The sequence below is a fragment of the Sphingomonas sp. genome (assembly GCF_039595165.1).
Classification (GTDB): Bacteria; Pseudomonadota; Alphaproteobacteria; order Sphingomonadales; family Sphingomonadaceae; genus Sphingomonas.
Genome location: NZ_JBCNMA010000014.1, coordinates 1 through 50,742, shown reverse-complemented (window position 1 = coordinate 50,742; position 50,742 = coordinate 1). Strand labels below are relative to the sequence as shown.

Sequence of the window (50,742 nt, the reverse complement as noted above, 5' to 3'; positions counted from 1 at the left end):
CGTCGGGGCGTTCATGCTCGCGGCGGGGGTGCTGGTGTTCCTGGTCGATCTCGCGCGCAACTTCCGCTTCACCGTCGATGACGATGCCGGCAACGTCTATGGCGGCGGCACGCTCGAATGGCTGCCCACGGGGCTCTATTCGGCGCGCAGCATCCCGGTGGTGAAGAGCCGCGAGCCACTATGGGACGATCCGAAGCTCGGCGAGGATGTCGACGCCGGCCGCTATTTCCTGCCCGGCTCGGCGACCGGCCTGCGCGAGACGATCGTCACCAGCCCGCTGCGTGCCGAGCCGCAATATCTCCAGATCATGCCGGGGCCGTCGGTATGGCCGTTCCTTGCCGCCATCTTCACCGCGGGCTTTTTCCTGCTGCTGACGGTGCAGGCCTATCTGCCGTCCATCGTGTGCGGTGTGCTTGCGACCCTGTGCGTGCTGCGCTGGCTGTGGGAGACCGACCGGCTGGTCAAGGAGGAACGCGTCGATGTGGGCGCGGGGATCGTGCTGCCGACCTATGTCACCGGGCCGTCGAGCCATGGCTGGTGGGCGATGGTGATCCTGCTCGTCGTCGTCGGCATGATCTTCGTGATGGCGGTATTCAGCTTCCTCTATCTCTACGGAGTGCATCCCGGCTTCTGGGTCGCGCCGGCCGGATGGGAATGGCTCGCGGCGATATTGCCGGCCTATGCGCTCGCTGCGGGACTGGCGCTGCTCGCGCGGCATATGCTGGCGCGCGAGCGGACTGAGCTCTGGACGCCGGGAGTGCTGTTCCTCTGCGCGGCGCTCGCGCTGGCGGCGGGGATCGGCGCCGATCTGTGGAGCTGGATCGGGAGCGGCCTCAGGCCCGATGCGAGCGGGCAGGGCGCGACCGTCTATGCGCTGCTGAGCCTCGAAGCGATTCTCGCAGCGGTTGGGTTGCTGATGGCGGCCTATCTCTCGGCGCGCAACAGCCGGGGGATGATCGTGCGCCCGCGCAACACCAGTCTTGACCTTTGCGTGCTGTGGGTTGTCTACGCCGCTGGGCAGGGGACAGTGACCGCGCTGCTCACCCGCGGCTTTGGCGGAGCGTGAGATGCGGCGCGGCTGGGCCTTTCTCCTCGGCGGGCTGATCGTCTGGGCGGTTCATTTCTTCGTGCTCTATGCCATCGCCAGCATATATCTGACGACGGCGACAGCGCGGCTCCTGACGCTAGGCATAACCGTGCTGTGCCTTGGTGCCGTCGCCCTTCTGGCCGGCGACGTGCTGCGCTTCCGGTCCACCGATCGCGTCGATGCCTGGATGCGTAACGTAGCGCTGTGTGGGCTTGTCATCGCCGCCGTCGCGACCCTGTGGCAGGCATTGCCCGCCTTGCTCATTTGACGATTGCAGGCATCGCGCAATCAATCGCTCCCTGTTCGTGCGGGGGAGTCTCGTCCCCGGGCGCAATGGTCGATGACGGCGTCCTCGCTTTTTTCGGGGCGCAGGTAGATCGAGGAGATTTCGGCAAACTCGGTACGCAACCGGGCCTCGATTTCTTCGATCAGCGCTTCGCCTTCTCCCATATTGAGCCCGTCGTCGAAGTCGGCGCTGATCGCGACGAATATGGCGTCGGGAGCGGTGTGGATCGTGCGGACGTGATTGACGGCGGTGATACCCCGGCTTGTCGCCACCAGCGAACGCACGCGCTCGATGAGCTGGGGGTTGGCTCTTTCTCCGATCAGCAGCCCTTTTGCCTCGCGGGCCAGCAAGGCGGCGACCGTGGCGAGAATCGCGCCGATCGCGATCGAGGCGGCGCCGTCGATACGCGCATCCTGCCAGTGATGACTCGCCCAGATGCCGGCGCCGGCGACGACAAGTCCGGCGAGCGCCGCCGAATCCTCGAACAGCACGATGAACCCTGCGGGGTCCTTTGACTCCTTCACGGCTTCCCACCAGCCGCAGTCGCCCTTTGCGCGCGAGAACGCGCGGACCGCGATCGCCCAGGAACTGCCCTCCATCATCACGGCGATCGTGAGCACGACATAGTTGATCGTCGGATCGCTCAGCGGCTCGGGCTCTCGAATGTGCCGCCAGCCCTCATAGATGGAGATGCCCGAACCCAGCGCGAAGATCAGGATCGCGACGACGAACGCCCAGAAATAGAGCTCGCGCCCGTAGCCGAATGGGTGTCGCGCGTCAGGCGGCCGTTTGGCGCGGTGTTGGCCATAGAGCAGCAGCAGCTGGTTGCCGCTGTCGACCAGCGAATGAAAGCCTTCCGACAGCATCGAAGAGGAGCCGGTGATCCCCGCGGCCACGAACTTGGCGATGGCGATACCGATATTGGCGAATAGCGCCCCGAACAGCACGATGTTGGCTCGAACGATGCTGCCGATACTGGGGGTGGTCATCGGATGCCTCTCCTGACCGACACTAATCGACCCGAAGGCGGTTCCGTTCCCCGCGCGCGTGGACGAACCGCCGCCTGCATGTTCAGAAGGTTGCGCGGACGCGGAGGAGGCCGCGCGCCAGGCGAGGGTCGAGCGCCGAGGGATATCAAGGGGCGTGTGGCTAGGGCCTGACGGCTTCCCTCGGTCGCGAAGTGCAATCTAAACCGAATGCCCGGGCGCGCGCGATAGCGCAACGACTGATCTGCTCCATATGCCACTACGAGCAACGATAGCTCGTAATGGCAACGCCCCTTAACCGGCCACAAGATCGAGTTGCACAGGACGGCTCTTCTCCGGACTCGCCTCAGAGCGGTTCGGGATTCAGATAAAGATAGCGGTCATCGAACCCGGCCAGCGCCTGGAGCGCCACAATATCGTGGATTTCCACTCGACCGTTGCGGAACGTGACCAGTTTCTGGTCGCGCAGTTGCCGCAGCACGCGATTGATGTGCACCGGGGTCAGGCCGAGATGGTCGCCGAGATCGGTCTGGGTGAGCGCGAGCGCATAGCTGTCGTCGTGAACCAGACCCACGAGGTCCAGCCGCACGCGCAGCTCGCAGAACATCGCCCCGACACGCTCGACCGCCGAGCGCTGGCCGAGCGAGAGCACGGTCTCGCGATGATTCGCCGCGTCGAGATTGTTGTGAAACCAATAGATGCGCGCGAGCCGTGGCAGCGCCGCGAACGCCGCCTCGAGCGCGGCGTGCGGCACCAGGGCGATCGTGCACGGCGCCAGCGTCTCGATGTCATGATCGAGGCGCTTCAAGGTGAAGCTGTGCAGATCGACGAAGTCACCCGCGACGTGAAGCTCGGCGACATTGCGCTTGCCGTTGCGCAGCGTCTTGGATCGACACATCAGCCCGTCGAGCAGAAGCGTGCTCTGATTGAGCTTGACGCCTTCGCGGATGACCGTGGTCCGGGCGGGCATGGTCCGGATCTCTCCCGGCAGACTGCGGATCGCCGCAATCTCCTCGGGGGAGAGCGGATGGCGCCCGGCGACGCGGGCGATGTGCCGCTCGATCCAGTTCATCGGCTCAGCCCGATTGTTTCGTTGAATACCATATGCATCGGTAACTCCCGGTGGTTGGTTCCCGGTGCGCGCAGAACGTGCCAAGGCCGGCATATGTTGCGCCGTGCAGCTGCTCGATATGGCGCTGGATGATCGGCAGGGCCTTCGCCGCCGTATCGCGCAGCGCTCCTCTCCAGATATCCGGGTCAGGCGGGTGGAGCTCCGCAATGCCCAGCCAACGCGTCGCGGGCTTCAGCCACGATCGTGACGAGAGCCCGGAGCAGCACCGGGTCGGCGGGATGAGAATGGCGCCCGGGATCGGTGGCGACGGCCGCAGAGAAACGGGCGAAGGGGGCCTCGATCGCCGCGACAAGCATGGCGGGCTCCGTCGCGCCTTCTGCGAACGGCAGCAGCGCTTCGGCTAGCTCCGTACGTGCCGGCACGCCTCCGGCCGCACCCGCACGGCGTTCCGATCGCATGAACTCCGCAACGACGTCCGCGAAGTCCGGGTTGTCCACTTCGACCAGCGGGTCTTCCTCGCCCGTCATCGGGATCGACTCAGGGATCGGCGCCGCGAAGGGGGCTGCCGTGCCCTCGCGGGGCGCAACCGCCTGGGCGTCCATCACCAGTCGCAGCTCCTCTGGAAGGAAGCGCGCGGTCGGTGCGAGGGCGGCCGGGGCAGGGAATCCGCGCTGCAGTTCCTTCGCATCGTGGAGGATCGAGTCGAGCTTCGACGCGATCTGCATCCGATCCTTGAAGGGCAGTTGCACGGTCATGTTGATCGGCACCTCGGATCATCATTGCGGACCGGCGCCTCGGCCCAAGCCGGCGCCGGAACCTGATATCGGGCCAACGCGGAAGTCCCCCTCAAGGTCCTCCGGTAATGGGAGAATTGCACGTCGAGAGGCAGAATATGGGCGGGTCTTCCGCGTAGCTCTGAAAAAATGGCGGCCGCCGGCAAGCGCTTGCTACCCGGTGGAACCGGTCAACGTTTCCGTATACAAGTTGATCGCGAGCGGCGAACTCGGGATCGAAAGACCGTAGAGGCACACTCATTCTGGTCGACAGTCTTCGCGATGTCGCGATGCGTCGGGCGATTCGAGACGCAACGACGTAGGCTCCTGAGCGCTTCGGCGTTCAGAAAAATCCCGCGAAATCCGAGAATGTGTTCCGGCCGGATTTCGGTCAAATCGGACCCGAATCCTCCGCTAAGTGACTGAAGTCGCTGGTGACCCTTACGGGACTCGAACCCGTGTTTTCGCCGTGAGAGCACGGCCCCCTAGGGGTTTTGGGGTCCAAATGGACGGCTATGTATCCGTGCAAAATCAGCTACTTATCGTAAAGTAGTCCTTCCGCGTCCACCGGCTTTCTGCTACGCTTTTGCAGTAATTTTGCAGTAAGTTCGCGAGGTCCGCCATGGCGCGTATCGTTCGCAACCAACGGCTCGACAGCAGGAGCGCGCGAGCGCTGCTCCCGATGCGCCACGCGCCCTATTGGCACGCGCTGACGCGCGGCAGGGCGCTCGGCTATCGCAAGGGATCCAAGGGCGGGACCTGGATTGCCAAGTACCGGACAGCCGACGGCAAGCGCGAGCAGCTCCTTCTCGGCGCCGCGGACGATGCGTTCAACGGCGAGACATCAGACGTGCTGCGCTTTGATATCGAGCGAGATGATATCAAGGCTGACCCGCCAACATCAGCCATGAGATCCCCGAGCGGCATGCAGAAGACTTGAGGCTTCGGACTTAGCCGTTGAGTTGTAACGGGCATGCCTTATTCATTCAGGCGATTCTTGTGTTGGGGGGCATATGCGAGAACGTCGAAGCTTATTGCTGCAGAGTTGCGCGCTTGCCGGTTTGTTCGCCGTTGCCGCGAACGCCGAGACAGTGTCCTACACCTACGATGCGCTGGGACGGCTCACCGCTAGCTCCATTTCTGGTGGATTAAATAACGGTCGCCAGACGGGCACCTGCTTCGATCGTGCCGGTAACAGGGTGCGGTACGACGTGGCCACGTCCGCTCCGGCGCCCTGTCCGACACCCACGCCGACTCCCGCACCCTAGCGGCTTCGGAGCTTCGCGCGCGTGAGCGCTGTAGCTCGATTGCCTACCTCAAACCAACGGGCCGATGAATGCCGTCCTCCAGGTACGACCGCTGCCGGATGGCTGTTTAGGAGAGAGCTTCAAATGACCGATTGCCGCAGAGGACGCACGCTTTCGCTCTGGCTGGCGGCCGGCACGTTTATCTGGAGTCATGGGCTGGCCTATGCTCAAACGACCGGTGCCTCAGTGCTGCCACCGCTCCCGCCTCCGTTGCCTACAGTCGATCGTTCCGGCATCGATCGAACGAGCGGAACAGTGGCGAGTCCTCCATATCAGTCGATTCACATCGGCAACGACGTAAGCGGCTTAAAAGCTGGGCATCTCTCTGGGGGGACGTTCAATCATATCTCGTATCTCGTGGTAGAGCGCACGCCCATCTACAATGGCGGGTTCATGACCATCCGAACGGCTACGCCGGCAGGCGTTCATGTATTCGCGATGGGCACGATAACGCGGAGGGATTATAGCCCGCCGATTATTATGAATACTTACTATGATTTTCACCCTTTGGGGACAAGTACAAGTATTTTTCAATCTGACACGTACAATGACTATCACGCAAGTGGAGCAATGCTGGTTTGTGCAGGAATTGCGGTTAACCTGTATGAGAATGGAACCTGCAAAGTTTACAATGCAAATGACGGAAGTATGACAGAGTTCCGAATGCCAAACGTTCCTTATAATCGCAATTTGAAGAATAATTGGGGATACAACACACTGGATGATGTTGTGTACGCTTGGCCAACGAAAACTGTTTTAGCGAATGGCGAAACGATAACTCATCATTACGTCGACTACGGAGATTTTAATTCGGCGAGTGGCAATGTTCCTGCGCCGACGAAATGGAATTCTATAGAAAGCTCCTTGGGGTTCCGAGTATACATGTCAGGTGGAACGCCGACGAGTAAATCAAATCCAGGAGCTATGAACAGTACTGGCATACAAAGCGGTCGTGTAGGAAACTTGTACGCGATTAATACGAGTGATGAATATGCCGATCCTCAGGCATCAGGTAGGTCATTTATAAATCCGATGTCATCTATATTGGTTAGTAATGCTACTAACGTAAATTTGATAAATAACGGAACTGCGGTAGTTACAGTTGCTCATGCGCCTAATTTGGTTTCTGTAATTAAACCTAGCGGGGCCACCACATCCTATACATTTTCACATCTTGGACCATATCAAACTTGGCATGGAGTCTCGGGTTCAAGTACGGGTACTGCTTCGACCCCTTCTGGCGCGTTTCCATATTTATCGTTCAGCGCGACTCGTGGTCACACCACATCCTATTCCGTGACCGTCGATAAGTTCCAATTGCCCGAAAAATATAGCGGGACCGTTTCGAATCCGGATGGTTCGACAGAGAGTTTTGTAATGCAGGCCGGCTACCTCTTGTCGACCACCGATGGTCTGGGAAGAGTGACGACCTACACTTACGCTGATCTTGAGGGCTTCTATTATGGCGTCCACAATTATGCGCGCTCAGCCAGGTTGGTGGAGATCGCCAATCCGGATGGCAGCAAGCGCACATATACCTATACGCGGGGTGCGATATCATCGATGTCTGAGATACCGGCGGGAGGCGGTACGCCGCTCGTTACGCTAGTGGGTCTGCCAAGTAGCTGTACGGTAACCACCTACCGTGTCTGCAACAAGCCGACCTATATTCGGGATCCGAAGGGCAACCAGACGGATTTCACCTACGATCCGGCGCACGGGGGTGTGCTGACGGAGACGTTACCGGCTGATGCGAGCGGGGTGCGGCCGCAGAAGCGGTTCAGCTACACGCAGCTTTATCCCAAGGTGCTGAACGCGGTGGGGCAGCTGGTCAACTCGACGCCGGTGTGGCGATTGACGCGAGTGTCTGAGTGCCTGAGCGCGACGGCGGCCAACCCCGCATCTTGCGTTGGCACCGCCCAGGAGCGGGTGACCACCTACGCCTATAATCACAACAACCTGTTCCTGACGTCGCAGACCGTGGCGGCGGGTGATGGCTCGATCTCGGCAACGACCGCGTACACCTATGATTATCGCGGCGATGTGACCTCGGTCGACGGGCCACGGACCGATGTCGATGACCGGTCGTACACGACCTACGACGCGCTGCGGCGCAAGGTGTTCGAGATCGGCGCCGACCCCGACGGCGCGGGCGCGCTGCCCCGACCGATCGTGCGCCATATCTACGATGCCGACGGGCGCGAGGAGCGCACCGAGTTCGGCCGCGGCACCGCGACCGATGGGTCGGATTTCGTCGTCCAGCGCTTCGAGCGGATGAAGTTCGATCCGGTCACCGGCGATCTCGTCAAGAAGGAGGTCGGGCACCCATGAACGGCAATCGCATTAGACCGATCGTTGCGCTTGGATGCGCATTAGCGACCCTGGCTGCCACCGGCGCTCGTGCCGAGACGATCGTCTCCGAGACCGAGACCAGCTATGATGAGATGGGCCGGGTCAAATGCACCGCGGTGCGTATGAACCCCACGCTCTTTGGGGGTGCGCCCACTGACGCCTGCGTCCACAAGCCGCAAGGCACCCAGGGGCCGGATCGCATCACGAAGAACGTGTATGATGCTGCGGGGCAGTTGCTGCAGGAATGGCGGGCGGTGGGCACGTCGCTTGAGCAGGCCTATGTCACGAACACCTACACGACCAGCGGCAAACGCGAGTTCGTGATCGACGCCAACGGTCAGCGGGCCAAGCTCGAATATGACGGGTTCGGGCGGCAGACCTATTGGCGCTTTCCCTCGACCGCTCAACCGAGCGGCTACAATCCCTCCACCCCCGCGACCGCCTTGGCAACCGCCGGCGCGGTGAATGCGTCGGACAATGAGCAATATGGCTATGACGAGAATGGCAATCGCACGAGTCTCAAGAAGCGCGACAATCGAACCATCGCCTACGCTTATGACGCGCTGAACCGCGTCACCAGCAAGACCTACCCCGGCGGTGGCGCAAGGGCAGTCTATTATGCCTACGACTTGCGCGGATCGCAGACGATGGCCCGCTTCGATTCGCTGTTAGGTCAGGGCATCACCAATGCATATGATGCGCTTGGCCGCCTGACCGCAACGACCGCGGTGATGCCGCTCGGCAGCGGTGAGGTAATCCGCAATCTCAACTTCACCTATGACGCCAATGGCAATCGCACCCGGATCACTTGGCCCGATAACCAATATGTCCGTGCCAGCTGGGACGGGCTCGACCGCTTTTACTTCAGCGACGGCCCGGCAGGCTCCAATCTCAACTTTGTGAGCTACGACACGGCCGGCCGGGTTGGCATCTTCTATCGGTGGGGTGGTACGACGTGGGAGTCCTCGACCACCTACGGTTATGACGGGATCGCGCGGCTCGCGTCCGCCTACGATACATTCAACAACAGCGTGGCCGACGTCACCACTTCCTTCACCTACAATCCAGCGAGCCAGATCGTCTCGCGCACGCGCAACAACGACGATTATCGCTACACCAACTATGCGAACGCCAGCCGCAGCTACGTGGCGAATGGCCTCAACCAGTATGCAAGCGTCAATAGCAATACCTATGTCTACGACGCCAACGGCAACCTGACCTCCGATGGCGGGATAACCTATAGCTACGACATCGAGAACCGGCTGGTGGGCGCTAGCACCGGGGTCACGCTGGCCTACGACCCGCTGGGTCGGTTGGCGCAGGTGACGCAGGGGCCGAGCACAACGCAGTTCCTGTATGACGGGGACGCGCTCGTCGCGGAGTATGACGGAGCTGGGGCGATGCTCAAACGCTATGTCCATGGACCGTTGGCGGGCGCAGATGACCCGTTGGTCGAATATGCCGGCTCGAGCATGGCCTCGCCGCGTCACCTGATCGCCGATCATCAGGGCTCGATCATCGCGATCACCGATAGCGGCGGCAACCGCGTCCAGGTCAACAGCTACGACGAATATGGCGTGCCCGGTACAAACGCCGGGCGCTTCCAGTATACTGGCCAGGCGTGGATCCCCGAGCTTGGCATGTACCACTACAAGGCCCGTATCTACTCGCCGATGCTCGGCCGGTTCCTGCAGACCGACCCCATCGGATATGAGGACCAAATCAACCTTTACGCTTACGTAGGCAATGATCCAGTCAATGGAGCAGATCCGAGTGGACAAGAAACTTACCGCAAGAAATGGCACGACCCCAAGACTTTGGCGGCGCAGGCCAAGAGGGACGCGGAAGGGTTAAGGTCAACCGTGATGAAATTCGGCGAGGCTGTTCGCGGGGAAAGCGTGCGAGAAACCATTAGCAATCATGGAACGGCAATCGCAGCCAGCGCTAAGGAATTCAAAGTCGACGCAAATATCGTTAGATCGATTATCTACGAAGAGCAGACGCACCAGACGCCTTTCGAGTCAAACATGGAGGCGGCGGGATATGGAAGTACGGTTGGACTGGGTCAGATAACCGTCGGTACCAATGGATATACACGGGATCAGCTCCTCGATCCGAATACCAATATTGAAGCTATAGCTAGGCACATATCTGGGATTTCGAAAGAGGGGCTTATCGATCCTAGCCGCCCTGTTGCGTCAATAGCAACAAAGTATAATTGCGGAAGTTGCTCAAAGATTTCAGAGTACGGTAAGCGTGTAGAACAGTTTTATAGGCATAGGGAATTCGAAAGATGAGGATGCTATCTATAGTTACCAACTCATTTTTCTCCTTAATTTCTTTAATGGCATTGGCTATTTCTGTTTTTGGCGTTGTAAGATATATTAATGAGTATGACAAATTATTGGGGATTATTTTATTTTCTTTAATATGCCTTTTAGTTTTTCTGACCTGCTTGGCATCGCTAGTAATTGGCATTAATCGCCTTCTGACTCCAAAAAAAGTCGTTTTGGGTCATTTTCTTATAGTTATACTGGTATTGTTGGCCGCTACATTAGAAATTAGGAACAATTCTCCTGATGGACGGGCGTGGCTTGTCGCTTGGTTGCTATTATTATTAAATCTGGTTCTCGTACTTTGGAATCAAAAGCGGAGCGGGAAGCGCGAAAGTGAACTTCCCGAAATTCAATAATGTTATGAAACAGCAACCTACCCTCAATGAATCATAAATTAAATGCGCCTTTGTTGATGCCTCTCTTTTAAAGATTGGGGGACGCTTGTCGGTTATGGAATTGACATCATACACGGAGGCACACGAGCGGCGACCTGTCACCCATCACCTTGAGGATTGCGGATGCGTGCCGCATCACCGGCATCGGCCGGTCGAAGTTCTACGAGCTGATCAAGGCTGGCGAGATCGAGGTGATCAAGGTCGGCGCGATCACGCTCGTGCCGATGTCCGGCATTCAGGTGCTGCTTGAGCGTGGCCGCGCAGGATCAACTGAGCGTGCGCAATACAATTTGGCTGAAGTGATGCATCCGTTTCTGGCGAACGCTATACTGACCGCTAGCATTGGGGGAACGTCGGACTCAGTTCGCCGTGATCTGTTGTCGAAGGAAGAGGAAACGCGGTCGAAAGCCGAGGATGGTATCGTGGAGCGAATGATCGCGGCGCTTTATGAGCCGCATGGCGATACATTTTGAGGCGGCTTTGCGCCCACTGCCGGTCGTGGCATTCCACTCAGGTGATTTCGGAAAGCGGAGGGTTCTTCAGGCAAGCCGCCAACCCATTACACGGCCGGCGCCTGCAAACCTTTTGAGGATAACGGCGCGGTTAGAACGAGCACCGAGACGATTTTCTCGAGCATCGCGAGTGAGATGGTCGGGTGGGCGTCTAGATTCCGTTCGAATCATCCGGGATCATTTGATCACGCGGATTCCAATTACATTCGGAATGTGCGTGACACGATGGTGTATTTGTCGTGTCGATATTTTCGTTGGGCGACCCGAATGCGGGCAAGCCGTGGCATGTGCACCTTGCAATCTCGTGCGAATTTCCGAAGCGCCGTCGAGCGGCAGGATGTTAGGGAGCCATTTAAGCCGAACTCTTCCACATGGGTTGGAGACCAGTCGGCGTACCAGAGCTGAAGTGTAGACAGGAGGCCGGCGTGGTCGTTCACGACAACCCTGTCCTTTTCACAGGTCAGTGAAGCGACCCCGGTTGCCAGCATAGGATCGGCTACCAGCATTCGGCTGAGGACAAGATCTATATGCGACCGGCCCAAGGTGCGGGGTTGCGCGGCGACGCAAAACGGCCGCAGACCGGTCTCCTGATCCCATTGCTCTGAGTTCGATAAGGGGCCCTCTAGAGTCCAATCGTCGCCTTGGGGGTGCACCCAACCGGGGGACGATAGTTCGGTGGTTCGGGGCGCATCTCTGTCTTCAAATGTTCGATGAATTTCCACGCGGAGCGCGGTAAGCTCGTCGGTATCGACTATGTCCAAGCCAAGTGGCTCGAAACCCTTGTCGAGCGACTCGGCAGCGTCTCGCCAGAGGGCCTGGGCGAGTTTACGCGGCCCAAGCTCCTCATAACGGCCGAGCAAATTCTTGCTCCAATCAGGCCGGGGACTGGCTTCGAAATCCGAAAGGCCGCGGTTGAAGGGCAGAGCTATTTCGGCAGAATCCAGCGCCACCGGCTGCGGCAAGCCCACTTCCAACAGAGCCCAAGACAGAGTCCGTAGATATGCGCTGACATAGACCGCACGTTGGCGAACATCGAGCGATCCAGTTTGCCCCCGATCACCGCGGAAGAAGTAATCTGGATAGCTAGAATAGGCTTCGGAGTAAGCATCCTGGAGCGCGTTCCATTCTCCCCGCCATTGGCTCAAGAAGGGGACCTGCGATGCTCGCTGTAGCCTCGCTAGTAGCGACCGGAATATGGGAGGCACCAATTTCCCAAGGCCGTCGTCGAACAGCTCGTTCTCCGGTGGGTCTGCCCACGCCCCTTTGCTGTAGGCCAGTCGGAATGAGAAGAGGCGGCAAGCTTCACCTGGATAGATGCTGTCGAGGAGCGCATCCGAAAGGACCGATGGGGCTACGATCGCAGCATGAACTTCCCCGAAGGTGAAATGCCCTTGAAGGGCAAAGGCATGAATGATCGATGGCAACATCAGCGCGTCGGATTCGAGCTTTTGCAGCTTGCTCCAGGCGAGCAAGTGCTCACGCGCGAGTTGGTCGCCGTTGCGGATCAACTGCGCAAATTGGCGGGCAGCTTCCCATCGTACCCGTGGTATGGGCCAATGGAGGCGCTCGGCTAATAGCGCGAGACTGGCAACGCCGTTCACTGGGCCCACTCCGGCGTGCGTAGCGGTTGCCCGTCAAGTTCGGCGCGCATCGTGGCCACGATGGCCTCGGCGAGCTCCCGCGCCTTGCCGGTTTCACCGACCCTGAGAAGAAAGTCGACCAGCCGGCTTTGCCCGAACACAAGGGTAGTTCGCTCACCCGGCCGATCAAACACCGGCGCCGAGGATTGGCGCAAAAATTCTGCCCATTGATCAGGATAGTGGCGCGCGGCACGCGAAATCCTGCGCTTGGCTTCCTTCTCACTCGCGTACCAACGGTTCCAGCCACGCCGAAATCGTTGGGCAGCTACGAGCCAGAAGAACGCCGCTTCCCGCCCTTCAACTTCCAAACTCATCTCAAACGCCAGGTCATAGGCCTTGTCGATCTCATAGGTGAAGTGTTCGCCAGTGACGACCGCGCGTAACGCGCTCAATGCCTCTTTGCTTTTGCCCTGTCGGCGCCAATGAGCGAGCCAGCGATTTATCGCGCCGTCCTGCCAGCCATAGCCAGGCGCGCCAGCTACGGCCTTGCGATATTCGCCGAAGCGAGCTGGGGAATAATCTGCTGGTCTCGGCGCAGATCTTGGCGGAGTGCGCGATACGGTGGTGCTCGAGCTGCGGTCCTCCGGTGTTGGTGGCTTCGAATACCCCGTAATGCGATCGATATATTCGATTAGCGATGCTGTGGCCTGGCCCGGATATTTGGATCGAAGGTTATCCTTGTCCAACTGCCCTGATTCCACGAGCGTCGATAGCAGTGCGAGATCGTGCGGCTGCGCAGGGTCGAGCGATTTGACTACATGGGAAAGGAGGCTATCTGCATAATACCATTCATCGCGACGCACGAGCCACCCATAGAGTGGGCCAACCCGGTCCGGCAGGAGGTCGGCGACACTGTCGAAATAACTTGATCTCGCATGATTGGTCTCGTCCCCGTCAGTATATTCTGTAATGGCGTCGAATGCCGGGGCCAGCTCCAATGTCGTCCGTGCGGTCCAGGACGGATCTATTGGAGCCATCAGCTCCATAACCTCTAGCAATTCAAAGGCATAAGGGTCTTTTCGCCAGCCATAGCCGAGGAGGCAACGAGCGGTGCGATCGAGGAAGGCCTTTCCTTGATCTAAAAGATCATGGTCTAGGGCAAAAAGTGTGGCGTCGATGCAAGTATCGCTGCGCTCCATGTACTCAGTGACGGTCGTATCCAGATATTTCGCGATACGATCGAGCAGGGCTGCGGCCCCGCCTGGGCTGTGCAAGGGAAGGCGCCGGCTCCCGATGCGGTCTAGCCACTGCATGTCATACCAAAGGCGACTATCGCTTTCCGGGAGATCTGCAGCCTCGATCCGAGCAGTTGGATCGCTCACCTGGCGCAATAGCTGCAGATCGATCGAGATATCCCGCAGAGCGAGCCCCACGCTTCGAACCAGGACGGTTGCGTCGTAGCCTCGGCTAGGGTGGCGCGGGATATCGAAAGCCTCGAAGAACTCTCGAAGCGTAGGAATCGGATCGCCGTCGTCAATGCGCCCGGCGATTGCGCAGGCGACATCCGTGAACTCCTGGAGCACGGTGCGTGCCCAATCGTCTTCGAGCTCCTCAAGGCCGGCAAGTTTGAGACGATCTGCCCGGCCGCCCAGCGCGGCAGAAAGCACGGTGAAGAAGAATTTTTGGAGACGGGGCGGGACGGCAGCGCTCGCTTCAATGCCATTCGTGGATGGAATGATCTGCTTGACATTGATGGCAAGTGGCCGTGACCGTGGCAGTGGCCATTTTCGCACTGCATAGAGGGCGTGGAATAGGGGTTTTGAAGCGTGCCCCCGCAGGGCGCGATTTTGCCGAATGTCAGCCCCGTCCAAACATGCCAGGGCAAAGAGAGATGCGTCGCATCTCTCACCCCGATGAAGGCCGGCTATCGACCACGCCATTGCGTAGCGCCCAGAGAAGATCGCTTCTTCCATCGTCTCTCCGATAAGGCTGTCGCTACGCCCTAGGCGGCGGCCATAATTTTTGAGACGCCTTGGTTCGAACTGATCGAGATAGGGGAGGATTCGGACTAGGATGGCCGGCCAATCCTCACGCGCATTGTCGTCATGGCGCGATTCTATCGCCCGACGGTTGATTTCCGCGAGAGCCGATTCCGCTGCGACGCTGGCGGCCTCGGGTGCGAGCGCCCGCAGAAGGGGTAGCATCACTGCGGGTTGTTGGCGTGCAAGTGTGCTGCGCAGTTGGATCAGCCGATAATTGTCTTCGGCAAGCCGCAAGGTGGCCTCGATGAAACCGGCGAATTTTGTGGTCTGGAATTCTGGGGCATTAGAGACGCGGACCCACAAGGATCGCAACTCAGTTACCCGAGCAAAGTCCAACGTGTCGAATGCGAGGATTTCTGCTTGCTGCATGATGAACTGGATCTGCTCGAGCGGGCGGCCTGCGCTCAGAGCCGCCAAAGCCCATGGTCGATCGGGGCCGTTCAAGAGTGGTGTCACGTCACCGAACCTCGCTCGGGTCACCCAGGACCAAGCCCATTTCCAATATTGAGGTGCCGGACCATCGAGCCATGCAAGGATCGTCGGCCGCTGGCTCAGAGCGACGGCTTCATGCTCCTTCTGGTCACGGACGAACACAAAGATGGAACCATGAAAGGGATATGTTCCGATCTCCCGATGATCGAGAAGATGATCAATTTCTTCGATCGCCTCGGGAGCACCCGGCATTCCTTGGAAGCATCGATGAATGCCTCCTGGCGCCACCGCGAAATCGATGCTGGCGAGCGCGTGTAATATGGTTCGGGCACCGGCGGATACCTTCTTCCAGAGCGATCGATAATAATCGCGGATGTCTCCGGTCGGATTGGGCGGGAGCGCGAGGATCGCCGCTTCGGTCAAGGCGCCGCCAGGACGCGCCAGCATTTCGAAAGCATAGATCAGGTGAAGCGGGAGGCCTTCGGTAATGGTGTGGAAGGCGCCGGCAAGCGCTTGGATCGTAGTTTCTAGCTTCCTCCCATTGTCAAGAAGTAGGCGGCCAGCATCGTATTGGACGCCAAGCCAATGTGCGACTGCACTCTTCGACATAAGAGGTAGCGCCCGCCACGCTTCCTCGGGGCAATATTGTAGGAGCCTTTGCGGGAGATGCTTCGGCGCAATCTTCTGCGTCCCCACCACGACATGCATATTGGGCCGCGCGGGAAGCAAATGCGCGAAGACCTGCTGCATCTGGTCCAACGAACGCCCTTCGCGCCAAACATGATCCAGTCCATCAATCACTACGATGAGGCGCTTGCCATTGTCGCCTGCCGCCTGCGCTGCGGCATCGAGCCATACGCCCAAGTTGTCGCCTTTGGCCTGGATGTCGGGACGCTGTTCCCGAATCTGGCGAACAAGCGATTGTTCGATCTCGTGAAAGAAGAACCGGGTCGTCCTGCGCTCCGCCAGATTCAGGAAATAGTGATGGCGAATACAGAGCTGTTTCGCCTGCTCTAGCTTCTGAAAGCGGTAGCTGAGATAGGTGCTCTTTCCTCTGCCAGGCGGTCCCCACAATACGGTAACACCATCCGTGGTTAGAATGTGTTTGGCGAAATCACTGTCGAAGTCCTCGTCGGGCGGACGATAGCCGGGGGGCACCTCAAAATTCTGGGGAAGGGGGCGCGGTCGCTCCCGCGATAGCATCGCGCGAATATGATGATAACGCACCCTGCCGTCGGGCTCGGGCCTGTTCTTGAGGGTAGCCCATTCTTTCACCGCGCGAACGAGCGCGATCCATCCTTGATAGTCGGTGTCGGACGGAATGAGGAGCGCCTGCAGATTATATTCGAGGTCAGTCAGGTGTGGCTGGCTGTGATCGAACCGAAAATTCTCGAAGAAGAGCTCGGCATTCTCATGCGAGCCAAGCTGCCCGACGATCTGGTCGGTGAGATTGGCCGGAACGCGATCTAGAATGACTTGGCCATTATCCAGCACTGCGGCGAAATCGGGAGAGGGAAGGCGATCGGTGAACAAGTCGGCCTTTTCGAGCAGCCCAGCATTCGCATGACGCTCGACAGTCGAGGCCCATTTCTGCAGAAGGGATTTTGCTCGTCCCTTTTTGTCCAGAAGCCAATCCCAACTCAGCAGATTGGCTGGGTCGCCGGGGGCGACGGTGAATTTGACCTGTGTGACTTCGTATCGCCCATCCTGCCTGCAGGCGACGATATCGTCGATCGAAGCATGGGCTGGGTCATCGCTATCTAGTTCGATCCACTGATACACATCTGGTTGGCGATAAAAGTCTATAAGGACCGCAATTGCAGCGAGATCCTGGTAGTCAAAGCTAGCGCGCAAAATTCCCGGCTTTTTGTACCCCGAAGTCATTTGCAATGCTTAGCGGCATGATGCTCCTGAACCCAAGTGGCATTGCAACCAGCCTGGCGGGCGCACCGGGGCTGGCTCGCCGGTGAGGCGGTTTTTCGATCTGGTCAACCGTTCAGGTCGAGCAGCGCTCGCTTCGGAATCATGGTGCTCAAATTCTCTTTAGTGCGCATTATGATGCGAGTCGGAAGAACTGCAGCGCGGCAGATAAAGCCTGTCACGCTAGAGGCGGGCTAAGCGAACTCAGCGGCCCCATTGGCGTAGTTTCAGCTTCTCAGGCGTGCGGAAGCTGAGGTCAGTTAAAGTGGGTGGCTCTCAAGAAGCTGCCGCTACGCAACCCAACCAATTTCCATTTGGTCTTACGCTTTCGAATCGACATCGGAGGGATAGGGCCCTTCGCCTCGAGGGAACGCGAATTTCGTCTGCGCGAGCGCGCAGACATCCGCACAAAGATATTTGATGGATATTTGACACGCGGGCTGCTGATACAGCTAACCCACTGAAATCATTGGCGATCCCTACGGGAATCGAACCCGTGTTTCAGCCGTGAAAGGAATAGGGCGGGGCAGCTATTGGCCCGGTTGCAGACTGACTGCTTTCAGAATCGTAGGACAGCGGCGCGGACTTGACGAAGCGGGCGCGGGTACGGTTGAGCGTGGGTCGCCAGCAGCTTTGCGTTTCGCCGTATCGCGGCCCTCAGGTTCGGCACAAGCATTCCTTCTCGCAACCAGGGGAATTAGATGAGGATCGCTTCAGTCCGGCTACTCGTGTTCCGCCGCTCGTCAATGGAAGCCGGTCCCTGACGTCAATCCAAAACCGCACATTATCGACTGGATGATAAACTTATCCCGATTGATGCGAACGCAGAAAATTCTACCATCCGCATGATGGAGCGCGAAGAAGCCGAACTGACCGGACGTATAGTCAAGGTGCTGAACGTGGACGAGGACACGCAGAAGGTCCATGCGCGGCAGCAGGATGGCCTAACCACGGCCTTCACGATCTTGAACGGCAATTTGCCTTTCCGAGGCGACGTATTGCTACTTGGGGCCGACCGATGGGAGCTGGCGCCACCGGACACGTGGCTCTGGGCCAACTCGGTCGCAACGGTCAGGGCGAAAGTGGGTGATGAAGAAATATTGGTTGATGACGGAATCCACATTAAGCCGGTCATCAATTATGGGAACGTCGACGTCGAGATCCACAACACTGTCGAATACAATGACATCGACGGGATAATCAGGGTGGTCGCGGACGTTCCGATCCGAAGCCGCGAGTACGGCATCAGCCGCGAGGACATTCTCAAAGAATATCGGGTCGACACGTCTGAAGGTGGTCCAACATTCGCCGACTTCGGAGGATATCCGGACGTGGTCGAACGAGCAAAAGAGCTGATCGCCACCCAACTCGATCACAGGGAGACATTGGAGGTGATCGGGGCCCGGCCGGTCAAGGGCATTCTTTTCACCGGACCGCCGGGCACTGGCAAGACGCATTTGGCCCGCATCATCGCACACGCGTCGAAGGCCGACTTCTACTTAGTCAGCGGCCCATCCATCGTTAGCAAGTGGGTCGGTGATACTGAAGACACGCTACGCAAGATTTTCGACGCTGCGGCAGCGAGCGAATGCGGCCGTGCCATCGTCTTCTTCGACGAGATCGACAGTATTGCCGAACGCAGGACCGGCGAATCTCACGAGGCTTCGAAGCGTCTAGTAGCACAGCTTCTCACGCTTTTGGACGGGTTCTCGAGCGAAGGGGGGGGCGTGGTCGTAGTCGCCGCAACGAACCGCGCGGAATCACTCGATCCCGCGCTCATGCGTCCGGGACGCTTCGACTGGGAGATCGAGTTCACGATGCCCACCGTTGCGGATCGCCTCGAAATCCTAGAGGTCCATGCCAGGAAGCTTCAGACGGCCGAGTGGCTTCCGCTGATCGACATTGCCGCTTTGACGGAAGGCTGGTCGGCCGCGGAGCTCAACGCGCTCTGGGCCGAAGCCGCCATCCTTGCCGCCAAGGACAGCCGGGATTTCATCGCTGCTGAGGATCTGGCCCTGGCGCTTGAGAGAGTCGCGGCCAGACCACGGCGCGAAGCGGATCGAGGGAGCCTCTGATGAGCCTGCCTTGGTGGCTCGGGGGCAAGCGCCGGCCGACGACGACCCCGGAGGTTGTGGCGACTGCCACCAGAGACAGGCCGCTCCGCGAGTTCATCTATCTGGACGAAGTCAGCTTACGGAGCCTCCTCTCCTCACAGAAGGGCGAAGTCACCGACAGCACGTCCGAGCAGAACGTCGCCGGCAATCAGGGTGAGGTCGCGACCAGTCTGGGCGCGGGCGGTAGCCTGCTGGCGAAGGCAGATATCTCCTCTCGCTACCAGACCAGCAACAGCAGCACCCTGCAGACCTCTCGCAAGGCGACCGTCCAGTCGTGGTTCAGGGAGTTCCACGCTCTAGACGACCTTCGGATCGTCGAGCCGCGCGATGAGGTCGAACCCTTCTCGGATGTCGCGCAGATCGAGAAGATAACCGACAGGTCGCTGGCGATTCCGACAGCCGAGCTCAAGCGCGGACAACTCGTCGAGTTTCGCGTTCGCCTGACGGCCGATCCAGTTTTCCGCTTTGGGACTCTCATGACAGAGTTCACCAGTATGGCCGACGAGAATCCGGGCATGTTCGCGGCGAACAATGTCTTGGGGCTGGTCACGCAGACCGCTCCCGTGAACCGGATTCTCCAGCGGCTGCTCGCCGGGCTAATCCCAATACGCGCGAAGGCACTTGACCACGTAGTGGTACGGATCGGCGCCACCGAATATGTCGTCCATCACGATTCGATTGCTGACCTCGGGCTAGAAGCGCGGCCGCTCGACATCGTAGGTGTCACCGAACACCTTGCCTACTGGAAGGACATACGGCGGGTTCTGTTCTCCGAGGCCGAATTCACGCTCCTGGCACGCGTCGCGCGGGATGGTCTCCACGATACGTGGACACCCGTGAAGCTCGCCGCGCTTTTCGTCCCCCATGCACCTGATTTGGTTGAACAGATAAACACCGCAGGCCGCAGTTCACTTCAGGAGGCCGGTGTGACGAGCATTGACACGAACGTGCTGCTGCTCGGCGCGGCGCTAGAGCATTATCGGGACGCCGTTGTTCGCGAGACCGGGGCCAGCCTCGAAGACACTCAGACCGACGAGCTCGATCGATCGATCCTCGCCCTTCGCGACAGGACGGGGTCGACCACCGCGCAGCGGAGCGCGTTCAAGGCTCTCGGAGACCTCATCACGCGCATGACCGGTTCGTCGATTGACGGTCGCCGCGACCACGAACTTCGGGAGGAGGCGCGCATCGTAACAGGGCTTCCTATGTTTCCCTCCCTCTCGCAGGGAACGACGACGATGTTTGAAACATCGCCTCCAGCAACTTCCGAGGCGCCTCGGCTCCTCGATGTCGAGGTCGTAGCGATCTACTGGTAGGGCATCATGAACATCCGCTTGCTTCAATGCGCGGATGCAGGCCGCATGTCGCCTAGCGCGCAGGCCAACCACGTCGAGCATCGGTTCGCGTGTTGCCGCATTTTTGACAGGCCGGCATCAGCTGCGAATCGGACATTCGTCAGCACGCTGAAGCTAGGGAGCAGTGAGGCGCCTATCCGGAACGATCCTGGAAAATCCGCCGGTTTCCAGCTACGGTTTTGCAGAAAATCTGCAGTAAGCTGCACGATCGTGCAGATATTCGGCGGCTAAGCGACTGAAATCGCTGGTGACCCCTACGGGACTCGAACCCGTGTTTTCGCCGTGAGAGGGCGACGTCCTAGACCGCTAGACGAAGGGGCCGTGCGAGCGGGAAGCGGCGCCTCTACAGGCGGTGCGGCGGGGCGTCAAGCGCTGCGAGCGCAAGTCACCGCGGCGCTGGCAATCCGCGCCGTCCATGCCTATTTGGCGCGCAATGGCGCGTTCGACCCGATCGATGGACTGGGGCTTCCCCCGCTGGCGGCCCTACGGGTCCGAGCGCGAAGCCGTACGTGTGCGCCTGTGCGACCGCGAGGGTTGCGAGGAGCCGGGCGACCGCCCCGCGCCCAAGTCGCCCAACAGCCCCGAGCGCTGGTATTTTTGCGAGGCGCATGCGGCCGAGTACAATCGCAACTGGAATTACTTCGAAGGCCTGACCGCCGAGGAGGCGGCCAAGCGCGAGGCCGAGGATCGCCGTACCGCGTCGGGCTATGCCGAAAGCCGCCACAACGCCTGGGCCGGTCCTGGCGACGGCAGCCGCTCGCGCGACGAGATGCGCGCGCTCGAGGTGCTCGAACTCGATCCCGACGCCGAATTCGAGGCGGTGCGCGGGGCCTGGCGGCGGCTCGCCAAGGAAAACCATCCCGATATCCGTCCCAATGATGCCGAGGCGGCGAAGCGCTTCCAGGCGATCCAGACCGCCTATGAGGTGCTGCGCGCGGCCGAAGAAAGGCGGCAGTGGCGGCCGGAGTGAAGGCGCGGGTCCGCGCCAACTGGTCGAGCGCCGTGCTGGTCTGCGCCAAATGCTCGAAGCGGCTCGGCGGCGGTTTCGGACCGAAGGGCAAGCAGCCGCTGGGCAAGGCGCTGCGCAAGCATCTCGGGCTCAAGAAGGGGCGCAAGTCGGCCGCCGGCGTGGTCGACGTCAAATGCCTCGGCGTGTGTCCGCGCGGCGCAGTGACGGTGGTCGACGCAGCCGCCTGCCGCGAATGGCTGATCGTGCCGGCCGGCGCCGATCTCGACGATGTGGCGGCCGAGATCGGATTGCGCTGAAGCTCAGGCCGGCGCCGTGCGATCGAGCCAGCGGCGGGCCCGGGGCCAGAGCGGAAGTAGCAGCCGGTCCACCGCCAGCAGCAGGATCAGCGACGCCGCCAGCATCGGCAGCAGGAGCGCGAGAGCGAGCATGATCACCGCGACGACGCGCAGCTTCGCCTCGGACGGGCGGGGAGGGGCGCCGAGCGTGCTGCCAGGCCGGCGCCGCCACCACATCGCCACGCCGCTCACCGCCAGCGCCATCAGAGCGAGCGCGGTGAGCGCGCCGATCGCCTGGTTGACCCAACCGAACAACTGCCCCTCGTGCCACGCGATGCCATAGCCGATCACGCGATCGATCGGATGCTTGTCGGCGAATCCCTCGCGCGCGACGACGGCTCCGGTCATAGGGTCGAAGCTGACCGAGCGGGCGAGGGGGCGGTTCTGCGTCTCGCTCGACAATTTCCAGACATTGCCGTTGGGCGGGCCGAGCGGCATCGGCGCGCCCGGCGGAATCAGCACCACCGGTTCGGGCAGGCGCTCCGCCAAAGCGCGCAGATAGATGTCGTTCAGGCTCAATCCCGGGCCGGGCACGGCCGCTTGTGCGCGCAGCATCGCCTCGTGATCATGCTCGGCGTGCAGATCGACGCCGCCCTTCCACTGCTGCGGTCCCTGCACCAGCCCGAGCTCGGCGCGGACGGTGCGAAATGCGGTTGCCCAGCCGTCGGTCCAGGGCAAGCCGGAGACGAGCAGCACCAGCGCGAGACCGCTCACCCAAAAGCCGGTGACTGCGTGAAGGTCGCGCCAGAACAGCCGGCCCCTCGCGCCGAGTCGCGGCCACAGCACACCGGCCGGCCCACGTCCCCGCGGCCACCACAGATAGAGGCCGGAGAGTATCAGCAGGATCGCCCAGCACGCAGCGGTCTCGACCAGCAGCCCACCCCAGCGCCCCATCAGCAGCGAGCCGTGGATACGCGAGACGGTGGCGGATATCCGTGCTTCGGGGTCGGCGACGCCGAGCACCCGTCCGTCGAGCGACACGCCGATATCGCGCATGCTGCCGCCGGGCAGGCCGACATGGATCACCGCGGCGCCGACGGGGTGCGGCGGAAAGCGATAGCTGTAGAAGCGCGCCTCGGGCACGGCGGCGAGTGCCGCCTTCACCTGGTCGTCGGGCGAGACGACGCGCTCGAACGGCGCATCATGCCAATGCCGCTCCTGCCACGCGTCGAGCTGAGGCTTGAACAGATAGATCGCGCCCGTGAGCGACAGCAGCAGAATGAACGGAACGACGAACAGCCCCGCATAGAAATGCCAGCGCCAGATGGCGCGGTAGAGACGCCCATTCTCGGGAGTCACCCGATGTAGCGCTCCGCCGTGGCGCGGATCAGCGCGATCATGTTGGGGATGCCCTGCGTGCGGTTCGAGCTCAGCTGGTTCTTGAGGTCGAACGGCGCCAGCGCGCCCTCGATGTCGGTGGCGAGGATCTCGGCCGGGCTGCGGTCCTGCACCGCCAGCAGCACCAGGGCGATGATCCCCTTGGTGATCGCGGCGTTGCTGTCGGCGAGGAAGTGCAGCGCGCCGTCCTCGCGTACGGTCGGATAGACCCACACCGCCGCCGAGCAGCCGCGCACCAACGTCGCATCGGTCTTGAGCGCGTGGGGCATCGGCTCGAGCGCGCGGCCGAGGTCGATCAGCAGGCGATAGCGATCGTCGGCGTCGAGGAACGCATATTCGTCTTGAACTTCGGCAAGGCTGGGCATGGCCGTGCCTATAGCGGGGTTGCGCCGCCGTGCCAGCCCGGCATGCGCGGTCCCGGCGGTGGCCGGGACGGGAGCGGCCCCGGTTGCGGCGGCCGCTCCCGGTGTGCGCCGCGATCCGCCGGGCCTCCCGTCCCGATGGCGCGGCGCACCTCCGTCAGAGGTCGACGCCGGCGGCAATCGCCTCGAGCTTGCGGATCCGTTCCTTGAGGTCGGCGATCTCGATCCGCGCACCGGCGCTGCTCGGCGCGGGCTGGTGGCTGTCGCCGGCATGCGCCACGCTCAGTTCCTGCCGCTTGAGCGCCAGCCAGCCGCGCCAGCCGGCCAGGCCCGCCGCGGTGACCATGCCCAGGCCGGCCAGCGCCGCGGTCGCCATGATCAGGTAGAAATTGGGGTCACTCATCACGCCCTCCATCAGACGCGTTTCGCTTAGTCGTTGCGCCGGTCAGTTCCGGCCGTCGCGCAGCTTCTCGATCTCGCGGTCGAGGTTGCTGACGCTGTGATTGTCGGTGATCACGCGCTCGAGGACGGCGATGCGTTCCTTGAGCGTTCGCACCTCTTCCTGCAGGCGGCGGGCCTCGGCGGCGTCGGCGCCGTCGTTATGCGCGCGATAGCCGCTGCCGTGGCGGTCGCGGCGGACGCCGCCGCCCATCTTGGCCCTGATGATGCTGCCGACCGTCACGATCAGGACGATTCCCACCACCATTTCGAACGGACCCATCATGTCGTCTCCTGCCGTAAGTCTGCCCTTGCCGGGCGTTTCGTCTCAGTTCGCCGCTTCCGCCTGCTCGCGCGCCAGCTTCTCGGCGCGGCGAACGGGGCGGTCGCGCATCTCGGACAGTGTGACGCCGATTGCGCCGATCACGCCCAGTACCGCGAAGAACCCGATCAACATTGGTCTTACTCCCGTTACACAGGGTTGGTCAGTTTACCGGCCGCTCGTCGCGCAGCCGCTCGATTTCGTCGGAGAGATCGAGGCCCTTGTCGGTCGCGATCCGCTCCAGCACCCGCACCCGCTGCTCCAGCCGCTCGGTATGGGCCGCATATTGCGCGGCCTTCTCGGCGGTCTGCGCATTGAGCGCCTCGGCCATCTTCTCCTTATGGCGCAGCCAGCGCTTGAACATGTCGCCGCCGACCCCGACGATCACGGGGATGCCCACCACGATCATGAAGAAGCCAAGCACGAACCAAGCCTTGTCCATTGCCGCTCTCCCTCAGTTCTTGGTGACGCGGAGCGCTTCGATCTCGCGATCGAGCGCATGCGTGCCGTCGGTCACGATCCGCTCGACATTCGCCAGCCGGTCCTTGACCGAGCCGAGCTCGGCGCGGAGCTGGGCGTTTTCCTGGCTCAGCAGCTTGATCCGCTCCACCGCCTCCTGGTCGGTCTTGGGATAGACTGCCTGGCCCCAGGCGCCGTCGAGCGGGTAGCCGTTCTTGATGCGCAGCCAGTTGTTGAACACCCATCCGCCGATCGCCACCGACACGATGATCGCGATCATCGGAAAGAGCGACTGCACCAGTGCGAGCTTTTCGGGTTCCATATCGTTCCTCTTCTTCAGCGCAGCGAGTCGATGTCGCGGGCGGTGCGTTCAGCGGGGTCGGTGGCGATGCGCTCAAGCACCGCGATCCGCTCCTCCAGCCGGCCGATCTGACCCGTCAGCCGCTCATTCTCGCTCGTCAGCAGTTCGATCTTGCGGTTCGCGGCGGGATCGGCCTTGCCGGTCATGCCGCTCCATTCGTTCTCGACCGGGTAGCCGTGCTTCGCGCGGATCCAGGTCGATGCGAGCCAGCCGAAGGTCGAGATCGCGATGATGGCGATGACGAAACCCGGTCCACTCCAGCTCATGTCCCATTCCCTCCCGTCGTCGCCGCGCCTCAGCGCAGGCGCTCGATCTCGTCGGCGAGCTGCGTGTTGCGGCTCGTGTAGAAGGTCTCGATGTCGGCCATCCGGCGATCGATGTCGCGCAGTTTGGAGCGGACCTCCTGGGTCGAGCGGCGCGGGTTGGCCCGCACGCCCTGCCAGAACTTCGCGTCCTCGGCGCTGTCGTAGAGCCCGATCGGCTTGTGCGACGTGACCATCGCCAGGCCGATGTAGACGAAGAACATCAGCGGGAAGGTCGCGAAGAACAGGACCAGGAAGCCAAGCCGGATCCACAGCGGATCCACCCCGGTATATTCGCCCAGCCCCTCGCAGACGCCGAGCCACTTGCCGTTCACCTTGTCGCGGTAGAGTTGCGTGCGGCTTGCGGACATCTCAGTTCCTCCGTTGGCGTTCATAGTCGGGGAGCTCGCGCAGCGGCGGCGTATCGCTGCCGCGCAGGCGGAACTCCGGATTGTCGGCGGCGATGATCCGCTCGATCGTCTGAAGACGATCTTCGAGGCGGCGCGCCGTATAATGCAGCTCGTCGAGCAAGTTCTCGTCCTCGCCGGTCAGTGTCTTCGCCTGCTTCCACCGCGTGACATAGTGGAGGATCACCCAGGGCATGCCGATGAAGAGCATGCCGACGATGACGATCGGCAGGAAAACGTCTTCCATCGCCTCAGCCCTCCTTGTTCAGGCGCGCCTTGAGCGCGGCCAGCTCGGCGTCGACCTTCTCGGCCGACTGGAGCTCGGCGATCTCTTCCTCCAGCGTCTTCTTGGGCGCCCCCAGCTGCAGCGCGTCGGCGCGGCCCTCGGCGAAGTCGACCCGGCGCTCGAGCAGGTCGAAGCGGCTGAACGCTTCGTTGACCTTCGAGCCGTGAGTCATCTCGCGCAGCTTGGCGCGGTTGTTGGCGCTCTCGAGGCGAGTCATGATCGCGTTCTGGCGGGCGCGGGCGTCGCGCAGCTTGGTCTGCAGCTTGGCGATGTCCTCTTCCGAGGCGCGCAGCGCGTCGTCGAGCACATGGATCTCGGCATTGAGTTGGTCGCACATGTCGTACGCCTTCTGGCGCTCGACCAGCGCGGCCTTGGCCAGGTCCTCGCGGTCCTTCGACAGCGCCAGCTCGGCCTTCTCGGTCCAGCTCGCCTGCAGGTTCTCCAGCTTCGCGATATGGCGCCGCATCTCCTTCTGGTCGGCGATCGTGCGCGCCGCGCTGGCGCGGACCTCGACCAGGGTCTCCTCCATCTCGAGGATGATCATGCGGATCATCTTCGCCGGGTCTTCCGCCTTGTCGAGAAGGTCGGTGACGTTGGCGGCGATGATGTCGCGGGTGCGAGAGAAAATGCCCATCTTCAACTTGCTCCTTGGAAACTTCGTGCCGCCGGGCGGGCTAGGGGGTGCCCGCCCGGCGGGACCGCTCAGGCGAAGGTGTCCGGCGCCTGAGTGGAAATCTGTGCCGTCGCGGTGGCGGCGGGGCCGACCACACTGGCGAGGCAGGTGGTGCTCACGACCAGGGTGCAGGCGATCGCCGCCAGCGTGGTGCGAAAGCTGTTGTTGCCCTTGTACATGTCGTTCCGTCCCTTGGTGTCTCGTTCGCCGCCCATCGCGGCTTGCCAGGAATATTGCAGGGGGCGTGCCAATTTTGGCGAGGCGCAGAAATCCGCCATTTTTCGCCGATTCCTCGGTTCGCACGAAATGCGCGCTTGCCAAGTGTTGGGAAAATACGCCAAAGCTTCGGACATGGAGCGCACAACCCAGGTCATCGGCCAATCCGGCGCCTTTCTCGACGCGCTCGAGCTCGCCTCGCGCGCGGCCGCGCTCGATCGTCCGGTGCTGGTGATCGGCGAGCGCGGCACCGGCAAGGAGCTGGTCGCCGAGCGCCTCCACCGCTTGTCGCCGCGCTGGGACCAGCCGCTGGTGATCATGAACTGCGCCGCGCTGCCCGAGACGCTGATCGAGGCCGAGCTGTTCGGGCACGAGGCCGGGGCCTTCACCGGCGCCACCAAGTCGCGCCCCGGCCGGTTCGAGGAAGCCGATGGCGGTACCCTGTTCCTCGACGAGCTCGGCACGCTCAGCATGGCGGCGCAGGACCGGCTGTTGCGCGCGGTCGAATATGGCGAGATCACCCGGATTGGCGCGTCCAAGCCGATCACCGTCGACGTCCGCATCGTCGCCGCGACCAACGAGCATCTGCCCGAGCGGGTGGAGCAGGGCACGTTCCGCGCCGACCTGCTCGACCGTCTCTCGTTCGAGGTGGTGACGCTGCCCCCGCTGCGCGCACGTCCCGGCGATATCCTGGTGCTCGCCGAGTTCTTCGGACGACGTATGGCGTCGGAGATCGGCCGCGACTGGGAAGGGTTCGGTCCCACCGCGCTCGACGCGCTGACCGATTACAGCTGGCCCGGCAATGTCCGCGAGCTGCGCAACGTCGTCGAGCGCGCGGTCTATCGCTGGGACCGGCACGGGCCGGTCGATGCGATACAGATCGATCCCTTCGCCTCGCCCTATCGTCCCAAGCCGATGCCCCACGGCATTCCCGGCAACGCCGCGCCGGTCCAGCTGACGACCGAGGAGCCGGGGCCGCTGCCGCGCCGCGACGATGATCTCTCGGGCGACTTCAAGAGCCGCGTCACGCGCTTCGAGCGCGAGTTGCTGAGCCGTGCGCTGTCCGAGAACCGCTTCAACCAGCGCGCCACCGCCGAGGCGCTGGGCCTGAGCTACGACCAGCTGCGCCACGCGCTCAAGCGGCACGAACTGCTCAACGCGGGAGGATAGGCCATTGCCAGCGCCGCGGCCGGGCGCCTATCGGCCGCGGATGGAACTGACCGCCGAAATCCTCGCCTTCCTGGTCGCGATCGCCTTCGTCTCGGGCACGATCGACGCGATGGCGGGCGGCGGCGGGCTGTTGACCATCCCGGCGCTGATGGCGGTCGGCGTGCCGCCGGTCGCGGCGATTGCCACCAACAAGCTCCAGAGCAGCTTCGGCACCGCCTCGGCGTGCATCGCCTATTGGCGCGGCGGACACATCGATCTCAAGCGCTTCGCGATCCCCGCCGCGGGCGCGTTCCTCGGTTCGGTCGCGGGCGCCTTCACCGTCCAGCATGTCGATCCGAAATTCCTTACCGCGTTCGTGCCGGTGCTGCTGATCCTGATGGCGCTCTATTTCTTGCTCGCGCCGCCGATGAGCGATGTCGACCGCATCGCGCGGTTCGGCCGCTTCGGGCTCACCGCGGTGGCGGTGGTGCTCGGCTTCTATGACGGCTTTTTCGGCCCGGGCGCGGGTTCGTTCCTCACGACGATGATGGTCGCGCTCGCCGGCCTTGGCCTGGTTCGCGCGATCGCCAACGCCAAGTTCCTGAACTTCGCCACCAACGTCGCCGGGCTGCTCGCGATGATCGCGGGCGGCAAGGTGCTGTGGGTGCTTGGCCTCAGCATGGCGGCGGCGAATATCGTCGGCAACCAGATCGGCGCGCGGCTGGCGATGCGCTTCGGCGGCAAGGGAGTGCGCCCGCTGCTCGTGCTGATGTCGGTCGCGCTCACCGTCAAGCTGCTCGCCGACCCGGCCAATCCGATCTGGAAGGTGCTGCCGCACTGATCGCCCATTTCGATCGCGTCACAAGAAAATTTCGTGCGGCAAAGCCCCGCCTGATGCGTTAGGCGGGCGCGACACCAGAACAAGGAGGGTCACATGGCTTTCGAACTTCCCACTTTGCCCTACGCCAAGGACGCGCTCGCGCCGACCATCTCGGCCGAGACGCTCGATTTCCACTATGGCAAGCACCACAAGGCCTATGTCGACAAGACCAACGGTTTCGTCGCGGACAAGGGCCTGGAGGGGAAGAAGCTCTCCGAGGTGATCCGCCACGCCAAGGAGACCGGCGACAAGGCGCTGTTCAACAACTCGGCGCAGATCTGGAACCATACGTTCTACTGGTTCGGCCTGACCCCCGAGCCCAAGGAGCCCACCGGCAAGCTCGCCGAGCTGATCGAGAAGACCTTCGGCTCGAAGGAAGAGCTGGTGAAGAAGCTGATCGCGGAGGCGACCAACCACTTCTCGAACGGCTGGGGCTGGCTGGTGCTCGAGGGCGACGAGATCAAGGTGACCTCGCTGCACGACGCCGACACGCCGGTGGTCTATGATTTCAAGCCGCTGCTGACGATCGACGTGTGGGAGCACGCTTATTACATCGACTACCGCAATGCGCGCCCGGGCTATCTCGAGGCGATCACCAAGATCATCGACTGGGACTTCGTCGCCGCCAATCTCGACGGCGAGGGCGTGAGCCGGGCCGACCAGGAAGGCTGATCGGCCAGACCGATCACGAGCGGGCCGGAGGAAACTCCGGCCCGTTTTCATTCGGTCAAACTCTAACCCTTCGTCATCCCGGGCTTGACCCGGGACAGGGCTTTTTCTTCCCTTGGTCAAGGCAGCCCAGCCCCGGCTCAAGGCCGGGGTGACGGATCGGTTTATTGCTCCGGCGGCAGCGCCTTGTCGACGATCTCGGGATCCGTCGTCAGGCCGTGACGCAGCAGCATCGGGATGTTGCCCATCGCGAAGATCAGCGTCAGCGGCACCACGCCCCACAGCTTGAAGCCGACCCAGAAATCCCAGCTCTGCGTGCGCCACACGATCTCGTTGAGCACCGCCATCGCGGCGAAGAACACCGTCCAGTTGATCGTCAGCAGCCGCCAGCCCTTGGCGGTCAGCCCCGGATAGGCGCTCTCGAGCAGCATCTGGAGCAGCGGCTTCTTCGTGATCAGCCCATAAGCGAGCACGATCGCGAACATCGCATAGACGATCGTCGGCTTGACCTTGATGAAGGTCTCATCGCGGAACCACAGGGTCAGCCCGCCGAACACCAGCACCAGCGCGCCCGAGATCCACAGCATCGGCGAGATGTGCCTGGTCTTCCACAGCGACACGCCCATCGCGACGAAGATCGCCACCATGAACGCCGCCGTCGCCACGAGCATCCGCATCAGCTGCGGCCCGCCCATGAAGCTGTTCACGGCGAAGAACACCGCGAGCGGACCGAAATCGATCAGCATGCGGAAGCCCGGCGAGGGGGCGGCTTTGGTCTGCGTGGTCATACTACCTCTGGAACGTTTCGACTCCGGCGATGATCCGGGCGACCTCGTTGGGATCGAAGCCGCGCAGGTCGTCGACCTTCTCGCCGACGCCGATGGCGTGGATGGGGAGGCCGTATTTCTCGGCGGCGGCGACGAGCACGCCGCCGCGCGCGGTTCCGTCGAGTTTTGTCATTACGAGGCCGGTTACGCCGGCGACTTCCTTGAACACCTCGATCTGGCTGAGCGCGTTCTGGCCGGTGGTCGCGTCGAGCACGAGCACCACGTCGTGCGGCGCGCCCGGATCGATGCGCCCGAGCACGCGGCGGATCTTGGCGAGCTCGTCCATCAGCTCGCGCTTGTTCTGCAACCGCCCCGCGGTGTCGACGATCAGCACGTCGGCGCGCTGGTCGGTCGCCTGCTTGAGCGCCTCGAACGCGATCCCCGCCGCGTCGCCGCCCTCGGCGCCCGCGATGATCGGCACGCCGACACGCTCGGCCCAGGTGCGCAGCTGGCCGATCGCCGCGGCGCGGAACGTGTCGCCCGCCGCGAGCATGACCTTGAGCCCCTGGTCCTTGAGGATCGCGGCGAGCTTGGCGATCGTGGTGGTCTTGCCCGACCCGTTGACGCCGATCACCAGGATCACCTGCGGCCGCGCCTTGTCGGTGGTCAGCGGCCTGGCGACGGGCACCAGCGCCTTCTCGATCTCCTCGGCGACGACCAGGCGGATGCCGAGATCCTCCATGCCGCGCTCGAACTGCCCCTCGGCGAGCCGGTCGCGCACGCGCGCCGCCGTCGCCGGCCCGAGGTCGGAAGCGATCAGCGCCTCCTCGATCTCGTCGAGCGTGTTGTCGTCGAGCCGCGCCGCGCCGAGCCCGGCAAGGTTTCCGACCAGCCGGTCCGACGTCTTCTTGAATCCGCCGAGCAGCCGCTCGCGCCACGACGGCCCGCTCATGCCGCCGCCCCGATCAGCCTGCCGTCCTGCACTCGTTCGATCTTCACGCTCGCGATGGTCCCGACTTCAGTTGGCGGAAGCAGCACCTCCGCGAAGTTGCCCGCATGCCCGCGGTCGCCCGGTCTTTCCACCAGAATCGACTGGCGCGTCCCGATCAGCGAGCCCAGCCACGCCGCCCGCCGCACCGCCGCGCGCTCGCGCAACGCCGCCGCGCGCGCCTTGGCCACGCCCGGCGTCACCTGCGGCATCCGCGCCGCCGGCGTGCCGTCGCGCGGGCTGTAGGGGAAGATATGCGCATGAACGATGTCGCAGTCGTCGATCAGCGCCAGTGTATTGGCGAACCTCGCCTCGTCCTCGGTCGGGAAGCCGGCGATCAGGTCCGCGCCGATCGCGAGTCCCGGCCGCGCCGACTTGAGTCGTTCGACCAGCGCCACCGATTGCGCGCGCGAATGCCGCCGCTTCATCCGCTTGAGCACCATGTCGTCGCCCGCCTGAAGTGACAGGTGCACATGGGGCATCACCCGCGCTTCCTGCGTCAGCAGCGCGAACAGCCGGTCGTCGATCTCGATCCCGTCGAGCGAGGAGAGGCGCAGCCGCTCGACCCGGGTATGCGCCAGCACTCTTTCGACCAGCATGCCGAGGCTCGGCGAACCGGGCAGGTCGGGGCCGTAGCTGGTGAGGTCGACGCCGGTCAGCACGATCTCGCGATGCCCAGCCGCGACCAGCGCCTGCACCCGTTCGACCACCGCGCCCGCGGGTACCGAGCGGCTGTTCCCGCGGCCATAGGGGATCGCGCAGAATGTGCAGCGATGGTCGCACCCGTTCTGCACCTCGACGAACGCGCGGGCATGGGCCGAGAAGCTCGCGGCGAGATGCGGCGCGGTCTGGCGCACGGCCATGATGTCCTGCACCAGCGCGGCCTCGTCCGACACCCAGGCCTGCGGCGCCAGCTTCTCGGCATTGCCGATCACCCGGTCCACCTCGGGCATCGCGCCGAAGCCCGCGGGATCGATCTGCGCGGCGCACCCCGTCACGACGAGCTGCGCCTCGGGTCGCGTCCGTCGCGCGCGCCGGATCGCCTGGCGTGTCTGGCGCACCGCTTCGTTGGTCACCGCACAGCTGTTGACGACCACCACGTCGCGGGACCCGAGCAGCGCGCGGATCGTTTCGCTTTCGGCAAGGTTGAGCCGGCAGCCGAGACTGATTACCTCGGGTCCGGGACAGGAGGACGACATGGACGGCGATCTAGTTGCGGCGGACGGCGAAGTCCATGTCGAGGCCCAGGAGCAGGCAAAGCTGGTGCTGGACTTCTGGTTCGGCGAGCTCACCGCGGAACAGCATTTCGTCAAGGACGACGCGCTCGATGCCATGATCCGCACCCGCTTCGCGACGCTGCACGACGTCCTGCTCGCGACCGGGGCGGCGGGCTGGCGCAACGATCCCGACAGCCTGCTCGCCGCGATCATCGTGCTCGACCAGTTCAGCCGCAACATCCATCGCGGCACCCCAGAGGCCTTTGCCGGCGACACGCTCGCGCTCGCGCTGACGATGCAAGCGATCGACAAGGGCTGGGACCGCGACCTCCCGCCCGAGCGTGCCGCCTTTCTCTACATGCCGCTGATGCACGCCGAGAACCCGGAAGCGCAGCGCCTGTGCATCCAGAAGATGGCGGCGATCGGCCTCGACGAACAGGTCCGCTACGCGATGGATCATGCCGTGGTGATCGAGCAGTTCGGCCGCTTCCCCACCCGCAACGCCGCGCTCGGCCGCGAATCGACGCCCGAGGAGCGGGTCTATCTGAGTCAGCCGGGCGTGGGGTGGTAGCGCGGACCAGCCAGGTCGACGCCCAAATCCTTTCGTCGTCATCCGCGCGCAGGCGGGGATCCATTGGTGGGGAGCAATCGGTTCTCGCCGCGAAGCCAGCAGAATGGGATCCGCGCCTGCGCGGGGATGACGATGTGAATGGCGGAGGCGAGGACGTGGAATGGGGGACGATTTGAAGGAGAGGTTCCACCCTGGAGTCGCTAAGGGCGGTTCGATCGAAGTAAAATCGAATCCAGCCCCGAATCCAATGTCTCGCGGTCCGGACGCGTGATAAAGGGGGCGAGCCATAGGCGGGGAGCTTGTGATGCCCAGATACCGATACGCGCTGCCGCAGCTCGAGGGCGGCACCTTCCTGGCCGATGCCGGGCTGGAGACCGACCTGATCTTCAACCACGGGATCGAGATCCGCGAATTCGCCGCGCACACGCTCCTGCCCGAGGCGGAGGGCAGGGCGGCGCTCGAGCGCTACTTCACCGGCTTCCTCGACCTTGCGCGCGAGACCGGGGCGGGCTTCGTCCTCGATACGGTGACGTGGAAGGCGCACCGGCACTGGGCTGCGGACCTAGGCCAGGACGCCGATGAGCTGCGCGCCGCGAACGAGGATGCCGTCGGCCTCGCATCCGCCCTGCGCGCCCGCTTCGATGGCGGCGCGCCGATCGTCATCAACGCCGTGATCGGCCCGCGCGGCGACGCCTATCGTCCCGACCGGAAGATCCCGGCGGACGAAGCCGAAGCCTATTACGCCGAGCAGCTCGGCTGGCTCGCGGACACCGAGGCCGACATGGTCACCGGCCTGACCTTCAATCAGTCGAGCGAAGCCATCGGGCTGGTCCGCGCGGCCACCGCTTCGGATTTGCCCGTCGCCATCTCGTTTACGGTCGAGACCGACGGCCGGCTCCCCGACGGCCAGTCGCTCGGCGAGGCGATCCGCGCGGTCGACGACGCGACCGCGGGCGGCACGGCCTATTTCATGGTCAACTGCGCCCATCCGGACCATTTCGCGGACGCGCTGGAGGACGCCGACTGGGCGCGCCGCATCCGCGGCATCCGCGCCAACGCGTCGCGCCGAAGCCATGCCGAGCTCGACGAAGCGCCCGAGCTCGATCCCGGCGATCCGCACGAGCTGGGCCAGCTCTACGCGGCGCTCCATGCGCGCATGCCCTGGCTGAACCTGTTCGGTGCCTGCTGCGGCGGCGATTTGCGCCACGTCACGCAGATCGCGGGTGCGCTCCGGACTGTCGGCGGTTTCGAACCCGCCCGCTGACGCTCAGCCCGCGAGCCGCTCGCTGCCCGGCGTGATCGGCACCACGGTCGCCGGCGGGCGCTGCTCCCCGGGCTGACCCAGCAGCCGGCGCTCCGCCAGCAGGCGCCGCGCGCCCGCGAGCGAGAGCGGCTTGCCGTAATACCAGCCCTGCGCCTTGGCGCAGCCCAGCGCCTTGAGCCGCGCCTCGATCGCCGCGTCCTCCACGCCCTCGGCGGTGATCGGCAGGTTGAGACTGTCGCCCAGGCTGACGATCGCGTTGACGATCGCCGCGGAGTCGGCGCTCTCGTTCAACGAGATGACGAAGCTCTTGTCGATCTTGATGCGGTCGAACGGCAGCGCGCGCAGGTGCGCGAGGCTCGAATAGCCCGTCCCGAAATCGTCGAGCGACAGCCGCGCGCCCTGGTTCTTGAGGCTGCCGACGATCGACTGCGCCAGCGCGAGATTGTCGAACAGCGCGCTCTCGGTGATCTCGATCTCGAGCCGGCTCGCGGGGAAGCCGGTCTCGGTCATCACCTTGATGATCTTCTGCGCCAGCCACGCGTCGCGCAGCTGCCACGGCGAGATGTTGACCGACAGGCTGAGCGCGGGGTCCCAGTCGCGCGCCGCGCTGAACGCCTGCTGCATGATCGACAGCGACATGTCGCCGATCATGCCGGTCTCCTCGGCGATCGGGATGAACAGGTCGGGGCTGATCAGCCCGCGTGTCGGATGCTCCCACCGCGCCAGCACCTCGAAGCCGTGCAGCTTGCCGGTCTTGAGATCGATCTGCTGCTCGAAATAGGGCACGATCTCGCCGCGCGGGATCGCGGCGCGCAGTCCGGACTCGAGCTCGTTGCGCGTCTGCAGCTCGCGCTCCATCGACTGGTCGAACCACGCATAGCGGTTGCGGCCCGACTTCTTCGCCGCATACATTGCGATGTCGGCCGAGCGCATCAGCGCGTCGATGCTCTGGCAGTCGAAATCGGAGCGCGCGACGCCGGCGGAGCAGGAGATGTGCAGGCGGAACCCGTCCGCCTCGATCGGCTGCGCCATGCGCGCGACCAGCTTCTCGGCGATGCGCTCGACCGTGTCGGGCTGGCCGGGATCGAACAGGAAGCCGCAGGCGAACTCGTCGCCGCCCAGCCGCGCGGTCAGCGCGATCGGCGGCATCGCCGCGGCGATCTCGCCCGCCACCGCGCGTAGCAGCGCGTCGCCCACGGCGTGGCCGTGCATGTCGTTGATCGTCTTGAAATGGTCGAGGTCGACGATCAGCAGCGCCATCGCCTTACCGCGGCGGTGCGCGCGCACGAACATCGCGGCGCCTTCCTCGGCCAGGCTGCGGCGGTTGAGGAAGCCGGTCAGCGGATCGCGGCTCGCCAGCATGTGCGCGCGCTCTTCCGCGGCGGTGCGGATGCGCACTTCGGTACGCAGCGCATGATGGCGGCGCCAGCCGAACAGGATCAGCGCGACGTTGAGCAGCAGCGCGATCACCAATGTGCGGTCGGCGGGCGCGCCGCCCTCGAAATAATGCTTGAGCGTCTTGGACAGCACCGAGCTGCCGGTGCCGACGAACATCAGGATCGCGGCGACGCTGATCGCCCCCGTGATCAGGTCCGTTCCGGCCGGTTCCCGGTCGAGATCGCGCGTGTCGTCGAAGTCCAGCGCCATGCCGGGAGGCCCCCTGTCTGCTCAGCGATGCGGTATTTCATGTCGAGGGTGTAGATGGAGTTAAAGCGAAGGGCGGTTGCACCTATCTCCATTTCCGGCTAAGCGGCCGCCCGACCGTTCCCAGGAACGCGACGCATCTTTGCCCGAGGGCAACGCTGGCCGACGAGGTTTCGTCCGCCGGCGTGTTTTGCGTTTCGGCATCTGGGAAGAATTGGAGAAGCGAGTGTTCGATAGTCTGAGCGAGCGGCTTGGCGGCGTTTTCGACCGCTTGAAGGGCCGTGGCGCGCTGACCGAGGCCGATGTGCGGACCGCGATGCGCGAAGTGCGTATCGCGCTGCTTGAGGCCGATGTCGCGCTGCCCGTCGCGCGCAGCTTCGTCGACAGCGTCACCGAGCAGGCGGTCGGCCAGCAGGTGCTGCGCTCGGTCACGCCGGGGCAGCAGGTCGTCAAGATCGTCAACGACGCGCTGGTCGCGATGCTCGGTCCCGACACCGCCGAGCTCGCCATCGACGTGACGCCGCCCGCCGTGATCATGATGGTCGGCCTGCAGGGCTCGGGCAAGACCACCACCACCGCCAAGCTCGCCAAGCTTTTGAAGAAGCAGGGCAAGAAGGTGATGATGGCGTCGCTCGACGTCAATCGCCCGGCCGCGCAGGAGCAGCTCGCGGTGCTCGGCACGCAGATCGAGGGCGCGACGCTCCCGATCGTGGCGGGGCAGCAGCCGGTCGACATCGCCCGCCGCGCGCTCCAGGCCGCGAAGCTCCAGGGCTTCGACGTGCTGATGCTCGACACCGCGGGCCGCCTGCACGTCGACCAGCAGCTGATGGACGAGATGAAGGCGGTCGCCGACATCTCGAAGCCGCAGGAGATCCTGCTCGTCGTCGACAGCCTGACCGGCCAGGACGCGGTCAACGTCGCGCAGAGCTTCGGCGAGCAGGTGCCGCTGACCGGCGTCGTGCTTACCCGCATGGACGGCGATGCGCGCGGCGGCGCCGCGCTGTCGATGCGCGCCGTCACCGGCAAGCCGATCAAGTTCGCCGGCGTCGGCGAGAAGCTCGACGCGATCGAGCCGTTCCACCCGCAGCGCGTCGCCGGGCGCATCCTCGGCATGGGCGACGTGGTGTCGCTGGTCGAGAAGGCCGCGCAGGCGATCGAGGCCGAAGACGCCGAGAAGATGGCGGCGCGGCTCGCCAAGGGCCAGTTCGACATGAACGACCTGCGCGGCCAGCTCGCACAGATGCGCCGCATGGGCGGGCTCGGCGCGCTGGCGGGCATGATCCCCGGCATGAAGAAGGCGCAGCAGGCGATGGCCAATGGCGCGGTCGACGAGCGCATCCTGCTCCGCATGGACGCGATGATCACCTCGATGACGCCCAAGGAGCGCGCCAAGCCCGAGCTGATCAACGCCAAGCGCAAGATCCGCATCGCCAAGGGCTCGGGGACGACCGTGCAGGACGTCAACAAGCTGCTCAAGATGCACCTCGAAATGTCCACCGCGATGAAGCGCATCAAGAAGATGGGCGGGCTCAAGGGGCTGATGGGGATGCTCGGCAAGGGCGGCATGGGCGGCCTCGGCAACGCGCTCGGCGGCCCGCAGATGGGCGAGATGATGGGCAAGCTCGGCGGTCCCGGCGGCGGTATCCCCGGGCTTCCGGACGGGGCGGATTTGCCGCCCGAGCTCGCAAAGCTTTTGAACAAGAAGAAGTAAATCGTTTCAGACTTTTAAGAAGGAAGATTACCAATGGCACTCAGCATGCGTCTGTCGCGTGGCGGTTCGAAGAAGCGCCCTTATTACCGGATCGTCGTCGCCGACGCCCGCTCGCCGCGTGACGGCAAGTTCATCGAGAAGATCGGCACCTACAACCCGCTTCTCGCCAAGGACAACGCCGACCGCATCAAGCTCGACACCGAGCGCGCGAAGCACTGGCTGAGCGTCGGCGCGCAGCCGACCGACCGCGTCGCCCGCTTCCTCGACGTCACCGGCGTCAAGGAGCGCGCCGCGAAGAACAACCCGAACAAGGGCAAGCCGGGCGAGAAGGCCGTCGAGCGCGCCGAGGAGAAGGCCGAGAAGCTGAAGGCCGCGCGGGAAGCCGCTGCCGAGGCGGCCGCCGCGCCGGCGCCCGAGCCCGAGGCGGTCGAGGAAGCCCAGGCCGAAACCGAAGCGGTCGTTGCCGCCGAGGTCGAGGCTGCGACCGAGGAGCCCACCGCGGAGGCCGAGCAGGTCGCCGAGGCGGTCGCCGAAGAGACCCCGGCCGTCGAGGCTGTGGCCGAGGAAGCGCCCGCCGAGGAAGCTCCGGCCGCCGAGGCGACCGAGGAAGAGGCGAAGGCCGAGTAATCGTGCGAACGAAGGTCGGCATCGTGCGTTCTCCCCGGGCCAACCCAGGAGCGCATGATGCCGATCGATCCGCCGGACCCGCCGCACGATGACGACGAAGACGCCAATCGGGGCGTCTCCACCGACAAGCCCGCCGAGGGCGGCGACGACGCCAGCCCGCCCGGCGAAGGCTCTCCCGACGGCTGATCGGCCGGTCACGCTCGCCGTCGTCATCGGCGCGCACGGCGTCTCGGGCGAGGTCCGCCTCAAGGTCTTTGCCGAAGACCTGGCGGCGCATCGCAGCTTCAATGGCGGGGTGCTGACGCTCAAGTCGGTGCGGCACGGCCCCAACGGCGCGATCGCCCGCTTCGCCGAGATTCCCGACCGCACCGCCGCCGAGAAGCTGCGCGGCACTGAGCTTTCCGTTCCGCGAAGTGCCCTGCCGCCATTGGGGGAGGGCGAATATTACCATGCCGACTTGATCGGCCTTGCCGCGGTATCCGGAGCTGGCGAAGCGATCGGTACCGTCGTGAGCGTCGAGAATTTCGGCGCGGGCGACGTGCTCGAGATCGAGCGCGCCGACGGCAAGCGCTTCATGGTGCCGATGCGGCCCGAGGCGGTGCCCAGCTGGGACGAGACCCGCCTCACCGTCGCCGACGGCTGGGCGGAATGATCTCCGGGAAAATGATCGCCGTCCTCTCGGACATCCACGGCAACCTTCCCGCGCTCGAAGCGGTGATCGCCGACGCCCGCGCGGCCGGGGCGGCCAGCTTCGTCAATCTCGGCGACAGCCTGTCAGGCCCGCTCTGGCCCGCGGAGACCGCCGACCTGCTGATGCGCGAGGGCTGGCCGACGATCGCCGGCAATCACGAGCGGCAGTTGCTGACTCATTCGCTCGAGCGGATGGGCGCCTCCGACCGTTTCGCCCGCGAGCGCCTCAGCGATGCGCAGCTCGCCTGGTTCGCCGCCCAGCCGCCGGTGCTCGCGCTGAGCGACGAGATCTTCCTCGTCCATGGCAGCGCGCGCAGCGATCTCGAGCATCTGCTCCATACCGTCGAGCCTGCCGGCATCCGCGAGGCCGCCGGGGCCGAGATCGCCGACCGGCTCGGCGACTCCACCGCCGCGCTCACCCTGTGCGGTCACACGCATCTCCCGCGCATCGTCACGCTCGCCGACGGCCGCACGATCGCCAATCCCGGCAGCGTCGGCCTCCAGGCGTTCCACGACGATCACCCGCTGCCCTATATCGTCGAGAATGGCGATCCGCTCGCGCGCTATGCGCTGGTCCGCGGCATCGACGTCGAGCTGCGTGCCGTCGCCTATGACCACGAAGCCGCCGCTGCCAAGGCCGGGCGGGAGGGCAGGGCGGACTGGGCCGTCGCCCTGCGCACCGGCTTCGCCGACTGATTCTGCTTCCAAAGCGGGCGTTTCTCTGGTTGCCTGGGGGTATGAGGATGCTCCACCAGCCACGCCGTTCGGCCCCTGCAACCTTCGTCGGCCTCACGGTCCTTTCCGCACTGCTCGTCGCGGCGCCGCTGCCCGCGACGGCGCAGGCCGTGCAGCCGCTTCCGCCCGCCGCAGTCGTCGAAATCGGCGACGCCTTCGCCAAATTCCGCCAGCGCACCCCCGTGCCCGGCCTCGTCTATGTCGTGATCAAGGACGGCAAGGCGGCGCTCTCCGCGATGCAGGGCGTCCAGACCATCGGCGGCGCGCCGGTGACGCTCGACACGCGCTTCCGCATCGCCTCGATGAGCAAGGCATTCACCGCGCTCGCCATTCTCAAGCTGCGCGACGACGGCAAGCTGGCGCTCGACGATCTGGCCGAAAAGCACGTTCCCGAGATGCGTGGCTGGAAATACCCGACCAGCGACGCCCCGCGTATCCGCATCCGCGACCTGCTCGCGCATGTCTCGGGCATGGTCACCGACGATCCCTGGGGCGACCGGCAACAGGTGCTGACCGAGGCCGAGTTCAGCGGGATGATCGCCGCCGGCGTGCCGTGGAGCCGCGTCGGCCAGAGCCAGCACGAATATTCGAACTTCGGCTACGCGCTGCTCGGTCGCATCGTCAGCAACGCGTCGGGCAAGCCCTACCAGGCCTATATCCGCGACACGATCCTCCGCCCGCTCGGCATGACCGCCTCGACCTATGAGGTGAGCGAAGTGCCCAAGGGCAAGCTCGCGATCGGCTATCGCTGGGAGAATGAGCGCTGGGTCGAGGAGCCGTCGATGAAGGACGGCGCGTTCGGCGCGATGGGCGGGCTCGTCACCACGGCGAACGACTATGCCAAATGGGTCGCCTTCCTGCTCTCGGCCTGGCCGGCGCGCGACGGCGCCGACACCGGCCCGGTCAAGCGCGCCACCGTGCGCGAGATGGCGCAGGGCCTGAATTTCGTTCGCATCGCGCCGCGCAACGGCGGACCCGAGGGCGACAAATGCGTCCACGCCATCGCCTATGGCATGGGCATGCGCGTGACGCCCGACTGCCAGCTCAGCCTCACCCTCAGCCATGGCGGCGGATATCCCGGCTATGGCAGCTTCGTGGTGCTCGCGCCCGAGCTGGGCATCGCCGCCTTCGGCTTCGCCAACCGTACCTATCAGGCGCCCGCCGTGCCGGTGTGGCAGTCGCTTTGGGCCTTGGCGAAGGCCGGTGCCGTAACGCGGCCTGAAAAGCCGCTCAATCCGCTGCTCGGGCGGATGCAGGACGCCGCGCGTGCCGCCTATGCCGCCGGTGATCTCAAGCCGCTCGACGGCAAACTCGCGATGAACTTCCTGATGGATCGCTCGCCGGAGAACTGGGCCAAGGAATTCGGGCGGATCAAGGCGCTGGTCGGCGAGTGCACGACCGCCGAGCCGCTCGCGCCGACCGGCAATCTCTCGACCGCCTTCCGCTGGACCTGCGCCAAAGGCAAGCTCGATGGCCAGATCCTGCTCGCGCCGACCAACCCGCCGACGATCCAGGCGCTGCGCTTCGTCCCGCAGCCGAACTAGGCCAGGAAAAAAGAACTTTCCTACAGACCCGCATCCCGCATATCAGGAGCGTCCGACGACCATTCCGGCCCCTCGGCCGCGCTGGCCCGGAACGCGACGAAAGCGACAGAATTCGCGCGCTTGCGCGTAACATCGTCAACTTTCGAAACGCTTCACCGCCACAATGGCCGCTGCTCGGCGAGCATGTTGCGGATCGTCGTCGCCGCGACGCCAGCTTCGCCCATCGCATGGCTGATCTGGTCGAGCCCCTTGACCACGTCGCCCGCCGCGAACAGCCCGGGCACGGAGGTGCGCTGGTGATCGTCGACCTCGAGGCATCCGTCCGCCGATGCCCTGGCCCCCGCGGCGACCGCCAGGCCCGAGCGGATGCGGGAGCCGAGCGCCGGATAGATCGTGTCGAACGACATCCGCCCGTTGGCGGTGCCGACGCTGATCCGCTCGCCCTCGATCCGGAAATCGCCGCACGGCCCATCGATCCGCGCGATCCCCGCCGCGTCGAGCTGGCCCCGGCAATCGGCGTCGAGCCGGTGCTCCGCGCCGGGCGCGATCAGCGTCACGTCGGCGCTGTAGCCGCGCAGGAACAGCGCCTCGCGCATCCCATGGTCGCCGGTGCCGATCACGCCGATGCGCTTGTCGGTCACCTCATAGGCATCGCAGATCGGACAATAGCGCAGCAGTCCGGCCTTGAGCGCGGCGTCGTGCGTGGCGTCGTCGATCGCGTCCGGCCGGTGATTGACCACGCCGGTAGCGAGCAGCACCGCCCTGGCGGGAAAGGTGCGCTCGCCGGCATGCACCGCGAACCCTTCGCTCAGCGGCTCGATCCGCTTCACCTCGAGCGTCTCGCGCACCGCGCCGAAGCGTTCGGCCTGGGCAAGCATCAGCCGAAGCAGTTCGGTTCCGGCCACGCCCTCCGGATAGCCGGCGTGGTTGTTCGTCCGCGGGATCAGCGCCGCGCGGCTCGACCCGCAGTCGAACAGCCGGATCGAAAGGTGGAAGCGGGCGAGGTAGATCGCCGCGGTCAAACCGGCCGGTCCCGCGCCGACGATGATGCAATCCTCCATGCCGTCTCCCTTGCCAAGCGGCCGCCGAGCCGCGAACAGGCGGCATGAGCTTCGCCGCAACCGTCCTAACGCTTTACCCGGAGATGTTTCCCGGCCCGCTCGGCATTTCGCTCGCCGGGCGCGGGCTCGCCGAGGGGAAATGGTCGCTCGACACGGTGCACATCCGCGACTTCGCGGTCGACAGGCACCGCACCGTCGACGACACACCGGCGGGGGGCGGGGCGGGGATGGTGCTCAAGGCGGACATCCTCGCGGCCGCCTGCGACAGCGTCGGCTATGACCGGCCGATGCTCGCGATGACGCCGCGCGGGGCGCCGCTGACCCAGCGGCGCGTGCGCGAGCTGGCGGCCGGCCCCGGCGTCTCGATCCTGTGCGGCCGGTTCGAGGGGTTCGACGAGCGTCTGTTCGAGGCACGTGCGATCGAGCCGGTCTCGATCGGCGACTATGTCCTCTCCGGCGGGGAGATGGGCGCGCTGGTGCTTCTCGACGCTTGCATTCGGCTGCTTCCCGGCGTAATGGGCGCGCCTTCCAGCGGGGTCGAGGAAAGCTTCGAAAGCGGCTTGCTCGAATATCCGCAATATACCCGGCCCGTCGAATGGGAAGGGCGCACGATCCCCGAAGTGCTGCGATCGGGGGATCATGCGAGGATCGCGGCCTGGCGCAAGTCGATGGCCGAGACCGACACACGGCTAAGGAGGCCGGATCTTTGGGAGCGCCACGAGGGCGCTCGGGTCCAGTCTCCCTCTGGCGCGCGGCGACAGAAGGACGAATGAGATGAACCTCATCCAGCAGATCGAGGCCGAGAACGTCACGAAGTTCCTGGCCGACAAGAAGATCCCCGATTTCCGCCCCGGCGACACGCTCAAGGTCGGCGTGAAGGTCGTCGAAGGCGAGCGCACCCGCGTCCAGAACTATGAAGGCGTCTGCATCGCCCGCGCCAACAAGGGCATGGGCAGCAACTTCACGGTTCGCAAGATCTCGTTCGGCGAGGGCGTCGAGCGCGTCTTCCCGCTCTATTCGCCGAACATCGACAGCATCGAGGTCGTCCGTCGCGGCGTCGTGCGTCGCGCCAAGCTCTATTACCTCCGTGGCCGCACCGGCAAGTCGGCGCGTATCGCCGAGCGCCGCGACGTGCGCCCGTCGAAGGAAGTCGAAGCGGCCGAATAAGCCGCTCGCCAGACGAACAGCGCGGGGCGCGGAAGGCTTGGCTTTCCGCGCCCCGCTTCGTTTAGGCGCGTTGAATTTCGGCCGAGTCGCCCTAACTTGATGAAGTGGCGAACCGGAGGAACCAGACAGCGGCGATCAGGCAGTTGAGGCTGCCGCTCCATGTCGCTTCGCTCTGGCTCGCGCTTGCAGTCGCGCTGCTTTCCTCGCTGATGCCCGGCGGCCCGCCGCGCACCATCGCAGTCGGCTCCGCCTTCAATCCGGCGACCACCGCCGTCGCCCTCCAACCCCGCGCACAACCGCGCGTCGTGATCGAGAGTCCGCGCCGGGACGATGATCCGGCGAGCGGGCAGGGCGGCGCGGCGCAGATCCTCTCCCGGTCTATTCTTCCGGCTCCACGGCCGGACGCCATCGCCGCTGTTCCCAAGCCAGCGGCGGTGGCGTCTCCGGTCCGGGCGCGCGCCGTGCTGGACGGCAGCCCGCGTGGTCCGCCCCTGACCTGACTCCACTGCCAACCCGCCGCGCGCGCCGCGGCCGAATTGGGAGAAACGTCATGGAAACGCCACGCAAGAAGCGGCCGCCCTGGTGGTTCGCACCTGCCCTGTGGGGCGGGATTGCCGGCAGCGCCGCGCTCGCCGCGGCGCTGGTCGGCGCGACGACCGAGTGAGCCGCAGCCCGGGCCGCAGTGCCGGCCCGGGCCCATAACAGGGACATCGGACTGCCTATGCACCACACGCCGCTCATCGCCACGATCGTCGCCGGCCTCGTCATCGCCTTCATCATGGGCTCGATCGCCCACAAGCTGAGGGTGTCGCCGATCGCCGGCTATCTCCTCGCCGGGATCGTCGTCGGCCCATTCACGCCGGGCTTCGTCGCCGACGGCAACCTCGCCGCCGAGCTCGCCGAGATCGGCGTGATCCTGCTGATGTTCGGCGTCGGCCTGCATTTCTCGCTCCGCGACCTGCTCGCGGTGAAGGGCGTGGCGGTGCCCGGCGCGATCGGCCAGATCGCGGTCGCGACGCTGATGGGCATGGGGCTGAGCTGGGCGCTGGGCTGGGACCCGCTCGCCGGCTTCGTCTTCGGCCTCGCGCTGTCGGTCGCCAGCACCGTGGTGCTGCTGCGCGCGCTGCAGGGCTTCGGCATCGTCGATACCGAGCGGGGGCGCATCGCGGTCGGCTGGCTGATCGTCGAGGATCTGGTGATGGTGCTCGCGCTGGTGCTGCTGCCCGCGCTCGCCGAGGTGATGAAGGGCGACGCTCCGGCGAGCTGGTCGGCGTTGCTCGTTCCGCTGGCGCAGACCGGGTTCAAGGTCGCAGGATTCCTCGTGGTGATGCTGCTGGTCGCGCGCCGGGTGATCCCGATGGCGTTGCACTGGGTGGTACACACCGGCTCGCGCGAGCTGTTTCGCCTCGCCGTGCTCGCGATCGCGCTGGGGGTGGCATTCGGCGCGGCGGTGGTGTTCGACGTGTCGTTCGCGCTCGGCGCCTTCTTCGCCGGCATGATCCTGGGGGAGACTCCGCTCAGCCGTCAGGCGACCGAAGAGACACTGCCCCTGCGCGACGCGTTCGCGGTGCTGTTCTTCGTTTCGGTCGGGATGCTGTTCAATCCGTCCGTGGTCGTCCAGCAGCCATTGCCGCTGATCGCGACGGTGCTGATCATCGTGCTCGGCAAATCGGTCGCGGCCTATCTGATCGTGCGTGCGCTCCGATACAGCCACCGGATCGCGATCACCGCCGCCGCCAGCCTCGCGCAGATCGGCGAGTTCTCGTTCATCCTGGCGACGCTCGGCACCGGCCTCGAGATCCTGCCCGCGGCCGGCCGCGACCTGATCCTTGCCGGCGCGCTGCTCTCGATCCTGCTCAACCCCTTCATCTTCACCTGGTTGGTGCCCAAGCGGCAGGAGAAGACCGACCCGATCGAGCCGCCGGCGGACACCAGCAACCTGCAGGACCATGTCGTGCTGGTCGGCTTCGGCCGAGTCGGCAAGCTGCTCGCGCGCGATTTGCTCGCGAGGAAGCGGGCCTTCATCCTGATCGAGGATCAGGCCGACATGGCGCGCGACGCCAAGGCCGAGGGGTTCGATGTCGTGCGCGGCAACGCGGTCGATCCCGAGGCGCTCAAGGCCGCCGGAGTCGATCGCGCCGCCAAGCTGCTGATCGCGATCCCCGAAGGGTTCGAGGGCGGCGCGGTGGTCGAGGCCGCGCGGGCGATCAACCCCGGCATCGCGATCGTCGCCCGCGCGCACTCGGACGCCGAGGTCGAGCATCTCGAGGCCAAGGGCGCCGGCGAGGTGGTGATGGGCGAGCGCGAGATCGCCTCGCGCATGCTCAGCCTGTGCGCGGTGCCGCTGGCGCGTCAGCCATAGGAGACGATCTCGAACTCGATCCCGTCATAGTCGAGGAAGTAGAAGCGGCGACCGGGCGAATAGTCGCCATGGTTGAAGGGCTTGAGGCCTGCCTCGGCGACCTTGTCCTCGATCGCATCGAGATCGGCGACCAGGATGCCGACATGGTTGAGCGGCTCGCCCTTGGGAAAACGCGCCTCGGGCTCGCCCGGGGGTGCGTAGAGCGCGATGTAGAAGCGCTCGTCGCCGACATGGATCGATGTGCCGCCGTCGCGCGCGGACCCGGCCCAGCGGATGTGCCAGTCGAACAGCCGCTCCATCAGCGCAGCGGTGCGGGCGGGGTTGGTGACGGTGAGATTGACGTGCTCGATGATCGGGCCGGGCATGCGCATGTCCTTTGCGGTTGCGTGGTTGCCCGGCTCCGGTACAACCTCAACTTAAGTTGAGATCAAGCGCTAATTTGCGAGGGAGCGATGCGCGGGAACGAGCTGCTGACGATCGGCGAGCTGGCGGCGCGGACCGGCCTGTCGGTCTCGGCGATCCGCTTCTACGAGGGGCGCGGGCTGGTCGAGCCGATCCGCACCGGCGGCAACCAGCGGCGCTTCCTGCGCTCGGATATCCGCCGCCTGTCGTTCGCGCTGATCGCGCAGAAACTGGGACTGACGATCGAGGAGATCGGCGCGGAGCTGGCGCAGCTGCCGCAGGGCCGCACCCCGACTCAGGCGGACTGGGAGGCGATGAGCCGCAATTTCCGCACGGAGATCGACCGCCGCATCGCGCTGCTCGAACGCACGCGCGCCACGCTCGACAATTGCATCGGTTGCGGCTGTCTCTCGCTCAGGAAGTGCGGCCTCTACAATCCCGGCGACCGGCTGGGCGCGGAGGGGCCGGGACCGCGCCAGATACTCGGCCGCGGCTGATCGCATTCGATACTTTACGCGACGGGCCCGAGGCCCGATAGCCGACGCATCGACAAGAATATGAGCGGGTTGCGGGATGTGGAAAGCGGTGGTCGGCGGATTGATGGCAATGGCGGGGGTGTCCGCGATGCCGGCTGAGGCGCAGCAGGCGCTGACACTGGAGCGAGTCTTCGCCAGTCCCGATCTCGCCGGCGCCACGCCGCGCACGCTGAAACTCTCGCCCGACGGCAAATATGTGACCGTGCTGCGCAACCGCGCCGAGGATCGCGACCGCTTCGACCTGTGGGCGATGGACACGGCCACGGGCGAGTGGCGGATGCTGGTCGACAGCCAGAAGATCGGCACCGGCGCCGAATTGTCCGAGGCCGAGAAGATGCAGCGCGAGCGCGCGCGGATCGGCGGGACGCGGGGGATCGTCGCCTATGACTGGGCGCCCGACGGCAAGTCGATCCTGGTGCCGCTCGACGGCGATCTCTACCTCGCGAGCCTTTCGGGTGAGGTGCGGCGGCTGACCAAGAGCGAGACGGGCGAGCTGAATCCCGAAATCAGCCCGGGAGGACATTTCGTGTCCTATGTTCGGGATCAGAACTTGATCGTGTCCGATCTCGCCTCCGGAAAAGAGAACAAGGTGACGACGGATGGCGGAGGCACGGTCTATTTCGGCGAGGCCGAGTTCGTCGCGCAGGAGGAGATGGGGCGTCGCACCGGCTATTGGTGGTCGCCCGACGACAAGCGCATCGCCGTGCAGCGCTTCGACGAGGCGCCGGTCGGCATCGTCAGCCGCGCCGCGATCGGGGCCGAGGGGACCAAGGTCTACGACCAACGCTATCCCAAGGCCGGCACCGCCAATGTGCTGGTCGAGCTCCATGTGATGAACCCCGACGGCAGCGGGCGGGTGAAGGTCGATCTGGGTACGGAGACGGACATCTATCTCGCCCGCGTCGACTGGACCCCCGACGGCAAGACGCTGCTCGTCCAGCGCCAGAACCGCGCGCAGACGGTGCTCGACATGCTTGCGGTCGATCCCGCGACCGGCAAGTCGCGCGTCCTGTTCAGCGAGAAGTCGGGCGCGCGCAGCTGGGTCAACCTCTCCGACGCGTATCGTGCGCTCAAGGACGGCAGCCTGATCTGGTGGTCCGAGCGCGACGGGCACGGCCACCTCTACCGCTTCCGCGACGGCAAATGGACTCAGCTGACCAAGGGCGACTGGGAAGTCGCCGAGCTGGTGGGAGTCGATGAGACCAGGGGGCGGGTGACCTTCCTCGGCAACAAGGACGGCGTGCTCGAACGGCACCTCTATGCGGTGGATCTGGGCAAGCCCGGCACCGTGACCCGGCTTAGCGAACCCGGCTACTGGAACGCCGCGACCGCCAACGCCGCGGCGAGCCGGATCATCGTCACGCGCTCGAAGGGCGACCAGCCGCCGCAGGTGATGCTCACCGACGCGGCGGGCAAGCGCCTCGCCTGGGTCAACGAGAATGCGGTGGCGGGCGACCATCCCTATGCGCCCTATCTCGCCAGCCACCGTGCCAAGCAGTTCGGCACGATCAAGGCGGCCGACGGCACTGTCCTGCACTGGGAGATGATCACGCCGCCACTCGAGCCGGGCAAGAAATACCCGGTGTTCTTCCAGCATTATGGCGGCCCGCATGCGCAGACGGTGAGCCGGCAATGGGGCGGGGCGCTTCAACAGTATATCGTCGATCGCGGCTATATCTGGTTCCAGCTCGACAATCGCGGCGCCGCCAATCGCGGCAAGGCGTTCGAGGACCACCTGTTCCAGGCGATGGGCGGGGTCGAGGTGCAGGACCAGCTCGCCGGGGCGGCGTATCTCAAGACGCTCGACTTCGTCGACCCCGGCAAGATCACGACCTATGGCTGGTCGTACGGCGGATACATGACGCTCAAGATGCTCGAAGCCGGCCCCGGCGTGTTCGCCGCGGGCGTTGCGGGCGCGCCGGTGAGCAAGTGGGAGCTTTACGACACGCACTATACCGAGCGCTACATGGGCGACCCGCGCCAGGTGCAAGCGGCCTACGACAAGTCGAACACGGTGGCGGACGCGCTCAAGATCGCCGACCCGCTGCTGCTGATCCACGGCATGGCCGACGACAATGTCGTGCTCGAGCATTCGACGGTGATGATGGCCAAGCTCCAGGGCGGCGCGGTGCCGTTCGAGACGATGCTCTATCCCGGCCAGACTCACCGTGTCGGCGGGCCGGGCGTCAGCGTTCATCTGTGGAAGACGATCCTCGATTTCCTCGATCGCAGCACCGCCGCGAAATGAATTGACGGCCGCGCGGGCCACGCTCACCCTCGGTGCAAGAGGAGGGGCAGGTGATGCGCAAGGTGATCGTGGCGGCGGCGCTGCTCGCCGGATGGCCGGCAGCGGGCGAGGTGACCAAGTCCGAGCCGGGCGGGTTCGTCTCGACTCACAGGCTGGTCGTCGCCGCCCCGCCTGAGAAAGTATGGGACACGATCGTCCGGCCCTCGGCCTGGTGGAGCAAGGACCATAGCTATTCGGGCATTGCCGCCAACCTCTCGATCGATCCGCGGCCCGGTGGCTGCTGGTGCGAGAAGGTGACCGGCGGCGCGATCGAGCATGCGCGCGTGATCTATGCGGACCGCGGCAAGGTGCTGCGCGTCGATGGTGCCTTCGGCCCGCTGCAGAGCGGCGCGGTGACGGGCACGATGACCTTCGCGCTCAAGCCCGAGGGGCAGGGAACGGCGGTGACCGTCACCTATGTCGTCGGAGGCTATCATCCCAACGGCGTCGCCAGCTTCGCGCAGGCGGTGGACGGCGTGCTCGCCGCGCAATGGCCCGCGCTCAAGAACGCCGCTGAGCAGGGTGAGTAGACTTATCCTTCCCCGCCAGGGGGAGGGGTCAGCCGCAGGCTGACGGAGGGGGCGGATGCCAGAACGTCGAGGAGCGTGCTTCCTCCCCCTCCGTCGCGCGATGCGCCACCTCCCCTGGCGGGGGAGGATTGTCCCGACCTCACGGAGCGTCGGCTGATCGTCATTCGCTTGGCCGGGCGCGGCGAATGGTGTATATGGCTCTAACGCGAATTCCATTCGGCCCGGGCGCTTGACAGCGTGGGTCCGACTCCATATGTCGCGCATCTTCCGAAACCCGTTCGACCGGCAGCGCTCTTGAGCGTGTGCCGCGCGCATGCGTTTCGGGTCAACGCGACGAGATGGGGCTTGCTGCCATGCAGGCCCCGTGGAGCTGGGAGAACAAGATTCATGGCACGTATTGCGGGCGTTAACCTGCCCACCAACAAGCGCGTTCTGATCGCGCTTCAGTATATCCACGGCATCGGCCCCGCGAAGGCCAAGGAAATCACCGACAAGCTGGGCATCACTGCCGAGCGTCGCGTGCAGGACCTGACCGACCAGGAAGTGCTTCAGATCCGCGAGACCATCGACGGCGCCTACACCGTCGAGGGCGATCTTCGCCGCGAGACCGCGATGAACATCAAGCGCCTGATGGACCTGGCCTGCTACCGCGGCCTGCGTCACCGCAAGGGTCTCCCCGTCCGCGGCCAGCGCACGCACACCAATGCGCGCACTCGCAAGGGCAAGGCAAAGCCGATCGCCGGCAAGAAGAAGTAAGCCGCTGGGCCGCCTCGCGGTGGCCCGCCTGCTTCGCATTTCGAAGGATTACTGAACAATGGCACAAGCACCGCAGCGTCTTCGCCGTCGCGAACGCAAGAACATCACCGCCGGCGTCGCCCATGTGAACGCCAGCTTCAACAACACCATGATCACGATCACGGACG

At 64.4% G+C, this 50,742-nt stretch carries 51 protein-coding genes, 1 tRNA gene and 2 pseudogenes; 30 read left to right on the top strand and 24 right to left on the bottom strand.

All coding sequences use genetic code 11. The features are described from left to right. Positions 1-1,066, top strand: a pseudogene (locus ABDV68_RS04545) (cytochrome ubiquinol oxidase subunit I); the annotation flags it as partial. Between the two features lies 1 nt (position 1,067). Continuing rightward, complete coding sequence (locus tag ABDV68_RS04540; protein WP_343518464.1) at positions 1,068-1,355, top strand: hypothetical protein; 288 nt, start codon at positions 1,068-1,070, stop codon at positions 1,353-1,355. Positions 1,356-1,375: 20 nt separating this feature from the next. Here ABDV68_RS04540 and ABDV68_RS04535 read toward each other — a convergent pair whose 3' ends face one another. The 3 genes from ABDV68_RS04535 to ABDV68_RS04525 form a co-directional block, all read right to left on the bottom strand. Then, positions 1,376-2,362 carry a cation diffusion facilitator family transporter gene (locus tag ABDV68_RS04535; protein ID WP_343518463.1) on the bottom strand — a complete coding sequence of 329 codons (987 nt, stop codon included), beginning with the start codon at positions 2,360-2,362 and terminating at the stop codon, positions 1,376-1,378. A 343-nt stretch (positions 2,363-2,705) separates the two neighbouring features. After that, entirely contained in the window at positions 2,706-3,515 is an 810-nt protein-coding gene (locus tag ABDV68_RS04530; protein ID WP_343518462.1) for a Crp/Fnr family transcriptional regulator, read from the bottom strand. 101 nt (positions 3,516-3,616) lie between these two features. Further along, entirely contained in the window at positions 3,617-4,186 is a 570-nt protein-coding gene (locus ABDV68_RS04525; protein ID WP_343518461.1) for a hypothetical protein, read from the bottom strand. A gap of 640 nt (positions 4,187-4,826) precedes the next feature. Here ABDV68_RS04525 and ABDV68_RS04520 point away from each other — a divergent pair. The 5 genes from ABDV68_RS04520 (at position 4,827) to ABDV68_RS04500 (ending at position 11,067) form a co-directional block, all read left to right on the top strand. Beyond that, positions 4,827-5,144: a hypothetical protein gene (locus tag ABDV68_RS04520; protein WP_343518460.1), complete on the top strand. Its 318-nt coding sequence runs from the start codon at positions 4,827-4,829 to the stop codon at positions 5,142-5,144. A gap of 1,744 nt (positions 5,145-6,888) precedes the next feature. Beyond that, on the top strand, positions 6,889-7,842 hold the full coding sequence (locus ABDV68_RS04515) for a hypothetical protein (protein WP_343518459.1): 954 nt from the start codon (positions 6,889-6,891) through the stop codon (positions 7,840-7,842). Beyond that, positions 7,839-10,160 (top strand): RHS repeat-associated core domain-containing protein, encoded by a 2,322-nt coding sequence (locus ABDV68_RS04510; RefSeq protein WP_343518458.1) that lies wholly within the window; start codon positions 7,839-7,841, stop codon positions 10,158-10,160. The genes ABDV68_RS04515 and ABDV68_RS04510 overlap by 4 nt, the downstream gene beginning before the upstream one ends. A 47-nt stretch (positions 10,161-10,207) precedes the next feature. After that, positions 10,208-10,555: a hypothetical protein gene (locus tag ABDV68_RS04505; protein ID WP_343518457.1), complete on the top strand. Its 348-nt coding sequence runs from the start codon at positions 10,208-10,210 to the stop codon at positions 10,553-10,555. Positions 10,556-10,704: 149 nt separating this feature from the next. Further along, entirely contained in the window at positions 10,705-11,067 is a 363-nt protein-coding gene (locus ABDV68_RS04500) for a helix-turn-helix domain-containing protein (RefSeq protein ID WP_343518456.1), read from the top strand. A 239-nt stretch (positions 11,068-11,306) separates the two neighbouring features. On the opposite strand, the gene ABDV68_RS04495 is transcribed toward ABDV68_RS04500, so the two are convergent. Both ABDV68_RS04495 and ABDV68_RS04490 read right to left on the bottom strand, forming a co-directional pair. Then, positions 11,307-12,707, bottom strand: coding sequence for a hypothetical protein (locus tag ABDV68_RS04495; protein ID WP_343518455.1), 1,401 nt, complete (start codon positions 12,705-12,707; stop codon positions 11,307-11,309). Further along, entirely contained in the window at positions 12,704-17,044 is a 4,341-nt protein-coding gene (locus tag ABDV68_RS04490; protein ID WP_343518454.1) for an NACHT domain-containing protein, read from the bottom strand. The genes ABDV68_RS04495 and ABDV68_RS04490 overlap by 4 nt, the downstream gene beginning before the upstream one ends. An 884-nt stretch (positions 17,045-17,928) precedes the next feature. Between ABDV68_RS04490 and ABDV68_RS04485 the strand changes: the two genes are divergently transcribed. After that, positions 17,929-19,155: an ATP-binding protein gene (locus ABDV68_RS04485; RefSeq protein WP_343518453.1), complete on the top strand. Its 1,227-nt coding sequence runs from the start codon at positions 17,929-17,931 to the stop codon at positions 19,153-19,155. After that, on the top strand, positions 19,155-20,510 hold the full coding sequence (locus tag ABDV68_RS04480) for a hypothetical protein (RefSeq protein ID WP_343518452.1): 1,356 nt from the start codon (positions 19,155-19,157) through the stop codon (positions 20,508-20,510). Before ABDV68_RS04485 ends, ABDV68_RS04480 begins: the two co-directional genes overlap by 1 nt. A gap of 284 nt (positions 20,511-20,794) precedes the next feature. On the opposite strand, the gene ABDV68_RS04475 is transcribed toward ABDV68_RS04480, so the two are convergent. Further along, positions 20,795-20,870, bottom strand: a tRNA-Glu gene (locus ABDV68_RS04475). Between the two features lie 112 nt (positions 20,871-20,982). Here ABDV68_RS04475 and ABDV68_RS04470 point away from each other — a divergent pair. Continuing rightward, positions 20,983-21,519, top strand: coding sequence for a J domain-containing protein (locus tag ABDV68_RS04470; RefSeq protein WP_343518451.1), 537 nt, complete (start codon positions 20,983-20,985; stop codon positions 21,517-21,519). After that, on the top strand, positions 21,516-21,815 hold the full coding sequence (locus ABDV68_RS04465) for a (2Fe-2S) ferredoxin domain-containing protein (protein WP_343518450.1): 300 nt from the start codon (positions 21,516-21,518) through the stop codon (positions 21,813-21,815). The genes ABDV68_RS04470 and ABDV68_RS04465 overlap by 4 nt, the downstream gene beginning before the upstream one ends. A gap of 3 nt (positions 21,816-21,818) precedes the next feature. Here ABDV68_RS04465 and ABDV68_RS04460 read toward each other — a convergent pair whose 3' ends face one another. The 12 genes from ABDV68_RS04460 to ABDV68_RS04405 form a co-directional block, all read right to left on the bottom strand. Then, the gene (locus tag ABDV68_RS04460) at positions 21,819-23,153 is read right to left on the bottom strand and encodes a PepSY domain-containing protein (protein WP_343518449.1); all 1,335 of its coding nucleotides are present in this window, start codon (positions 23,151-23,153) and stop codon (positions 21,819-21,821) included. After that, positions 23,150-23,557, bottom strand: coding sequence for a SufE family protein (locus ABDV68_RS04455; protein WP_343518448.1), 408 nt, complete (start codon positions 23,555-23,557; stop codon positions 23,150-23,152). The genes ABDV68_RS04460 and ABDV68_RS04455 overlap by 4 nt, the downstream gene beginning before the upstream one ends. Before the next feature lie 154 nt (positions 23,558-23,711). Beyond that, entirely contained in the window at positions 23,712-23,957 is a 246-nt protein-coding gene (locus ABDV68_RS04450; RefSeq protein WP_343518447.1) for a hypothetical protein, read from the bottom strand. A gap of 42 nt (positions 23,958-23,999) precedes the next feature. Further along, a complete protein-coding gene (locus tag ABDV68_RS04445; protein WP_343518446.1) occupies positions 24,000-24,275 on the bottom strand; it encodes a hypothetical protein in 276 nt (91 codons plus the stop codon). 45 nt (positions 24,276-24,320) lie between these two features. Continuing rightward, a complete protein-coding gene (locus ABDV68_RS04440; protein WP_265115965.1) occupies positions 24,321-24,449 on the bottom strand; it encodes a hypothetical protein in 129 nt (42 codons plus the stop codon). Positions 24,450-24,477: 28 nt separating this feature from the next. Beyond that, a complete protein-coding gene (locus ABDV68_RS04435) occupies positions 24,478-24,756 on the bottom strand; it encodes a hypothetical protein (RefSeq protein WP_343518445.1) in 279 nt (92 codons plus the stop codon). Between the two features lie 12 nt (positions 24,757-24,768). Then, a complete protein-coding gene (locus ABDV68_RS04430) occupies positions 24,769-25,095 on the bottom strand; it encodes a hypothetical protein (RefSeq protein WP_343518444.1) in 327 nt (108 codons plus the stop codon). 14 nt (positions 25,096-25,109) lie between these two features. Beyond that, the gene (locus ABDV68_RS04425) at positions 25,110-25,400 is read right to left on the bottom strand and encodes a hypothetical protein (RefSeq protein ID WP_343518443.1); all 291 of its coding nucleotides are present in this window, start codon (positions 25,398-25,400) and stop codon (positions 25,110-25,112) included. Positions 25,401-25,429: 29 nt separating this feature from the next. Continuing rightward, positions 25,430-25,807, bottom strand: coding sequence for an envelope stress response membrane protein PspC (gene pspC, locus ABDV68_RS04420; RefSeq protein ID WP_343518442.1), 378 nt, complete (start codon positions 25,805-25,807; stop codon positions 25,430-25,432). Between the two features lies 1 nt (position 25,808). Next, the gene (pspB, locus tag ABDV68_RS04415) at positions 25,809-26,090 is read right to left on the bottom strand and encodes an envelope stress response membrane protein PspB (RefSeq protein ID WP_343518441.1); all 282 of its coding nucleotides are present in this window, start codon (positions 26,088-26,090) and stop codon (positions 25,809-25,811) included. 4 nt (positions 26,091-26,094) lie between these two features. Next, positions 26,095-26,763, bottom strand: a complete 669-nt coding sequence (gene pspA / locus ABDV68_RS04410) for a phage shock protein PspA (RefSeq protein ID WP_343518440.1) — start codon at positions 26,761-26,763, stop codon at positions 26,095-26,097. A gap of 68 nt (positions 26,764-26,831) precedes the next feature. Continuing rightward, on the bottom strand, positions 26,832-27,017 hold the full coding sequence (locus tag ABDV68_RS04405; protein ID WP_343518439.1) for a hypothetical protein: 186 nt from the start codon (positions 27,015-27,017) through the stop codon (positions 26,832-26,834). 136 nt (positions 27,018-27,153) lie between these two features. Here ABDV68_RS04405 and pspF point away from each other — a divergent pair, with 136 nt between their 5' ends. The 3 genes from pspF (at position 27,154) to ABDV68_RS04390 (ending at position 29,719) form a co-directional block, all read left to right on the top strand. After that, positions 27,154-28,188, top strand: coding sequence for a phage shock protein operon transcriptional activator (gene pspF, locus ABDV68_RS04400; RefSeq protein WP_343518438.1), 1,035 nt, complete (start codon positions 27,154-27,156; stop codon positions 28,186-28,188). A gap of 40 nt (positions 28,189-28,228) precedes the next feature. Further along, positions 28,229-29,008, top strand: a complete 780-nt coding sequence (locus ABDV68_RS04395) for a TSUP family transporter (RefSeq protein ID WP_343518437.1) — start codon at positions 28,229-28,231, stop codon at positions 29,006-29,008. Positions 29,009-29,101: 93 nt separating this feature from the next. Further along, the gene (locus ABDV68_RS04390) at positions 29,102-29,719 is read left to right on the top strand and encodes a superoxide dismutase (protein ID WP_343518436.1); all 618 of its coding nucleotides are present in this window, start codon (positions 29,102-29,104) and stop codon (positions 29,717-29,719) included. 161 nt (positions 29,720-29,880) lie between these two features. Here the strand turns inward: ABDV68_RS04390 and ABDV68_RS04385 are convergent, their stop codons facing one another. From ABDV68_RS04385 to mtaB, 3 genes are read right to left on the bottom strand one after another with little or no spacing between them, the layout of a single operon-like run. Continuing rightward, positions 29,881-30,504: a septation protein A gene (locus tag ABDV68_RS04385; protein ID WP_343518435.1), complete on the bottom strand. Its 624-nt coding sequence runs from the start codon at positions 30,502-30,504 to the stop codon at positions 29,881-29,883. A gap of 1 nt (position 30,505) precedes the next feature. Further along, positions 30,506-31,435, bottom strand: coding sequence for a signal recognition particle-docking protein FtsY (ftsY, locus tag ABDV68_RS04380; RefSeq protein WP_343518434.1), 930 nt, complete (start codon positions 31,433-31,435; stop codon positions 30,506-30,508). Further along, positions 31,432-32,670 (bottom strand): tRNA (N(6)-L-threonylcarbamoyladenosine(37)-C(2))-methylthiotransferase MtaB, encoded by a 1,239-nt coding sequence (gene mtaB, locus ABDV68_RS04375; protein WP_343518433.1) that lies wholly within the window; start codon positions 32,668-32,670, stop codon positions 31,432-31,434. The genes ftsY and mtaB overlap by 4 nt, the downstream gene beginning before the upstream one ends. Between mtaB and ABDV68_RS04370 the strand changes: the two genes are divergently transcribed. Together ABDV68_RS04370 and ABDV68_RS04365 are read left to right on the top strand one after the other, a co-directional pair. Then, positions 32,669-33,259, top strand: coding sequence for a DUF924 family protein (locus ABDV68_RS04370; protein WP_343518432.1), 591 nt, complete (start codon positions 32,669-32,671; stop codon positions 33,257-33,259). The genes mtaB and ABDV68_RS04370 overlap by 2 nt on opposite strands. 304 nt (positions 33,260-33,563) lie before the next feature. Beyond that, positions 33,564-34,523, top strand: a complete 960-nt coding sequence (locus ABDV68_RS04365) for a homocysteine S-methyltransferase family protein (RefSeq protein ID WP_343518431.1) — start codon at positions 33,564-33,566, stop codon at positions 34,521-34,523. Positions 34,524-34,526: 3 nt separating this feature from the next. Here ABDV68_RS04365 and ABDV68_RS04360 read toward each other — a convergent pair whose 3' ends face one another. After that, positions 34,527-36,170, bottom strand: coding sequence for an EAL domain-containing protein (locus ABDV68_RS04360; RefSeq protein ID WP_343518430.1), 1,644 nt, complete (start codon positions 36,168-36,170; stop codon positions 34,527-34,529). A gap of 223 nt (positions 36,171-36,393) precedes the next feature. Here ABDV68_RS04360 and ffh point away from each other — a divergent pair, with 223 nt between their 5' ends. From ffh to ABDV68_RS04335, 5 genes are all read left to right on the top strand, one after another. Beyond that, a complete protein-coding gene (gene ffh / locus ABDV68_RS04355) occupies positions 36,394-37,878 on the top strand; it encodes a signal recognition particle protein (RefSeq protein WP_343518429.1) in 1,485 nt (494 codons plus the stop codon). A gap of 33 nt (positions 37,879-37,911) precedes the next feature. Further along, positions 37,912-38,505, top strand: coding sequence for a 30S ribosomal protein S16 (gene rpsP / locus ABDV68_RS04350; protein WP_343518428.1), 594 nt, complete (start codon positions 37,912-37,914; stop codon positions 38,503-38,505). Between the two features lie 88 nt (positions 38,506-38,593). Then, a complete protein-coding gene (gene rimM, locus ABDV68_RS04345; protein ID WP_343518427.1) occupies positions 38,594-39,157 on the top strand; it encodes a ribosome maturation factor RimM in 564 nt (187 codons plus the stop codon). Positions 39,158-39,168: 11 nt separating this feature from the next. Continuing rightward, on the top strand, positions 39,169-39,891 hold the full coding sequence (locus ABDV68_RS04340; protein WP_343518426.1) for a metallophosphoesterase family protein: 723 nt from the start codon (positions 39,169-39,171) through the stop codon (positions 39,889-39,891). Between the two features lie 47 nt (positions 39,892-39,938). Beyond that, positions 39,939-41,474: a serine hydrolase domain-containing protein gene (locus ABDV68_RS04335; RefSeq protein WP_343518425.1), complete on the top strand. Its 1,536-nt coding sequence runs from the start codon at positions 39,939-39,941 to the stop codon at positions 41,472-41,474. A gap of 152 nt (positions 41,475-41,626) precedes the next feature. On the opposite strand, the gene ABDV68_RS04330 is transcribed toward ABDV68_RS04335, so the two are convergent. Further along, positions 41,627-42,535: an FAD-dependent oxidoreductase gene (locus tag ABDV68_RS04330; protein ID WP_343518424.1), complete on the bottom strand. Its 909-nt coding sequence runs from the start codon at positions 42,533-42,535 to the stop codon at positions 41,627-41,629. A gap of 44 nt (positions 42,536-42,579) precedes the next feature. On the opposite strand from ABDV68_RS04330, the gene trmD reads away from it, so the two are divergent. The 4 genes from trmD (at position 42,580) to ybaL (ending at position 46,064) form a co-directional block, all read left to right on the top strand. After that, complete coding sequence (trmD, locus tag ABDV68_RS04325) at positions 42,580-43,308, top strand: tRNA (guanosine(37)-N1)-methyltransferase TrmD (protein WP_343518423.1); 729 nt, start codon at positions 42,580-42,582, stop codon at positions 43,306-43,308. 1 nt (position 43,309) lies between these two features. After that, entirely contained in the window at positions 43,310-43,702 is a 393-nt protein-coding gene (rplS, locus tag ABDV68_RS04320; protein WP_343518422.1) for a 50S ribosomal protein L19, read from the top strand. A 104-nt stretch (positions 43,703-43,806) separates the two neighbouring features. Beyond that, positions 43,807-44,202 (top strand): hypothetical protein, encoded by a 396-nt coding sequence (locus tag ABDV68_RS04315; RefSeq protein ID WP_343518421.1) that lies wholly within the window; start codon positions 43,807-43,809, stop codon positions 44,200-44,202. Between the two features lie 215 nt (positions 44,203-44,417). Continuing rightward, complete coding sequence (gene ybaL / locus ABDV68_RS04310) at positions 44,418-46,064, top strand: YbaL family putative K(+) efflux transporter (RefSeq protein WP_343518465.1); 1,647 nt, start codon at positions 44,418-44,420, stop codon at positions 46,062-46,064. On the opposite strand, the gene ABDV68_RS04305 is transcribed toward ybaL, so the two are convergent. Beyond that, positions 46,055-46,429: a VOC family protein gene (locus ABDV68_RS04305; RefSeq protein ID WP_343518420.1), complete on the bottom strand. Its 375-nt coding sequence runs from the start codon at positions 46,427-46,429 to the stop codon at positions 46,055-46,057. The two genes, ybaL and ABDV68_RS04305, sit on opposite strands and share 10 nt — an antisense overlap. Before the next feature lie 87 nt (positions 46,430-46,516). Between ABDV68_RS04305 and soxR the strand changes: the two genes are divergently transcribed. The 5 genes and pseudogenes from soxR to ABDV68_RS04280 all read left to right on the top strand — a co-directional run. After that, positions 46,517-46,963 carry a redox-sensitive transcriptional activator SoxR gene (gene soxR, locus ABDV68_RS04300; protein WP_343518419.1) on the top strand — a complete coding sequence of 149 codons (447 nt, stop codon included), beginning with the start codon at positions 46,517-46,519 and terminating at the stop codon, positions 46,961-46,963. Positions 46,964-47,072: 109 nt separating this feature from the next. Then, on the top strand, positions 47,073-49,250 hold the full coding sequence (locus ABDV68_RS04295; RefSeq protein ID WP_343518418.1) for a S9 family peptidase: 2,178 nt from the start codon (positions 47,073-47,075) through the stop codon (positions 49,248-49,250). 53 nt (positions 49,251-49,303) lie between these two features. Then, a complete protein-coding gene (locus ABDV68_RS04290; RefSeq protein WP_343518417.1) occupies positions 49,304-49,819 on the top strand; it encodes an SRPBCC domain-containing protein in 516 nt (171 codons plus the stop codon). Positions 49,820-50,206: 387 nt separating this feature from the next. Next, on the top strand, positions 50,207-50,575 hold the full coding sequence (gene rpsM / locus ABDV68_RS04285; RefSeq protein WP_066579258.1) for a 30S ribosomal protein S13: 369 nt from the start codon (positions 50,207-50,209) through the stop codon (positions 50,573-50,575). Between the two features lie 58 nt (positions 50,576-50,633). Further along, positions 50,634-50,742: pseudogene (locus ABDV68_RS04280) on the top strand (30S ribosomal protein S11); the annotation flags it as partial.

Excerpts from the sequence above, each read along its gene's own strand:
- ABDV68_RS04485 (WP_343518453.1), top strand. The coding sequence starts at position 17,929 with ATGGAGCGCGAAGAAGCCGAACTGACCGGACGTATAGTCAAGGTGCTG.
- ABDV68_RS04470 (WP_343518451.1), top strand. The coding sequence starts at position 20,983 with ATGGCGCGTTCGACCCGATCGATGGACTGGGGCTTCCCCCGCTGGCGG.
- ABDV68_RS04505 (WP_343518457.1), top strand. The coding sequence starts at position 10,208 with ATGGCATTGGCTATTTCTGTTTTTGGCGTTGTAAGATATATTAATGAG.
- pspC (WP_343518442.1), bottom strand. The coding sequence starts at position 25,807 with ATGTCCGCAAGCCGCACGCAACTCTACCGCGACAAGGTGAACGGCAAG.
- ABDV68_RS04340 (WP_343518426.1), top strand. The coding sequence starts at position 39,169 with ATGATCGCCGTCCTCTCGGACATCCACGGCAACCTTCCCGCGCTCGAA.
- ABDV68_RS04540 (WP_343518464.1), top strand. The coding sequence starts at position 1,068 with ATGCGGCGCGGCTGGGCCTTTCTCCTCGGCGGGCTGATCGTCTGGGCG.
- pspA (WP_343518440.1), bottom strand. The coding sequence starts at position 26,763 with ATGGGCATTTTCTCTCGCACCCGCGACATCATCGCCGCCAACGTCACC.
- ABDV68_RS04510 (WP_343518458.1), top strand. The coding sequence starts at position 7,839 with ATGAACGGCAATCGCATTAGACCGATCGTTGCGCTTGGATGCGCATTA.
- pspF (WP_343518438.1), top strand. The coding sequence starts at position 27,154 with ATGGAGCGCACAACCCAGGTCATCGGCCAATCCGGCGCCTTTCTCGAC.
- ABDV68_RS04480 (WP_343518452.1), top strand. The coding sequence starts at position 19,155 with ATGAGCCTGCCTTGGTGGCTCGGGGGCAAGCGCCGGCCGACGACGACC.
- ABDV68_RS04290 (WP_343518417.1), top strand. The coding sequence starts at position 49,304 with ATGCGCAAGGTGATCGTGGCGGCGGCGCTGCTCGCCGGATGGCCGGCA.
- ABDV68_RS04435 (WP_343518445.1), bottom strand. The coding sequence starts at position 24,756 with ATGGACAAGGCTTGGTTCGTGCTTGGCTTCTTCATGATCGTGGTGGGC.
- ABDV68_RS04335 (WP_343518425.1), top strand. The coding sequence starts at position 39,939 with ATGCTCCACCAGCCACGCCGTTCGGCCCCTGCAACCTTCGTCGGCCTC.
- ABDV68_RS04365 (WP_343518431.1), top strand. The coding sequence starts at position 33,564 with ATGCCCAGATACCGATACGCGCTGCCGCAGCTCGAGGGCGGCACCTTC.
- ABDV68_RS04425 (WP_343518443.1), bottom strand. The coding sequence starts at position 25,400 with ATGAGCTGGAGTGGACCGGGTTTCGTCATCGCCATCATCGCGATCTCG.
- rplS (WP_343518422.1), top strand. The coding sequence starts at position 43,310 with ATGAACCTCATCCAGCAGATCGAGGCCGAGAACGTCACGAAGTTCCTG.
- ABDV68_RS04535 (WP_343518463.1), bottom strand. The coding sequence starts at position 2,362 with ATGACCACCCCCAGTATCGGCAGCATCGTTCGAGCCAACATCGTGCTG.
- ABDV68_RS04395 (WP_343518437.1), top strand. The coding sequence starts at position 28,229 with ATGGAACTGACCGCCGAAATCCTCGCCTTCCTGGTCGCGATCGCCTTC.
- ABDV68_RS04360 (WP_343518430.1), bottom strand. The coding sequence starts at position 36,170 with ATGGCGCTGGACTTCGACGACACGCGCGATCTCGACCGGGAACCGGCC.
- trmD (WP_343518423.1), top strand. The coding sequence starts at position 42,580 with ATGAGCTTCGCCGCAACCGTCCTAACGCTTTACCCGGAGATGTTTCCC.
- ABDV68_RS04430 (WP_343518444.1), bottom strand. The coding sequence starts at position 25,095 with ATGGAACCCGAAAAGCTCGCACTGGTGCAGTCGCTCTTTCCGATGATC.
- ABDV68_RS04385 (WP_343518435.1), bottom strand. The coding sequence starts at position 30,504 with ATGACCACGCAGACCAAAGCCGCCCCCTCGCCGGGCTTCCGCATGCTG.
- rimM (WP_343518427.1), top strand. The coding sequence starts at position 38,594 with ATGACGACGAAGACGCCAATCGGGGCGTCTCCACCGACAAGCCCGCCG.
- ABDV68_RS04390 (WP_343518436.1), top strand. The coding sequence starts at position 29,102 with ATGGCTTTCGAACTTCCCACTTTGCCCTACGCCAAGGACGCGCTCGCG.
- ABDV68_RS04525 (WP_343518461.1), bottom strand. The coding sequence starts at position 4,186 with ATGACCGTGCAACTGCCCTTCAAGGATCGGATGCAGATCGCGTCGAAG.
- ABDV68_RS04305 (WP_343518420.1), bottom strand. The coding sequence starts at position 46,429 with ATGCCCGGCCCGATCATCGAGCACGTCAATCTCACCGTCACCAACCCC.
- ABDV68_RS04520 (WP_343518460.1), top strand. The coding sequence starts at position 4,827 with ATGGCGCGTATCGTTCGCAACCAACGGCTCGACAGCAGGAGCGCGCGA.
- soxR (WP_343518419.1), top strand. The coding sequence starts at position 46,517 with ATGCGCGGGAACGAGCTGCTGACGATCGGCGAGCTGGCGGCGCGGACC.
- ABDV68_RS04405 (WP_343518439.1), bottom strand. The coding sequence starts at position 27,017 with ATGGGCGGCGAACGAGACACCAAGGGACGGAACGACATGTACAAGGGC.
- rpsM (WP_066579258.1), top strand. The coding sequence starts at position 50,207 with ATGGCACGTATTGCGGGCGTTAACCTGCCCACCAACAAGCGCGTTCTG.
- ABDV68_RS04445 (WP_343518446.1), bottom strand. The coding sequence starts at position 24,275 with ATGGGTCCGTTCGAAATGGTGGTGGGAATCGTCCTGATCGTGACGGTC.
- ABDV68_RS04295 (WP_343518418.1), top strand. The coding sequence starts at position 47,073 with ATGGCGGGGGTGTCCGCGATGCCGGCTGAGGCGCAGCAGGCGCTGACA.
- rpsP (WP_343518428.1), top strand. The coding sequence starts at position 37,912 with ATGGCACTCAGCATGCGTCTGTCGCGTGGCGGTTCGAAGAAGCGCCCT.
- ABDV68_RS04440 (WP_265115965.1), bottom strand. The coding sequence starts at position 24,449 with ATGTTGATCGGGTTCTTCGCGGTACTGGGCGTGATCGGCGCAATCGGC.
- ftsY (WP_343518434.1), bottom strand. The coding sequence starts at position 31,435 with ATGAGCGGGCCGTCGTGGCGCGAGCGGCTGCTCGGCGGATTCAAGAAG.
- ABDV68_RS04450 (WP_343518447.1), bottom strand. The coding sequence starts at position 23,957 with ATGAGTGACCCCAATTTCTACCTGATCATGGCGACCGCGGCGCTGGCC.
- ABDV68_RS04455 (WP_343518448.1), bottom strand. The coding sequence starts at position 23,557 with ATGCCCAGCCTTGCCGAAGTTCAAGACGAATATGCGTTCCTCGACGCC.
- mtaB (WP_343518433.1), bottom strand. The coding sequence starts at position 32,670 with ATGTCGTCCTCCTGTCCCGGACCCGAGGTAATCAGTCTCGGCTGCCGG.
- ABDV68_RS04330 (WP_343518424.1), bottom strand. The coding sequence starts at position 42,535 with ATGGAGGATTGCATCATCGTCGGCGCGGGACCGGCCGGTTTGACCGCG.
- ABDV68_RS04515 (WP_343518459.1), top strand. The coding sequence starts at position 6,889 with ATGCAGGCCGGCTACCTCTTGTCGACCACCGATGGTCTGGGAAGAGTG.
- ABDV68_RS04490 (WP_343518454.1), bottom strand. The coding sequence starts at position 17,044 with ATGACTTCGGGGTACAAAAAGCCGGGAATTTTGCGCGCTAGCTTTGAC.
- pspB (WP_343518441.1), bottom strand. The coding sequence starts at position 26,090 with ATGGAAGACGTTTTCCTGCCGATCGTCATCGTCGGCATGCTCTTCATC.
- ABDV68_RS04370 (WP_343518432.1), top strand. The coding sequence starts at position 32,669 with ATGGACGGCGATCTAGTTGCGGCGGACGGCGAAGTCCATGTCGAGGCC.